General features: G+C 57.8%; 62 protein-coding genes (2 of these 62 cut by a window edge). 39 read left to right on the top strand and 23 right to left on the bottom strand.

The window, feature by feature from the left end; genetic code table 11:
• From GXB78_RS24330 to GXB78_RS24215, 24 genes are all read left to right on the top strand, one after another.
• On the top strand, positions 1-344 hold the final stretch of the coding sequence (locus GXB78_RS24330; protein ID WP_329517332.1) for a phage portal protein. The gene continues 1,138 nt to the left of window position 1, outside the view; only the last 344 of its 1,482 coding nucleotides appear in the window; its start codon lies beyond the left edge, outside the window; its stop codon occupies positions 342-344.
• Positions 341-1,495, top strand: a complete 1,155-nt coding sequence (locus tag GXB78_RS24325) for a head maturation protease, ClpP-related (protein WP_329517331.1) — start codon at positions 341-343, stop codon at positions 1,493-1,495. Before GXB78_RS24330 ends, GXB78_RS24325 begins: the two co-directional genes overlap by 4 nt.
• On the top strand, positions 1,492-1,836 hold the full coding sequence (locus tag GXB78_RS24320; protein ID WP_329517330.1) for a head decoration protein: 345 nt from the start codon (positions 1,492-1,494) through the stop codon (positions 1,834-1,836). The genes GXB78_RS24325 and GXB78_RS24320 overlap by 4 nt, the downstream gene beginning before the upstream one ends.
• Positions 1,837-1,898: 62 nt before the next feature.
• Positions 1,899-2,894 (top strand): major capsid protein, encoded by a 996-nt coding sequence (locus GXB78_RS24315; protein WP_329517329.1) that lies wholly within the window; start codon positions 1,899-1,901, stop codon positions 2,892-2,894.
• Between the two features lie 2 nt (positions 2,895-2,896).
• Positions 2,897-3,217 carry a head-tail joining protein gene (locus GXB78_RS24310; RefSeq protein WP_201059397.1) on the top strand — a complete coding sequence of 107 codons (321 nt, stop codon included), beginning with the start codon at positions 2,897-2,899 and terminating at the stop codon, positions 3,215-3,217.
• Positions 3,214-3,879, top strand: a complete 666-nt coding sequence (locus tag GXB78_RS24305; protein ID WP_329517328.1) for a hypothetical protein — start codon at positions 3,214-3,216, stop codon at positions 3,877-3,879. Before GXB78_RS24310 ends, GXB78_RS24305 begins: the two co-directional genes overlap by 4 nt.
• Positions 3,872-4,381, top strand: coding sequence for a hypothetical protein (locus GXB78_RS24300; RefSeq protein WP_329517327.1), 510 nt, complete (start codon positions 3,872-3,874; stop codon positions 4,379-4,381). Before GXB78_RS24305 ends, GXB78_RS24300 begins: the two co-directional genes overlap by 8 nt.
• Positions 4,378-4,983: a phage baseplate assembly protein V gene (locus GXB78_RS24295; protein ID WP_329517326.1), complete on the top strand. Its 606-nt coding sequence runs from the start codon at positions 4,378-4,380 to the stop codon at positions 4,981-4,983. The genes GXB78_RS24300 and GXB78_RS24295 overlap by 4 nt, the downstream gene beginning before the upstream one ends.
• Before the next feature lie 53 nt (positions 4,984-5,036).
• Complete coding sequence (locus GXB78_RS24290) at positions 5,037-5,252, top strand: hypothetical protein (RefSeq protein WP_329517325.1); 216 nt, start codon at positions 5,037-5,039, stop codon at positions 5,250-5,252.
• Between the two features lie 5 nt (positions 5,253-5,257).
• Complete coding sequence (locus tag GXB78_RS24285; RefSeq protein ID WP_201059388.1) at positions 5,258-5,584, top strand: GPW/gp25 family protein; 327 nt, start codon at positions 5,258-5,260, stop codon at positions 5,582-5,584.
• The gene (locus GXB78_RS24280) at positions 5,581-6,468 is read left to right on the top strand and encodes a baseplate assembly protein (RefSeq protein ID WP_329517324.1); all 888 of its coding nucleotides are present in this window, start codon (positions 5,581-5,583) and stop codon (positions 6,466-6,468) included. The genes GXB78_RS24285 and GXB78_RS24280 overlap by 4 nt, the downstream gene beginning before the upstream one ends.
• On the top strand, positions 6,465-7,073 hold the full coding sequence (locus tag GXB78_RS24275; protein WP_329517323.1) for a phage tail protein I: 609 nt from the start codon (positions 6,465-6,467) through the stop codon (positions 7,071-7,073). Before GXB78_RS24280 ends, GXB78_RS24275 begins: the two co-directional genes overlap by 4 nt.
• On the top strand, positions 7,066-8,685 hold the full coding sequence (locus GXB78_RS24270) for a phage tail protein (protein ID WP_329517322.1): 1,620 nt from the start codon (positions 7,066-7,068) through the stop codon (positions 8,683-8,685). The genes GXB78_RS24275 and GXB78_RS24270 overlap by 8 nt, the downstream gene beginning before the upstream one ends.
• A 12-nt stretch (positions 8,686-8,697) precedes the next feature.
• Positions 8,698-9,123, top strand: a complete 426-nt coding sequence (locus tag GXB78_RS24265; RefSeq protein WP_329517321.1) for a phage tail protein — start codon at positions 8,698-8,700, stop codon at positions 9,121-9,123.
• 103 nt (positions 9,124-9,226) lie between these two features.
• Positions 9,227-10,393: a phage tail sheath family protein gene (locus GXB78_RS24260; RefSeq protein ID WP_329517320.1), complete on the top strand. Its 1,167-nt coding sequence runs from the start codon at positions 9,227-9,229 to the stop codon at positions 10,391-10,393.
• A 12-nt stretch (positions 10,394-10,405) separates the two neighbouring features.
• Positions 10,406-10,909, top strand: coding sequence for a phage major tail tube protein (locus tag GXB78_RS24255; protein WP_201059377.1), 504 nt, complete (start codon positions 10,406-10,408; stop codon positions 10,907-10,909).
• Between the two features lie 12 nt (positions 10,910-10,921).
• The gene (locus tag GXB78_RS24250) at positions 10,922-11,233 is read left to right on the top strand and encodes a phage tail assembly protein (RefSeq protein WP_123720930.1); all 312 of its coding nucleotides are present in this window, start codon (positions 10,922-10,924) and stop codon (positions 11,231-11,233) included.
• Positions 11,234-11,382: 149 nt separating this feature from the next.
• Positions 11,383-13,908, top strand: a complete 2,526-nt coding sequence (locus GXB78_RS24245) for a phage tail tape measure protein (RefSeq protein WP_329517319.1) — start codon at positions 11,383-11,385, stop codon at positions 13,906-13,908.
• 12 nt (positions 13,909-13,920) lie between these two features.
• Positions 13,921-14,766, top strand: a complete 846-nt coding sequence (locus GXB78_RS24240) for a phage tail protein (protein WP_329517318.1) — start codon at positions 13,921-13,923, stop codon at positions 14,764-14,766.
• The gene (locus GXB78_RS24235) at positions 14,741-14,947 is read left to right on the top strand and encodes a tail protein X (RefSeq protein WP_329517317.1); all 207 of its coding nucleotides are present in this window, start codon (positions 14,741-14,743) and stop codon (positions 14,945-14,947) included. The genes GXB78_RS24240 and GXB78_RS24235 overlap by 26 nt, the downstream gene beginning before the upstream one ends.
• An 82-nt stretch (positions 14,948-15,029) precedes the next feature.
• Positions 15,030-16,079 carry a phage late control D family protein gene (locus tag GXB78_RS24230; protein WP_329517316.1) on the top strand — a complete coding sequence of 350 codons (1,050 nt, stop codon included), beginning with the start codon at positions 15,030-15,032 and terminating at the stop codon, positions 16,077-16,079.
• Positions 16,080-16,133: 54 nt separating this feature from the next.
• A complete protein-coding gene (locus GXB78_RS24225) occupies positions 16,134-16,697 on the top strand; it encodes a glycoside hydrolase family 19 protein (protein WP_329517315.1) in 564 nt (187 codons plus the stop codon).
• Positions 16,679-17,221, top strand: a complete 543-nt coding sequence (locus GXB78_RS24220) for a lysis protein (protein ID WP_329517314.1) — start codon at positions 16,679-16,681, stop codon at positions 17,219-17,221. The genes GXB78_RS24225 and GXB78_RS24220 overlap by 19 nt, the downstream gene beginning before the upstream one ends.
• Before the next feature lie 150 nt (positions 17,222-17,371).
• Positions 17,372-18,166 (top strand): DNA adenine methylase, encoded by a 795-nt coding sequence (locus GXB78_RS24215; RefSeq protein WP_329517313.1) that lies wholly within the window; start codon positions 17,372-17,374, stop codon positions 18,164-18,166.
• A 40-nt stretch (positions 18,167-18,206) separates the two neighbouring features.
• Here GXB78_RS24215 and GXB78_RS24210 read toward each other — a convergent pair whose 3' ends face one another.
• Both GXB78_RS24210 and GXB78_RS24205 read right to left on the bottom strand, forming a co-directional pair.
• Positions 18,207-19,331: a DUF4238 domain-containing protein gene (locus GXB78_RS24210; protein WP_329517312.1), complete on the bottom strand. Its 1,125-nt coding sequence runs from the start codon at positions 19,329-19,331 to the stop codon at positions 18,207-18,209.
• Positions 19,332-19,655: 324 nt separating this feature from the next.
• Positions 19,656-20,645 (bottom strand): HMG-box domain-containing protein, encoded by a 990-nt coding sequence (locus tag GXB78_RS24205; protein ID WP_329517311.1) that lies wholly within the window; start codon positions 20,643-20,645, stop codon positions 19,656-19,658.
• Between the two features lie 158 nt (positions 20,646-20,803).
• Here GXB78_RS24205 and GXB78_RS24200 point away from each other — a divergent pair, with 158 nt between their 5' ends.
• Positions 20,804-24,853, top strand: a complete 4,050-nt coding sequence (locus GXB78_RS24200; protein WP_329517310.1) for a helix-turn-helix domain-containing protein — start codon at positions 20,804-20,806, stop codon at positions 24,851-24,853.
• Between the two features lie 267 nt (positions 24,854-25,120).
• Here GXB78_RS24200 and GXB78_RS24195 read toward each other — a convergent pair whose 3' ends face one another.
• The 3 genes from GXB78_RS24195 to GXB78_RS24185 all read right to left on the bottom strand — a co-directional run bounded on the left by GXB78_RS24195 (position 25,121) and on the right by GXB78_RS24185 (position 27,307).
• The gene (locus GXB78_RS24195; RefSeq protein WP_329517309.1) at positions 25,121-25,882 is read right to left on the bottom strand and encodes a DUF4145 domain-containing protein; all 762 of its coding nucleotides are present in this window, start codon (positions 25,880-25,882) and stop codon (positions 25,121-25,123) included.
• A 591-nt stretch (positions 25,883-26,473) separates the two neighbouring features.
• A complete protein-coding gene (locus tag GXB78_RS24190; RefSeq protein WP_329517308.1) occupies positions 26,474-26,953 on the bottom strand; it encodes a hypothetical protein in 480 nt (159 codons plus the stop codon).
• Positions 26,954-27,091: 138 nt separating this feature from the next.
• Positions 27,092-27,307 carry a hypothetical protein gene (locus GXB78_RS24185; protein WP_329517307.1) on the bottom strand — a complete coding sequence of 72 codons (216 nt, stop codon included), beginning with the start codon at positions 27,305-27,307 and terminating at the stop codon, positions 27,092-27,094.
• A gap of 700 nt (positions 27,308-28,007) precedes the next feature.
• On the opposite strand from GXB78_RS24185, the gene GXB78_RS24180 reads away from it, so the two are divergent.
• A protein-coding gene (locus tag GXB78_RS24180; RefSeq protein ID WP_408005155.1) for an IS3 family transposase occupies positions 28,008-29,149 on the top strand; the annotation gives its coding sequence in 2 pieces (ribosomal slippage) (positions 28,008-28,269 and positions 28,269-29,149; 1,143 coding nt in all).
• 85 nt (positions 29,150-29,234) lie between these two features.
• Here GXB78_RS24180 and GXB78_RS24175 read toward each other — a convergent pair.
• The 3 genes from GXB78_RS24175 to GXB78_RS24165 all read right to left on the bottom strand — a co-directional run bounded on the left by GXB78_RS24175 (position 29,235) and on the right by GXB78_RS24165 (position 31,357).
• Positions 29,235-29,648: a hypothetical protein gene (locus GXB78_RS24175; RefSeq protein ID WP_329517305.1), complete on the bottom strand. Its 414-nt coding sequence runs from the start codon at positions 29,646-29,648 to the stop codon at positions 29,235-29,237.
• Positions 29,649-30,104: 456 nt separating this feature from the next.
• Positions 30,105-30,818 carry a peptidoglycan recognition protein family protein gene (locus tag GXB78_RS24170; RefSeq protein ID WP_137214686.1) on the bottom strand — a complete coding sequence of 238 codons (714 nt, stop codon included), beginning with the start codon at positions 30,816-30,818 and terminating at the stop codon, positions 30,105-30,107.
• Between the two features lie 5 nt (positions 30,819-30,823).
• Positions 30,824-31,357, bottom strand: coding sequence for a PAAR domain-containing protein (locus tag GXB78_RS24165; protein ID WP_329517304.1), 534 nt, complete (start codon positions 31,355-31,357; stop codon positions 30,824-30,826).
• A gap of 440 nt (positions 31,358-31,797) precedes the next feature.
• On the opposite strand from GXB78_RS24165, the gene GXB78_RS24160 reads away from it, so the two are divergent.
• Positions 31,798-32,160 carry a DUF6124 family protein gene (locus GXB78_RS24160; RefSeq protein ID WP_329517303.1) on the top strand — a complete coding sequence of 121 codons (363 nt, stop codon included), beginning with the start codon at positions 31,798-31,800 and terminating at the stop codon, positions 32,158-32,160.
• Between the two features lie 93 nt (positions 32,161-32,253).
• Here the strand turns inward: GXB78_RS24160 and GXB78_RS24155 are convergent, their stop codons facing one another.
• The 3 genes from GXB78_RS24155 to GXB78_RS24145 form a co-directional block, all read right to left on the bottom strand.
• On the bottom strand, positions 32,254-33,042 hold the full coding sequence (locus GXB78_RS24155) for a transporter substrate-binding domain-containing protein (RefSeq protein ID WP_329517302.1): 789 nt from the start codon (positions 33,040-33,042) through the stop codon (positions 32,254-32,256).
• 34 nt (positions 33,043-33,076) lie between these two features.
• Positions 33,077-34,345: a hypothetical protein gene (locus GXB78_RS24150; RefSeq protein WP_329517301.1), complete on the bottom strand. Its 1,269-nt coding sequence runs from the start codon at positions 34,343-34,345 to the stop codon at positions 33,077-33,079.
• Between the two features lie 108 nt (positions 34,346-34,453).
• Entirely contained in the window at positions 34,454-34,924 is a 471-nt protein-coding gene (locus GXB78_RS24145) for a hypothetical protein (protein ID WP_329517300.1), read from the bottom strand.
• 164 nt (positions 34,925-35,088) lie between these two features.
• On the opposite strand from GXB78_RS24145, the gene GXB78_RS24140 reads away from it, so the two are divergent.
• The 4 genes from GXB78_RS24140 (at position 35,089) to GXB78_RS24125 (ending at position 37,649) form a co-directional block, all read left to right on the top strand.
• Positions 35,089-35,757 (top strand): ribonuclease T2, encoded by a 669-nt coding sequence (locus tag GXB78_RS24140; protein ID WP_329517299.1) that lies wholly within the window; start codon positions 35,089-35,091, stop codon positions 35,755-35,757.
• Between the two features lie 137 nt (positions 35,758-35,894).
• Positions 35,895-36,392 (top strand): PAAR domain-containing protein, encoded by a 498-nt coding sequence (locus GXB78_RS24135; RefSeq protein ID WP_329517298.1) that lies wholly within the window; start codon positions 35,895-35,897, stop codon positions 36,390-36,392.
• A gap of 3 nt (positions 36,393-36,395) precedes the next feature.
• Entirely contained in the window at positions 36,396-37,124 is a 729-nt protein-coding gene (locus GXB78_RS24130; RefSeq protein WP_329517297.1) for an alpha/beta hydrolase, read from the top strand.
• Positions 37,125-37,649 carry a hypothetical protein gene (locus tag GXB78_RS24125; protein WP_329517296.1) on the top strand — a complete coding sequence of 175 codons (525 nt, stop codon included), beginning with the start codon at positions 37,125-37,127 and terminating at the stop codon, positions 37,647-37,649.
• Positions 37,650-37,663: 14 nt separating this feature from the next.
• Here GXB78_RS24125 and GXB78_RS24120 read toward each other — a convergent pair whose 3' ends face one another.
• The gene (locus tag GXB78_RS24120; protein WP_329517295.1) at positions 37,664-38,521 is read right to left on the bottom strand and encodes a LysR family transcriptional regulator; all 858 of its coding nucleotides are present in this window, start codon (positions 38,519-38,521) and stop codon (positions 37,664-37,666) included.
• Between the two features lie 109 nt (positions 38,522-38,630).
• Between GXB78_RS24120 and GXB78_RS24115 the strand changes: the two genes are divergently transcribed.
• The 3 genes from GXB78_RS24115 to GXB78_RS24105 all read left to right on the top strand — a co-directional run bounded on the left by GXB78_RS24115 (position 38,631) and on the right by GXB78_RS24105 (position 41,866).
• Complete coding sequence (locus GXB78_RS24115) at positions 38,631-39,338, top strand: haloacid dehalogenase type II (RefSeq protein ID WP_329517294.1); 708 nt, start codon at positions 38,631-38,633, stop codon at positions 39,336-39,338.
• A gap of 11 nt (positions 39,339-39,349) precedes the next feature.
• Positions 39,350-40,123 carry an aldolase gene (locus GXB78_RS24110; protein ID WP_329517293.1) on the top strand — a complete coding sequence of 258 codons (774 nt, stop codon included), beginning with the start codon at positions 39,350-39,352 and terminating at the stop codon, positions 40,121-40,123.
• Positions 40,124-40,297: 174 nt separating this feature from the next.
• Entirely contained in the window at positions 40,298-41,866 is a 1,569-nt protein-coding gene (locus GXB78_RS24105) for a sensor domain-containing diguanylate cyclase (protein ID WP_329517403.1), read from the top strand.
• Positions 41,867-42,025: 159 nt separating this feature from the next.
• On the opposite strand, the gene GXB78_RS24100 is transcribed toward GXB78_RS24105, so the two are convergent.
• The gene (locus GXB78_RS24100; protein WP_329517292.1) at positions 42,026-42,355 is read right to left on the bottom strand and encodes a hypothetical protein; all 330 of its coding nucleotides are present in this window, start codon (positions 42,353-42,355) and stop codon (positions 42,026-42,028) included.
• Positions 42,356-42,544: 189 nt separating this feature from the next.
• On the opposite strand from GXB78_RS24100, the gene GXB78_RS24095 reads away from it, so the two are divergent.
• From GXB78_RS24095 to GXB78_RS24080, 4 genes are all read left to right on the top strand, one after another.
• Positions 42,545-42,985 (top strand): carboxymuconolactone decarboxylase family protein, encoded by a 441-nt coding sequence (locus GXB78_RS24095; RefSeq protein WP_042609087.1) that lies wholly within the window; start codon positions 42,545-42,547, stop codon positions 42,983-42,985.
• 253 nt (positions 42,986-43,238) lie between these two features.
• Positions 43,239-43,730: a sigma-70 family RNA polymerase sigma factor gene (locus GXB78_RS24090; RefSeq protein ID WP_042609092.1), complete on the top strand. Its 492-nt coding sequence runs from the start codon at positions 43,239-43,241 to the stop codon at positions 43,728-43,730.
• Positions 43,731-43,818: 88 nt separating this feature from the next.
• Positions 43,819-44,802, top strand: coding sequence for a FecR family protein (locus GXB78_RS24085; RefSeq protein WP_329517291.1), 984 nt, complete (start codon positions 43,819-43,821; stop codon positions 44,800-44,802).
• Positions 44,803-44,900: 98 nt separating this feature from the next.
• Positions 44,901-47,324 carry a TonB-dependent siderophore receptor gene (locus GXB78_RS24080; protein ID WP_329517290.1) on the top strand — a complete coding sequence of 808 codons (2,424 nt, stop codon included), beginning with the start codon at positions 44,901-44,903 and terminating at the stop codon, positions 47,322-47,324.
• 85 nt (positions 47,325-47,409) lie between these two features.
• Here the strand turns inward: GXB78_RS24080 and GXB78_RS24075 are convergent, their stop codons facing one another.
• Positions 47,410-48,561 (bottom strand): MFS transporter, encoded by a 1,152-nt coding sequence (locus GXB78_RS24075; protein ID WP_329517289.1) that lies wholly within the window; start codon positions 48,559-48,561, stop codon positions 47,410-47,412.
• Positions 48,562-48,805: 244 nt separating this feature from the next.
• Between GXB78_RS24075 and GXB78_RS24070 the strand changes: the two genes are divergently transcribed.
• The gene (locus GXB78_RS24070) at positions 48,806-49,786 is read left to right on the top strand and encodes a diaminopimelate epimerase (protein ID WP_329517288.1); all 981 of its coding nucleotides are present in this window, start codon (positions 48,806-48,808) and stop codon (positions 49,784-49,786) included.
• Positions 49,787-49,976: 190 nt separating this feature from the next.
• Here the strand turns inward: GXB78_RS24070 and codA are convergent, their stop codons facing one another.
• The 9 genes from codA to GXB78_RS24020 all read right to left on the bottom strand — a co-directional run.
• Positions 49,977-51,212, bottom strand: a complete 1,236-nt coding sequence (gene codA / locus GXB78_RS24065) for a cytosine deaminase (RefSeq protein WP_065615956.1) — start codon at positions 51,210-51,212, stop codon at positions 49,977-49,979.
• A gap of 15 nt (positions 51,213-51,227) precedes the next feature.
• Positions 51,228-52,499 carry a cytosine permease gene (gene codB / locus GXB78_RS24060; RefSeq protein WP_329517287.1) on the bottom strand — a complete coding sequence of 424 codons (1,272 nt, stop codon included), beginning with the start codon at positions 52,497-52,499 and terminating at the stop codon, positions 51,228-51,230.
• Between the two features lie 302 nt (positions 52,500-52,801).
• Positions 52,802-53,158, bottom strand: coding sequence for a 6-carboxytetrahydropterin synthase QueD (gene queD, locus GXB78_RS24050; RefSeq protein WP_007915588.1), 357 nt, complete (start codon positions 53,156-53,158; stop codon positions 52,802-52,804).
• A gap of 63 nt (positions 53,159-53,221) precedes the next feature.
• Positions 53,222-53,434 carry a helix-turn-helix transcriptional regulator gene (locus tag GXB78_RS24045; protein WP_024013576.1) on the bottom strand — a complete coding sequence of 71 codons (213 nt, stop codon included), beginning with the start codon at positions 53,432-53,434 and terminating at the stop codon, positions 53,222-53,224.
• Between the two features lie 70 nt (positions 53,435-53,504).
• A complete protein-coding gene (locus GXB78_RS24040) occupies positions 53,505-53,999 on the bottom strand; it encodes a hypothetical protein (RefSeq protein WP_329517286.1) in 495 nt (164 codons plus the stop codon).
• Positions 54,000-54,047: 48 nt separating this feature from the next.
• Positions 54,048-54,365, bottom strand: a complete 318-nt coding sequence (locus GXB78_RS24035) for a hypothetical protein (RefSeq protein ID WP_329517285.1) — start codon at positions 54,363-54,365, stop codon at positions 54,048-54,050.
• Between the two features lie 14 nt (positions 54,366-54,379).
• Positions 54,380-54,547 carry a DNA methyltransferase gene (locus GXB78_RS24030; RefSeq protein WP_329517284.1) on the bottom strand — a complete coding sequence of 56 codons (168 nt, stop codon included), beginning with the start codon at positions 54,545-54,547 and terminating at the stop codon, positions 54,380-54,382.
• Positions 54,548-54,551: 4 nt separating this feature from the next.
• The gene (locus GXB78_RS24025) at positions 54,552-55,154 is read right to left on the bottom strand and encodes a DNA methyltransferase (RefSeq protein ID WP_329517283.1); all 603 of its coding nucleotides are present in this window, start codon (positions 55,152-55,154) and stop codon (positions 54,552-54,554) included.
• 49 nt (positions 55,155-55,203) lie between these two features.
• Positions 55,204-55,557, bottom strand: partial view of an ASCH domain-containing protein gene (locus GXB78_RS24020; RefSeq protein WP_329517282.1) — the 3' end only. 519 nt of this gene lie beyond the right edge of the window; 354 of the gene's 873 nt are visible here — the last part of the coding sequence; its start codon lies off the right edge, out of view; its stop codon occupies positions 55,204-55,206.

Raw genomic sequence — 55,557 nt, 5'->3', positions numbered from 1 at the left:
TCCATCAACTCTGCCGGCCCGTGCGGGCCGCGTGGATGGACATGGCGGTGTTGTCGGGAGCCCTGGTGCTGGAGGATTACGCACAGCGGCGGCGCCATTACCTGCGCACACGTTGGGTGCCGCAAGGCTGGGCCTACATCCAGCCGGTGCAGGACGTGCAGGCGCGGCGGATGGAAGTGCAGGCCGGCTTTGCCTCGCGTAGCGAAATGGTCCTGCGCACCGGCTACGACGCGGAAACGGTCGATGCGGAAAATGCGGCCGACCTGCAAAGGGCCACAACGCTGGGCCTCAATTACACCACTCTCGAAGCTTTCGTCCCCATCGACGACAAGGAGCAACCATGAGCAAAAAAGCGAGTCCGCGCATTTATAACCGGGCGGGCAAACGCGTGCAGGTACAGGACAAAACCTGGTACGCCCTGCAAGCCAGCGGCGAAGCCGCCGAGCGAGTAATCGAAGTCTTCGTCTACGGCGAGATCGGCGCCTGGGGTATTACCGCCAATCAGTTCGTGCAGGATCTGCGCGCCATGGACGATGGCGTCTCGGAGGTGATCGCGGCGTTCAACAGCATCGGCGGTGACCTGTTTGATGGGTTGGCCATGCACAACGTGCTGTCGCGTCTGGGCGAGCGCTGCACGGGGCGAATTGATGCACTGGCCGCCAGTGCGGCCAGCGTCGCAGTCTGCGGGGCACACAAGGTCGTGATCGCAGCGAACGCCATGCTGATGATTCACAACCCATGGACCTACGCGGCCGGGGATGCCGAAGACTTCCGCAAGGTGGCGGACGTCCTCGACCAAACCATGGAAGCGATCATTGCCGCCTACAAAGCGAAGGCGCCGAACATCGATGAGGTCGAATTGCGGCGGCTGGTGGCCGCTGAAACCTGGCTCACCGCCAATGAGGCCGTGGCCTTGGGCCTGGCTGATGAAGTCGGCGATGGCATCAAGGTCAAGGCCTGCCTCGGCCAAGGCGGTGTGCTGCAGCGTTACCAGCACGCACCGGCTGAACTGCTGGCCCAGCTCGACGAACCACCAGAGCCGGACCCGGAACTGGAACCTGACAATCCGCCACCGACGCCGCCTGTGGTCGATTCGGCCAAGCTGGCCTTGATGATCACCCAACGTTGTGCAGAGGCGGGCATCAACAACCTGGTCGCGCCGCTGCTCAGCTCCACCAAGCTTGAAAGCGAAGAGGTCGTCCAGGCCGGCCTGACACGCGCGAAGGCCGTGAATGATTTGTGCGTGGCTGCGCGCTTACCTGAGTTCAGTGCCGAGTACGTCGCGGCCGGTCTGGATGCGGCGGCGGTCCGGGCGCGGCTGTTCGACAAGATCGTCGGCAGTGGCAAGGGCTTTGAAATCGACAACAGCCTGCCGCTGGATGAAGACCCACCGCCGAAGGTGCAGGCCAAGCAAATCGATCAACCCTCGATCTGGTCGGCGCGCCAAGCCGCGCGCACCGCTAAACCCCAATCTGCTACAGGAGCAAGACGATGACGATTCAACGAGAGCCGATGCACGCAGGCGAGTTCCTCCTGTCTGAGGCCGCCGGCACCATTTCCCGCGAAGCCATCAACGTCGCGGCAGGGCCGGCGCTGGAGCCGGGGCAGATCCTCGGCCTGGTGAGCATTAGCGGCGAGTTCGCCCCGTACAACCCGACCGCTGAAGACGGCAGCGAAAACGCTATCGCCATTCTCTACGGCCCACTGGGCGAATCTGATGTGGTCCGTCGCGGCCGTGCCGTGGTGCGCTTGGCGGAAGTCAGCGAAGTCCATCTCACCGGTCTGGATCCGGCCGCTGAAAAGGCGCTGGCCACTCATTTTCTGATCGTCCGCTAAGACGATTCCCCTGATTACCGAACCCGCCGAGTGCGGGTTTTTTGCTTTCTGGAGATAGCTTCATGGCTGACATTGAAATCTTTAACGATGACGCGTTTTCGGTCTCTTCGCTGACCGCCGCCATCAACGAGCAGGAATACTTGCCAGGCCGCATCAGCAGCCTCGGCCTGTTTCAGGAAGAGGGCATCACCACTCTGACGGTGCAGATCGAAAAGGACGGCGACACTCTGGCACTGGTGCCGGCGGGTGAGCGTGGTACCTCCGGTCTGGTGGTCGCGGGCACCAAACGCAACCTGATCCCGTTCAACACCGTGCATCTGCCTCAGCGCTTTGCGATCAAGGCTGATGAGATTCAAGGCATCCGCGCCTTCGGTACACGTTCCGAGTTGCAGGCTGTGCAGGACGTGGTCAACAAACGCCTGGCCAAAGCCCGTCGACAGCTCGACGCCACGCACGAGTTCCAACGCATGGGTGCGCTCAACGGGCAGATCCTGGATGCCGATGGCTCGACGGTCCTTTTGGACATCTACAAAACCTTCGGTGTAACCCGCAAGAAAATGTCCATGGGCCTCAACAGTGCCGATACCGAGCTGCGCGTCAAATGCGGCGAAGCGTTGGACCTGCAAGAGGATGCACTGGGCAGTATCACCAGCACCGGTTCCCGCGCCTTCTGCGGCAAAAACTTCTGGAACAAGTTGATCGTCCACAAGTCGGTCAAGGAAACGTTCCTCAACAGCCAGCAAGCGGCGGCACTGCGTGGCGATGCCCGCGAAAGCTTCGAATTTGGCGGCATCGTTTGGGAGCGCTATCGCGGCAAGATCGCGGGCGTGACCTTTATCCATGACGACAAGGCGCTGTTGATTCCAGAAGGCGTCCCAGACCTGTACATCTCGGTGTTCGCGCCGGCGGACTACATGGAAACGGTCAACACCGAAGGCGTGCCGTACTACAGCAAGATCGAACCGATGCCGTTCAATAAAGGCATGTCCGGTGAAGCCCAGTCCAACCCGTTGCACCTGTGCACCCGACCGCTGGCGCAGATCCTGCTGGAGCTCTGACCATGGGCTTTCGCGATCTGATCGCCGAAGTCGATGCGGTGGTGTTCGAGACCCTGGGCGACACCGCGCGGATCGAAGGCCGGGAAGAACCGGTGCTGGGCATGTTCTCCGCGCCCTGGCTGCAGCCGAAGATCGGCAAGCTCAACACCGGCCTGCGCGAACCTCGGTTCGAGATTCGCGTCAGTGATTCGCACGGACTGGAGCAGGGTTTGTTGGTCACCATCGAACTGCCTGAGTTGGACGGTGGTGGCGAATACGACCTGCTGCAGCTGGAGCCCAGCGGTGACGGTCTGGTCGCCCTGATTCTGAGGATGCGCGCATGAGTGTCGGCAGCTATTTCAAGCCGTCAGCCGGTGGCGGGATGCTCTCCATCCAGTCCTCGGCTGCGGACCTGAAAGCGTTTCAGGACTTCGCCAAGCTGGTACCGAAAGCCGCCGCCGCAGCGCATCGTCGAGCCATCAACAAGACGCTGGGTTGGCTGCGCACGCACATTGCCCGAGCCGTCAGCCGGCAAGAGCGCATCGCCGTCGCGGCGGTGCGTCAGCGTTTGCGCAGTTACCCGGTGTCCGGGGGAGCCACAAGTGGCAAGTTGTGGTTTGGTCTCAACGCGATCGAGTCCAGCCGGATCGGGCGAGCACGGCAGTCCGGCAGCGGCGTGTCAGTGGCCGGGCGGCGGTATCAGGGGGCCTTTCTCAAGAAGGTCTATGGCAACAAACCCGACATCTGGATCCGCACCGCGAGCAAGCACTTCAACGCGGACGATTATCCTGACAGCACGGTGTCGCGAGGCGGTGGTGCCAGTTCGGGTTGGGTCGCGGAAAACGGCGATCGCTTTCCGCTGGCCAAAGCCAAGGTGTCGCTGGAGCAAGCCCGTCCGCACTTCGACACCTGGGTCAAACGGGCCGACGCGCGTCTGCTGGAGATCCTGCAACAAGAGCTCAACTTTGAGCTGCAGAAGTACCTGAAGGGGACGGCCCATGTCTGACGAGCCTTTTAGCCTGGACCAACTGTATCAGGCGATCGAGCAGCACCTGGCGAGCAATCTGTCTGGCATCAAAGCGGTAACGGCGTGGCCCAACATCAAGGACCGCATCGCATTGCCGGTGGTGTTCATTGAAATGGCAGAAATGGAACCGGGGGTTGATATCGGTACCGGCGAGACCAGCCTGATTTGCCGGTTCGAAGCGCGGATCATCGTTGATCCGATCCGCCCGAAGCACTGCCAACAGGCCGCGCATTTGGCAGCACAACTGGCCGTGTTGTTGCGCCTGCAAACCTGGGGCTTGGCGGTAGAGCCCGCTGAGTTCGTTCAGGCCACACAGGATTGGACCAAACCAGAGCTCGACGGTTACGTGGTCTGGCTCGTCGAGTGGACCCACCAGATTTATCTGGGCGTTGAGGAGTGGCCGTGGCCGGATGAGCCGCCGGGCTCGCTGGTGATCAATGTCGAGCCAGGTGACGGCCCGGTTCATCCGGAGGATCTGTGAGTTACGCCAGTGCCGAGCATGACCGCATGATTGCCGCCATGCTGATGCCATGCGTGGTGGTCGGGGTGGATCTGGCGGCCCCGGCGGTGCGAGTGTCCAATGGCGAATGGACCAGCGCCTGGGTGCGCTGGCACAGCCTCGCGGCCGGCAAGGCGCGACACTGGCGCGCGCCGAGCTTGGGTGAGCAAGGGGTGTTGTTCAACCCCAGCGGACAGGCGGGCATGGGCACCTTTATCCCGGGCCTGTATGGCAATGCCGGCGCCCAGCCGGACAACCGCGATCATGTGGAAGTCTGGCGCTTTGATGATGGGGGGTCGCTGATCTATGACTGGCAGGCCAAGACCTACACCATCACGTTGCCCACCGGGACGGTGACGATCAAGGTCGGCAGCACCGAAGTCGCCGTGACGGATAACGCCGTGACAGTGAAAGTGGGCGGCACCGAGGCGGCGCTGACGCCCGATTCTATGACGGTCAAATCGGCCGCGATCAAGCTGGTCGCGGCAGTAGAAATCGCCGGCACGTTACACGTAACGCAAGACATCACCGGTGGCGCCTCGATCCTCGCTGCAGGATCCAGCGACAACCATCACACGCACTAATCAACAACCTCACCCAGCCCGCCCAGTGCGGGTTTTTTATGCCTGGAGAAAACATGGCCAAGACCACCGAACAGCCTGCCGCCGATCAGTCGCCGGCGGATCTGCTGCTGACCTTTCGCGACAAGGTGTACACCTCGCGCACCCTGATCATTCCTGGCAGCGATCGCACGCTGTCGGTGGCCAAGGGGCGTGTCGAGGTGTCCGTTTCCGATGAGCAGGCAGTCGCGTACCTGAAGGCCCACCCCGAGCTTGAACCGCTGAAGGAGTGATGTCGATGATCGGAATGGATCGCCATACCGGCCAGCCCATTTCCGGCATCGAGCATCTGCGCCAGTCCATGGGTGACGTCCTGGGCACGTCACTGGGCAGCCGCCGGCACCGGCCGGAGTATGGCAGCAAGGTCCGCTCCTACGTGGATTTGCCCGTCAATGAGGGTTGGAAAAGCTCCGTGCAAGCGGAAGCCATCCGCGCCTTGGAACGCTGGGAGCCGCGACTGAAACTGGAGCGCGTGCGGGTGCTGTCGGTACTGGGCGGGCAAATAAATCTGAGCATTGCCGGCGACTACCTCGGTGACAGCTTTCTTGTGGAGGTCAGCGTATGAGTCTGCTGGATCTGTCGGCCCTGCCGGCGCCGGATGTGCTGGAGCCTCTGGACTTTGAGGCGACCTATGAGGAAGGGCTGGGCGTCTTTCGCGGCTACATGGGTAACAACTGGACCGCGACGCTGGAAAGCGACCCGGTCACCAAAGTGATCGAGGTCGGGGCTTACATCAAGGTCGGAAACCGCGCCCGGGTCAACGACGGCGCCAAGGCGTTGTTACTGGCCCATGCCATTGGTAGCGACCTCGATCAGTTGGGGGCTAATTACAATCTGAAGCGCCTGGTGATTCAGGCCGAGGATCTGACAGCGGTGCCGCCGGTACCGGAAATCAAGGAAAAGGACGATCCGTTTCGCGAGCGCATCCAGCTGGCCTTTGAGGGGTTGACCACGGCCGGGCCGCGTAACAGCTACATCCTGCATTCACGTAACGCGTCGGGGCTGGTGGCGGATGCCACGGCGGAAAGCCCGGCGCCGTGCTGCGTTACGGTAACGGTGCTGAGTTCGGAAGGGGAAGGCGAGGCCGGCCCTGAGCTGTTGGCCGTAGTGGAAACGGCGCTGAATGATGAGGATGTGCGGCCGCTGACGGACTGGATGACGGTGCAGAGTGCGGAGATTATCCGCTACCGCATCGACGCCATTTTGCACATGAGCAGTGCCGGGCCTGAGGGGGATGCCAGTTTGGCCGAGGCCATTAAGCGACTGGCGACCTGGATCAACCCGCGCAAGCGGTTGGGGGTTGAGGTGGCGCGGTCGGCGATTGACGCTCAGTTGCACGTTGCCGGCGTTTCCCGGGTTGAGCTGCCCGGATGGGTCGACCTGGCCCCGACCAAGGCGCAGGCGGCCTGGTGCTTCGACTATGACGTGAAGATGGCGGGGGCGACATGAGGAGTCTGCTGCCCAGCAATAGCACGCAACTGGAGCGCGCCCTGGAGGCGACGTTTTACGAGCGCACGATTGTCCCGCTGCGCACGCTCTACAACGCCGATACCTGCCCGGTGCATCTGCTGCCCCATCTGGCGTGGGCGTGGTCGGTCGATCGCTGGGATTACCGTTGGCCCGAAGCGACCAAGCGCGCCGCCATCAAGGCGTCGTATTACATCCATGCCCACAAGGGAACCATCGGCGCCTTGCGCCGGGTGGTCGAGCCCCTGGGCTACCTGATCGAAATCGTCGAGTGGTTCAACACGGTGCCCAAAGGCAAGCCGGGCACCTTCGCGCTGAAGGTTGGCGTTCTGGATACCGGGATCACCGAGGAAATGTATCAGGAGCTGGAGCGCCTGATCGACGACGCCAAGCCGGTCACCCGGCACCTCACCGGGCTGGCGATCAGCCTCGAAACCCAAGGCAATCTGAACATCAGTGTCGCCCTGTACGAAGGCGACGAAATCGACGTTTACCCGCCGGTGATGCGTGACATCGAGGTCACGGGCCGCTTCGGCGTGGTGGGGCGCGAACACTCCATAGACACTCTGGACGTTTACCATGATTGATGTGAACTCGCAGTTTTTCGCCATCCTCACGAACGTGGGCATGGCCAAGCAGGCGAACGCCGACGCGCTTGGCATTCCCTGGAAGATCACCGAAATGGGCGTGGGCGATGCCAACAACACCGACCCGATCCCCAATGCCTCGCAAACCACGCTAATCAACGAATGGCGGCGCCGGCCGCTGAATCAGCTCAAGATCGATCCGATCAATCCGGCGGTACTGATCGCCGAGCAGATTATCCCGGCGGATGAGGGCGGCAAGTGGATTCGCGAAATCGGTCTGTACGACGCGGACGGCGATCTGGTGGCGGTGGCCAACTGCGCGCCGAGCTTCAAGCCGATCCTGTCGCAAGGCTCAGGCCGCACACAAATCGTGCGGATGAACTTCATCGTCACCAGCACCGGCAACATCACGCTCAAGATCGATCCGTCGATTGTGCTGGCCTCGCGCGCCTACGTCGATGCGGTCATTCTGGAAGTACTGCCGAAGAACAAGACGCCCGGCGAATGGACCCGGGTCAAGACCAACGATCGGGGGATTGTGGTGTCGGGTGATAACCCCAGCACATTGGCCGGGATGGGCATCACCGACACCTACACCAAGGCTCAGATCGAAGCAATGATTGCCCAGGCATCGGCGTTGCCGGTCGGGACACAGGTTTCATTTCCGGTGAATAAGATTCCGCCGGGATTTCTGGAACGTGATGGCAGCGTTAAGAGCATTGCGGCTTATCCAGATTTGGCGGATTTTTTGGGCGGAGTGTTTAACAGGGGCGACGAGGGCGCTGGCAATTTCCGTCTGCCGGAATCGCGCGGTGAATTCGAGCGTGGCTGGGACCATGGGCGCGGTGTCGACGCTGGTCGCACGCTAGGTAGTTGGCAGAAAGCGACATTGATCGCGGTCGATGCGGTTAGTGCGGCCGGGGGCGCGGTTCAAGGATCTAGCACTGCTTTTAAGTTGAATGCTGATGGTTCTGGTACTAGTCAGCAGCTCGTGGGCGGTGACGTAGTTAGCTCTTCGACCTATCCCAATGCTGGGCTCTCAATCATCGGTGATGTTGCGGGCTCAAGCTTTATAAACTCAGAAGGCATTTATACCGCAGGGAACCTCGTCGGGGCTCGCCCTCGCAACATGGCCGTAGTGATGTGCATCAAGGCCTGGAACGCGCCGATCAATCAGGGAAACATTGATATCGCCGCGCTGGCCGCTTTGACTGCGCAAGCAACTGAGCTAAATCAGGGCACGGCCAAAGTCGCAACACAGGCACTTACTGATGCTGGTACTGATGATGCCACGATCGTGACGCCGAAAAAGTTGCGATTTGGCTTTGCCGTGAGTCGCGGTCCCAATGGATATATCGCGCTTCCGAGCTGGCTCGGCGGGCTGATTATTCAGTGGGGTGTGAAGGCAACCTCGGCGTCGGTTGGAAACAATCCCATAGTGTTTCCAACCGCATTTCCAAATGCTTGCTTTAGCGTGACTCTAGGTTTCTGGCTGACATCCCCGGCTAGTTACTACATGACAGGGGTAAACACTCAAACGTTGACCGGGTTCAATGTCTACAACCCGCAGGCCGCGCCATTGGTGCACAACTGGATCGCCATCGGCTACTAAAGGGAGTGGGCTATGTATTCTTCGCAGCAAACACGCGGGTTCTATGATGCTGCACTTCATACCGTCATGCCGGCGGATGTAGTGGAAATTTCTGCCGAGTATCACGCCGAGTTGATGGCGGGGCAGTCGAATGGCAAGGTGATTGAGTGGGGTGATGATGGCCTGCCTGTGCTGGCCGATCCGCAGTTGCCAGGCCCTGATGAGTTGGCAGCCGCCGAGCGTGTCTGGCGTGATGCGCAGATCTCCGTGACTGATGGTGTAGTAGCTCGTCACCGGGACGAGCAGGAGGCGGGGGGCGAAACCACGATTACCGTCGAGCAATATGCCGAGCTGCAAGCCCTCCGCCGGGAGTTGCGCGACTGGCCGCAAGGGGCGCAATTCCCGCTCGCGGAACATCGCCCAATCGCCCCGCCGTGGCTGACCGGCTCGCCTCAATAAACGCCCCGCACTGACGGGGCGCTTTCTTTTCCGTTACGCGTAACACGAACATCCCTCACAGCCTCGCTTATGCGGGGCTTTCTCGTTTCTGGAGATTGCCTTTATGAGTTTCTTTCACGGCGTTACGACCACGCTGCTCGACACCGGGGCGCGGACTATTTCGCTGCCATCGTCGTCGATCATCGGTCTGTGCGACACCTTCACCCCGGGCATCCTCGGCGGCGGCACGGCCAAGGCCGGCGAACTGAAGTTGATCACCTCCGAGCGCGAAGCTATCGCGGCGTTCGGCGCAGGCTCGGCCATCGCCAAAGCGGCAGCCGCGATCTACGTGCGGGCCAAGGCGGTGATCGTCGCTGTCGGCGTGCCCAAGCTCGAAGACGCCGCGTTGCAAACGTCCGCCATCATTGGCGGCGTTCTTGCCGATGGCCAGCGTACCGGTCTTCAGGCGCTGCTGGACGGCAAGAGCAAGCACAACGCCCAGCCCAAACTGTTGATTGCCCCGGGGCATTCGTCGACGCAGGCCGTGGCCACCGCCATGGATGCCCTGGCTGGCAAGTTGCGCGCGATCGCCATCATCGACGGGCCGAACACCACCGATGAGGCCGCCATGGCCTATGCCTTGAACTTCGGCAGCAAGCGGCTGTTTCTGGTCGATCCGGGTGTGCAGTTCTGGGACACGATCGAGAGCGCGACAGTCGATGCCCCTGGCTCGGCGTGGACGGCGGGCCTGTTCGCCTGGACCGATGCCGAGTACGGCTACTGGGCGTCGCCATCGAACAAAGAGTTTGTCGGCATCACCGGCACGAGCCGACCGGTCGAGTACCTGGATGGCGACGCCACCTGCCGGGCCAACCTACTGAACAACGCGAACATCACAACGATCATTCGTGACGGCGGTTTCCGTTTGTGGGGTAACCGCACACTGTCCAGCGATCCGAAATGGGCGTTCATCACCCGCGTGCGGACCTGCGACATCCTCATGGATGCGGTCCAGGCCGGGCACAAGTGGGCGGTCGACCGCTCGATCACCAAGACCTATGTCAAGGACGTCACCGAAGGCCTTCAGGCGTTCATGCGCGATGAGAAGAACCGGGGAGCGGTGATCAATTTCGAAGTCTACGCGGACGACGAAATGAGCACGGCCAGCCAAATCATGCAGGGCAAAGTCTACTGGCGCATCCGTTTCACCGACGTGCCGCCGGCGGAAAACCCGAATTTCCTCTTCGAAGTCACCGATCAATGGGCGACCGAAGTTCTTGAAGCAGCCTAAGGGGGCCGTTCGATGATTCCTCAAGTTCTCTCCAACTGTAACGCATTCGTCGACGGCGTCAGCTTTGCCGGCGACGTGCCGACCCTGTCGCTGCCCAAGCTGACCCAAAAGACCGACGACTACCAGGGCGGCGGCATGTTGTCGCCGGTCGAAATCGCCATGGGGCTGGAAAAGCTGGAAGCGGCGTTTACCACCAACGGCGTGCGCCGCGAGGCGCTGAAGTACTTTGGGCTGGCCGATCAGACCGCCTGCAATCTCGTGTTCCGCGGTGCCTTCAAGGGCCTGCGGGGCGTGGTCACGCCGGTCATCGTGACCATGCGCGGCGGCATCAAAGAGGTCGACATGGGCGACTGGAAACCGGCCGACAAGGCTGAAATCAAGCACGCGGTCAAACTGGTCTACTACAAGCTGGAGATCGACGGCCGGGTCATGTACGAGATCGACCCGCTCAACATGGTGATGGTGGTCGACGGCGTCGATCAAGCTGCCGCCGAACGCTCGGCTCTCGGCCTCTAAGGACAAAAGCACATGACCCAAGTAACCCAAGACCAAGAACTGCCGAGCTGGCTGAAGCTGAGCGATGAGGGCGTTACCGTAACGCTCAAATACAAAACCCTGATCAGCGGTGTCCTGACCGACAAGCTGATGATGCGTGCGCCCAGCGTCATGGATTGGCGCGCCTCCAAGGTGGCGGGCAATGGCGATTATGAAAAACAGGAGTTGTCGCTGTTTAGCAGCTTGCTGGGACTCACCGAGGCGGAATTGTTGAGTCTGAAATACAAGGACTATCAGCGCCTATCGGCGGGCTATTTTCGCCTGGTCGAAGAAGACGACGTTTAACGCGACCACCCTCAAAATGGCGGCCCAACGCTTGGCGAAAGAGACCGGTTTCTCTGCCGCCGAGATTACGGCCATGCCCTTTTCAGAGATGGTTTGGTGGCTCACGGATTGAGCCGCTGTTTGATCGACCCGACGTATAGGGCAAGTACATGGCGAACAAACTCGCGCTCGGCCTGGTCATTGGCGGGGCGGTCAGCTCTACCGTGGGTTCCGCGTTCAAGGATGTCACCAGTCGCATCAAGCGCCTGGAGGCCGAAGGCAAAAAAGCCCGGGTGCTGGAAAAGACCATTGGCGACACCATGCGGTTGCGCGATGAATGGCGCAAGGCACACATGGCGGGCGAGAAGGGCGCCGGCGCGTTGCTGAAACAGCTGGAAAGCAATCTCAGCAGCCTGAAGAAGCAAGGCGTTGAAGTTCGCAATCTGGCCAAGGCTTACAACACCATGGGGCAGGCGGCCGCCAAGGCCGAGCTGAAAGCCAAAGGTCACCAGCAAATCGATGAGGGCAAGCAGCGCCTGAGAAGCAGTGTCGGCCAGGCGGTCGCCGGCACGGCCGCGCTGGCGCTCCCGGCGAAAATCAGCGCGGACTATGGCGCGATCATTCGTGACATTGCGATCAAGTCGAACATTGCCAACAAGCCCGAAGAAGCGAAGTTATCCCAGACGGTGATCGACACATCTCGCGATACCGGCATGGCGCGCAATCAGGTGGCCGAGGTGGTCAACGCGCTGGTGGGGGCCGGCATGGAGCTGGACAAGGCCCTGCAATATGCCCCCACGGCGGCCAAGTTCGCCGTGGGCCAGGGCTCGGATGGCGGCGAAACCGCGCGCATGATCAACGCCCTGGGGCAGAACGCCAAAATCACCGATCCGGCCATGATGCAGAAGGCGCTGGAGGCGATCGCCTACCAAGGGCAGGCGGGCAGCTTCGAGGCGGCCGACATGGCGCGCTGGTTCCCTGAGCTGCTGGCCGGCATGGGCAAGCTGGGCATCACCGGGATGGATTCGGTCACGCAACTGGGCGCCATGCTTCAGGTGCAAATGAAGACCGCCGGCGGTTCAGATGAGGCGGCGAACAACCTCAAGAACTGGATGGAAAAGATCGGTTCGGGTGACACGGTCGAGGCCTACAAAAAGGCCGGGATCGATTATCAGGGCTCGATGAACACCGGCCTGCAGAATGGCAAGTCGACGCTGGAATCCAGCTTTGAGCTGGCCCAGAAGTACATAGCGGCAACCGATCCGAAGAAGGCCGCCGCCATGGCGCAAGCCACGGCCAAGATCAGCAAGGAGACCGATCCGGAAAAAGCCAAGGCCATGATTGCCTCCCTGGAGCAGGCCTTGCGCACTGGCGATCTGTTCGCCGATATGCAGGTCAAGGGCGCCTTGACCGCGTACATGCAGAACAAGGATCTGTATGCGAAGCTGAAAAGCGAGTCGGCCAGCGCCACGGGGATTCTGGACAAGAACCTTGAGGAACGCCGGCAGTCGTCCGCGCAGAAACAGGCGGAAATGGTCCAGGGCATCGACGACGCCATGCGTGGCATCGGTGATGCCTTTCGGCCGGTGACTGACGCAGTGGTCGATGGGGTGACCTCCGTCACGCAAGGCCTCGCCAAACTGTCCGATGAGTCGCCCCGGCTGGTGACGGGTATCGGTGCGGCCGTCGCAGCCGTGATCGGCTTTCAGGCCGCCATGAGCAGCTTCAAGATTGCCAAGGGCCTGATGAACATCGGGCGCGGCTCGCTGATGGGCAATCCCAACATCCCGCAAAAGGTGATCGTCACCAATATGCCGGCCGGCGGTGCCGGCGGGCTGGATGGCGGCGACCTCGATGCCGGTGGCGAAGGCAAGAAAGGAAAAAAAGGCAGGGCGAGCGGCAAGGGCGGCGGCGTGCGTGGTGGGGGTGGTGTCGGTGCTGTTGTCAAAGGGGCGGCGGTATTCGCGGTCGCTGAGGCCGGTTACAAGGCCTATGACACCTATCAGAACGCCGAGACGCGGGACGAGAAGGCCGAAGGCTATGGCGCAGCGGCGGGCGGGTTGGCGGGCACGCTGACCGGTGCCGCCGCTGGGGCGGCGATCGGTACGGCGGTGTTGCCGGTGATTGGCACCTTTGTCGGCGGATTGATTGGGGGGTATCTCGGCAGCCAGGGCGGTGACGCTCTGGGTGGTGCGATCGGCAAGTCGATGTTTGGCACGCCCGACGAGCTGAAGCGGATGCCGGCCGCCGGGCCGCTGATGATGAGCAATGCCGGCAAGGACATCCCGCCGGTGATGGGCAGCATTGCCAAGTCGTTCGCCGCGCCAGTGGCCGGGTCGCTGGTGATGGCCCGTGGCGGTGCTCCGGTGATGCCGGCCGCCGCTGTGCCCGCACGCGCTGTCACCGCTGCCGAAACGCAGCCCGGTGATGCCGCGCGCTCGATGATGTTGCCCCCGGCCAGCGCCGATATCGGGGCAGGGCCGTTGGCCAAGGTCCTGGCGCCAGTCGTGAAGCCGGAGCCCGCCAAGATCGAATCCAAGGTGGACATTCAGGCGCCGTTTTCGCTGACGGTCAACGGTGACGTCAAGGACGCGGCGCAGCTGTACGGTCAGCTCAAGCCGTTGCTCGATCAGCACTATCGCGACATGGCCAAGCAAATGGGGAGCGCTCAACTCTTTGACGCGCCGCACGTTTAATCAGGAGGGCTCATGGAAGCATTGGGTCAATTACAGTCGGGGCTGAAGTACCTGGCCTCAGCCGGGGAAACCGGTCGGCGCAGCCTGGACGGCATGCTGGGGCCGGTGAATGGCGCGATCGGGGAAATCACCGGCGCAACGTCCGAGCTGGAGGGGCTGCCCTTTGTTGGTCCCGCGATCGGGGCCAAGCTGCAGCGCGTCATGCGTGGGGTGAATGCGGCTCAGGCCAAGGTCGGGCAGGTGGTGGCCACGTACAACACGGCCACCCGGGCGCTGTCGCAGATCGACGAGCGCATGGCGGTGCTGAAGGAGCAGGCGGGCAAGGCCGCGACGGCGATCAATAAGATCGCCGGCAAGGCCAGTCCGGCGCTGGCCAACATCGTGCCCACCGGGGCCTTTGCCACGGATTCGACGCCGGCGCCGGAGGCGGTGAAGCCGTTCCCGCACCTGCTGATCATCCAGCCCAAAGACCCCAAGGCGCCGCCGTATTTTTTCAACCTCGACACGGCGGCCTTTGACGAGCTGCGACGCTCGACCGAATTCCGCTGGGCCTCGCAGGAGCGCCTGTCGCGCCGGCCGGCGCAGCAAGCCGTGGGCATGGGCGACGAGAAGATCACGCTCAAGGGTGCGATCTTTCCGGGGTTCAAGGGCGGGCTGAAGCAGCTCGACACATTGCGCGCGATCGGCGCCAGGCTTGAACCGTTGAGTCTGGTGACGGGCTATGGCGAGGTGCTGGGGAACTGGTGCCTCAAGAGCATTGAAGAAGAACAGAGCGCGCTGATGCAGGGTGGCATCCCGCGCAAACAAGTGTTCACGCTGGAGTTTGTGCGCTATGGCGACGACATGCAGAACGTCTGACGGGGATCTGTTGGACACCATCTGTCACAACTACTACGGCCATCTGGTCGGCAGTGTCGAGGCGGTGCTGGATGCTAATCAGGGTTTGGCTGACGAGCCTCAACCCTATCGCGTCGGAGTAGTCATCACGCTGCCGGATCTGCTGGCCCCCGCTACGGAGCAGGTAACGCTATGGGATTGATGGTCTACACTCGTGCCGTTCATCGCTTCAAATTCCTTACTTTCTTGCCCGCCTTGTGCGGGTTTTTTTTGGAAAAAAATTCATGACGCCCATCTTTCGGATCGTGGCGGATGGTGCCGATATCACGAGCCTGATCAACGATCGGCTGTTACAGCTCAGTACCACGGACAAGCCCGGCATGGAGTCCGACGAGTTCGAACTGCGCATTGATGATCGCGACGGGCTGGTGACGCTGCCCCGTAAGGGCATTGGGATCGAGATCTACCTGGGCTATACCGAGACGACTCTGGCGCGCCTGGGGCGCTACGTGGTGGACGAGGTCACGGTATCCGGGCCGCCGGATGTGATCGTGATCAAGGGCAAGGCCAGCGACATGCGCGGGAGCGGCAAGACCATCCGCAGCGGTAGCTGGGAGAACGTGCCGCTGTCGAAGATCGTGAGCGATGTCGCCACGCGTAATGGCTGGCAGCCGGTGTGCCCGGTCACGACGAAGGTCGCCCGGGCGGACCAGCTCAGCGAGTCGGATTTCAACTTCATCACGCGCCTGGCCAAGCAATACGACTGTACCGCCAAGGTGGGCGACGGGAAGCTGTTGGTGATGCCCCGCCAAGGTGGGCAGACGGCCAGCGGTAAGGCGTTCGGGATGGTCACCCTGACCCGCAGTGACGTCAGTCGCTGGCAGTTTCGCTTTGGCGATCGCAGTGCGCACAAGGCGGTGGCCACCAAGCACCAGGACAAGAAGACCGGAAAGCTCGCGGTCGTCTCCCTGGACAATGACGACGTGCCGGACGGCCTGCCGGCGGTGCATACCGATCGGCATATTCACCCGAACAAGACCGCCGCGGAATCGGCGGCCAAGGCGCGCTTGGCGGCGTTCAACCGCTCGAGCGCGGATGTTCGCTTTGAAATGCCCGGGCGCACGGACCTGTTTGCCGAGCGGTCCATTAACGCCCAGGGCTTCAAGGTCGGGCTCGATGGCGAATACCTGATTGATTCGGTCGAGCAGGTCTACACCCAAGCCGGTTGGTCGACCACCGTCGAATGCAACGGCGGCAAGAACGGCAAGGCCAAGGCCAAGGGCAGGAAAAAGAAGAAGGAGGCGAAGCCGATCAAAGTCGTGTCCCTGAAGTAACGCGAAAACGAATCCATAGCCGCCGAGTGCGGTTTTTTTATGCCTGGAGTTTGTATGTCCTTAACCGAGAAACAGCTGCAACTCATCATGCCCAACGCCCGCCGCCAAGCGGGCGTTTTTGTATCCGCCCTAAGCACCGCCATGGCCCACCGGCAAATCAACACGCCGAAGCGGCAGGCCGCATTCCTGGCCCAAGTCGGTCACGAGTCCGGCCAACTGCAGTACGTCCGCGAACTGGGCGGCGATCAGTACCTGAGCAAGTACGACACCGGCAGTCTGGCGGCGAAGCTGGGCAATACGCCGGAGCCGGATGGTGACGGCCAGCGTTATCGCGGTCGTGGCTTGATTCAGATCACTGGCCGCAACAACTACCTGCGCTGCAGCCTGGCACTGTTCGGCGATGAACGATTGCTGCGCACCCCGGAGCTGCTCGAGCTGCCGCGATGGGCTGCCGAATCGGCCGCGTGGTTCTGGTGGGTGCGTGAGCTGAACGCTTTGGCGGATCGGGATGAGTTCGAGGCGATTACCCGCAAGATCAACGGTGGACTCAATGGCCTGCCAGATCGGCTGCAATTGTGGGAGCGGGCGAGGGCGGTGCTATGCGTCTCTTCGACCTGATTCCGGCGCCGTATCGGCTACTGGTCATCGTCTTGCTGCTGGCCGCATTGGCCGGTGGTTCTGCCGTGGCGGCTTGGCAGGTTCAGGACTGGCGCTACGGTAGGCAGCTGGAGCAACAAGCCCGCCTGCAGGCGGAAAGCCTCAACCAACAGACACTGGCGGCTGCAGCGCAGCAACAAGCCGAGCAGGCCAAACGTCTGGCCTTGGAGCAACGGCTTTCAGCCAGCGAACAAACCCATTACCGAGCCCTGAGCAATGCCCAACGTGATCAAGGTCGCCTGCGCGACCGCCTTGCCACTGCTGATCTGCGCCTGTCAGTCCTACTCGATGCCACCTATTCAGCCAGCGGCGGCACAGTGTCAGCCGCCACCACAACCGGCGGCGTGGTTCATGGTCCCTCAAGAGCCCAACTTGACCCAGCGCATGCTCAACGAATTATCGGCATCACCGATGCCGGCGACCAAGGACTGATCGCGTTGGCGGCCTGTCAGGCCTATGCCAAAGAAGTCTCAACACCGAAGTGAAAAAGAGCGACCGGGGTGGATGCGTCAACATCCAACCCGGCCGCCGTCCCTGCAGATTGTCCCTGCAAGTCCAGCCAAGGCTCTTACTCCGTGCACGAAGCGCGGTGAGCCTAGCACCTGTTTATCCATACAGTAAAGGTCTTGCTCTCTATGTCTACACCCATCATCCCTTGGATGGGCGGCAAACGCCGCCTGGCCGACCGCCTCATTCCACTTTTTCCGCCACACGAATGCTACGTCGAAGTCTTTGCCGGCGGTGCCGCGCTCTACTTCATGCGGCCCCAGGCTGCACCCGTGGAAGTCCTCAACGACATCAACGGCGACCTGGTCACGCTGTACCGCGTCGTGCAGAACCACCTCGAAGAATTCGTGCGCCAATTCAAATGGGCGCTCAGCTCCCGGCAGGTGTTCGAGTGGCAGAAGATGACCCGCCCTGAAACCCTCACCGACATCCAGCGCGCCGCCCGATTCTTCTACCTGCAACATCATGCCTTCGCCGGCAAGGTCACCGGGCAGACGTTCGGAACCGCCACTACCGGTCCGGCCATTAATCTGCTACGGATCGAGGAGAATCTGTCGGCCGCCTGGCAGCGCCTGTCCGGCACCTACGTCGAAAACCTGCCCTGGCTGGAATGCGCCGAACGCTACGACCGTGCTCATACCTTCCATTACATGGATCCGCCTTACTGGCAGACCGCCGGCTATGGGGTCGACTTTCCGTTTGAGAACTACGAGCGAATGGCCGACTTCATGCGCCACTGCAAAGGCAAGGTGATGGTGAGCATTAACGATCATCCGGACATCAGGCGGGTGTTTGATGGCTTTCACTTCGAGACGCTGGACATCCGCTACAGCAACACCAACCAACGGCAGGGGAAGGCCGAGGTGAGCGGTGAGCTGGTGATCATGAACTGGAAACCTGAAATATTGGGTAGTCTGTTCTAGTTTCGACAAACTACTCTAGTTAACCTTGAAGGTTGGTTTTTTAAGTTTCTTTGCTTTCTAAGAATTCAAAAAAATTTTTGGTTTTTGTTCCTTCCTTCAGGGATTGACGGAACTCTTTGTCAAGTTTCATTAGTTGGGGGTTTCTTACAAATAATGCAGGGTGAGATTCTTGTTTGGATAGATTTTTGATAAAATCAAGTGCCTTGTCTAAGATTTTTATACATGATAGGGACATGTTGGTCTTGCTTGAATGTTTGGATGTTACCCATAGTTCAGATCGATGTGTGTCGGTTTCCCAGTTAGGGTGAGTAGAAATATTTGTTTTGCTGATGGGTCGCAATGAAGTCGCGGACTTTAGCGTTGAAATTCTAGATTTTTGCGCGTCCGAAAAATATATATTTTCGCTAGCATTTACAAATTGTAATAGGTTAAGGTTGTCCATGTCACGTTGCTCAGTTATATAGACGACGCTTGATTTTCGGTCTCCAGCTTTGTAGCACGCAGGGTCGTAGTAATATAGTAATTTAGTTGGAGATATAGGTAAAAAAATTTGTAGTCCTTTACACGCGAGCCCGATTGCACTCATGTAGGATAATTTTTCAAATAGCTGATTATAAAGAATTGCTGGGTTGTCAGATGTTATAAATTCAGTGCCTTTCTTTGCTATTAAGGTTTTGCAGTGCAAGTCTAAAATAATATGTAATCCGGAAGTTGCAGTTGCTATCGAAAATGCGCCAGGCTCGTTTACGGAGATTTTGATTTTGTCAATGTCTTCTTGTTTGAAGGATTCGTTTGTAGATAGTAATTTTTTTGCGAATTTGTCAGTCATTTCATTCATAGCGTCTACTGCGGAAGTAGTTCTACTGTGCTGGATTAATACGAATAATATTAATCTCACATATTCTAATGTGAAAGGGCGTGGTGGTTCCTTTTCTTTTATTATTGACTTTAATATTTCGGCGGCGGCGCCTTCAATTCCACCTAATACTTTTTCGATTTTGTCGTCTTTCCCATAGAGATAATCTTTATAGCACTGACTTTTTAGATTGGCTTGGGAGATGGTTTTGTTATGAGTAATATTGTAGATGTTGATCGATAGATTGTTGTGTGAGAAATTTTTTAAGTAGAATTTAGGGACGTAATGATGTTTTTTGTTGGCGGGCATAAATCGTGCCTTGATTATGTTTAGCGGTGTGATGACATTAGCTGAGATTGGAGTAATGCAGCAAAAAACTTTAATTCATGCTGGTATTAGGAGTCAAAAAAGTAAATAAAAACAAGTCCATCGTCCCGAATTTTTTGATGCTAAAGGTTCGCGATGATCCTGGTCGAAATTCATGAAGCGATCCGCTGTTCAGGTGCTGGATGTATGTACAGTAATTGAGCTGCGCGCAATTGGCTAGATTGAGACGACGAGCTGCAGGGTAGGATCTGTCAGGATCCAAGAGCAAATTATGCAAGTCATCCGCACCTGCTTTTCCCTCATTCGTTATTTGGTCTTTGCAGGAGTAAACTTAACTATCCCGCTGCCAATATCTCCGTTGGGAAGTTTACTGATTTGAATGGTTGTTTTTGATAGGAATCTACTTTCATTAGCGAGCCATTTAATTAATATTTCTTTTTTTGGAAACCCGGGGATGTTGTCTTCACCAGTATGATGTGATTTCAACACGTCGTGAATTATCCCCGCAGCGAAATCCGGTACGCTTAACAAATCATCTAAATGTGATTTTTTTTCAAATGATTTGCCAAAGCCAATAAGATCGAATTTGTGTTTGCAGTACATGCCGAGTGTATGAGAAAAGAGTTTTTGTGTGTCTCCAAATGATCTTTCTTGGCCGTTCTCGTTGATTGAATCATTATCGCAGTACCAGAGAAGACGTTGATTTTCGTGGGTCATTAATGCGACAAACATAGCTATTGAGTGGCAAATACGAAGTGCTTTTTCACCAGTCTCGCCTTTCCAGTTCCCCAATCCTAAGCTCGAAAGTTGCTCTTCAATGAAAGGGTGTGCAACTTTTTTTGAAGGGCCAAATACGGTTTCTATTTTTCTTTCAATAGCTACGGTGATAAGTGAGCCATGGATAAAGTTGTCGATGGCGTGAAGAAAGTCCGGTAGTGCGCGGCTTCTTGGGCCAAATTTCAAGTCTTTAAATTTAAACTCGCTATAAGGTTCAAGTATTTTGTGCTTGCGTCTCAGTTTTTCAACTTGTTCAATAAAAGGTCCTGCCTTGTTGTAAGCGAAGATCAGAAAAGCATAGGTAGTAAAGTGTGCGTCGTGATGCTCTCCCCCGAAATCCGACATTACCGCGACTTTATCATCGCCGGAAAAGTCTGGGAGTTCCTCCAGTTGGCTAATCGCATTTACAAGCAAGTGGGAGAAATATGGATATTTTTCTGATACGACCGATAAATCGAAAGGTCCCCTTTTACGGATTTTTTGAGGTCGCTTAGACTCAGCGCTTTTTCGTCTATTCATATGGTTATCTCCAATCTTGTCATTGAACGCTAAATGATAGTCATTGAGATGGCAATCTGCCGCAATCGAAGCGACTGGATATGGGGATGATGAGGCAGCTTTGTGTGTGTTCTTTTTGTGGTACACTCATTTATGTGTACGTCAAATGGTACAAGAAAATGAAAATGCCTCCTAAGCCGGTACCTTACGCAGAATTCGGCGAGCTGTTGGTTCGGCTCCGTGTAGCCGCAGGTTTTCCTAAGCAGCAGGACCTGGCGACAGCCCTCGGAAAAACACAGCAGTCGATTAGTCGCTGGGAGAAGGGGATTGCCCGCCCTCGTTCGAATGACATTCCCTCGTTGGAGAAGCTGGTTGGAGCCAAGGAAAATGAACTCCTAGTGGCTGCCGGCTATAGAGCGGCGTCAGTAGATCTCCGCATTGAAACGGCCACTACACACGATCGTGTATTGCCTCTCTCCGCTTTGCCTCCGGATACATTCGAAAGCTTCTGCGCTGCCCTTTTGGATCGCCTGTACCGGCCTAATGGGGGCAAAGTCCATCGTTATGGGGGCACGGGCCATAAGCAGCACGGCATCGACATCGTCGCCAGCGGTTCATTCGGGACCTACTCGTTTCAGTGCAAGCGAGTTAATGAGTTTGGCGCCCAAAAGGTTCATACCGCGGTGGCTGAGCAGACTTTCGTCGCAGACCTCAAGGTACTCTTGCTATCCAGCGTAGCGAGCCCAAGGGCACGCGATGCAATGGCTGTGCATACAGACTGGGAGTTGTGGGACCGAGAGGACATCACCCGGAAGCTTCATGATCTCGCGATGTCTGACCGCCTGGACTTGGTCGATCGCTACTTCAGTGGTCAGCGCCTAGACCTACTGGGAATTGATGAACCGGGACCGATTCAGACTCTAGATACCTTCTTCAAACCATTTCTAGTTCCTGACCGCTTCTTCAACCACTCCTGGGCTCTTGTTGGTCGTGACGCAGAGGTTTCACAAGTCCTGGACTTCGTCCGGGACGACTCGGTACTTCTAACCTGTCTCGTCGGGGCGCCAGGGTTTGGAAAAAGTCGTGTTCTTCGCGAAGTCACGCAGCGACTAACTGAAATCACAACTCTGCGAGTTCGATTTGTGTCGCCGACTGAAGATGTCAAGGCTCACCATTTGGATAAACTGCGCGACAGCCTCGGCGGAGTGACGCTACTTGTTTGTGATGATGCTCATGAGCGTGAAGATCTCGGCATCCTCCTTAGATACGCGGCTGTGCCGGAAAATAAAACGCGGTTGCTTCTATCGCTTCGGCCCTACGGAAAGGAAGCGCTACGTCTTCAAGCCGCTGACGTAAGCCTCTTGGAGCCTTTGGTCCAATTTGTCGATATGCATCAGCAGACACGAGAAGAAGCGCAAGCACTGGCTGAATCGGTTCTCGCCGAATGCAATGGCCCTCTCGCAGCCGCTGCCGAGATCGCCCGTGCAACTTTCTTGACACCGTTGGTTACAGTTTTGGCGGCGCAGTTGGTCGCACGTGATGATGTGCCACTGACGTTGCTGGGTAATTCAAGGGAGTTTCAAACCTATGTGCTGGCTCGCCTCCAGGACGTTATCGCGGTCACCTTGGTCTCGGGGCAGGATGTTTCGAAGCTTAGGGGTGTACTGCGAGTCATCGCGTTACTTCAGCCCATCATTCCGGATGACCCGGGCCTGTTGAATATCTTATCGACAGTCGAAGGGATTGAAGCACCAGACGCCATTCGGCTGATGCGCTTGTTAGGAGACGCAGGCGTTCTATTCAAGCGCGGGGTCCGCTCGAGGCTTGCCCCAGACTTGTTGGCGGATGAAATCATTCGTTCGAACTATCTTAATGCGGATGGCAAGGCTAACGAGCTCGTTACAGCAGTCTTCGACCTCGCTGGCGCGGACCAGCTGAAGCACTTGTTCGTTAATCTTGGACGACTGGACTGGCGCTTACGCGAAGGAAAGACAGATGACAGTGCGTTATTGACCAGTCTCAGCCCCAAGCTATTTTGGGGTTCGAGGTACAACAACCCGCACGTAGAAGCGGTCGAGGCGGTCGCTTACTACCAGCCCAGGTTTGCGCTGGACTTCGCGAAACGGCTCATCGCCGATAAGCATGGAGAAAGTTCGGCCGTATGCAATATGGTGCGCAATGCAGCATATACATACGACCACGTCCATGAAGCATGTTCCCTCCTTTGGGTCGCGGGCCGCAGTGATGCCCGTGCGCTAAATCAGCAGTCGAGTCACGGCATCCGCATCCTGAAGGAAATGGCTACGTTTCAGTTGAACAAGTCGGTCGAGTACGTGCGTGAGGTCATTCGCTTCGCATTCGCGCTTCTGGAAAGGCCCACCTCTCTCAGCTCGGTTCATACGCCTTTCACCATCCTAGAGGGAGCGTTGGGTACTGAGATTGAGTCGACGAGTTATTCTCGCTTGACCTTAACTATCACCCGTCACCAGCTTTCTCTGAAGGCGGCAAAAATCGTTAGAGATGAGATAACTGAAGTGCTGCTCAAATATCTACGGGAAGGCCCGCCACGGCGAGCGTTTCTTGCAGCACAGACGATCGCTCAAGCCTTGCGCGGTCCAATGCATGGCGACGCCTCCGACAATGAATGGGCGCGTGAGCATCAGAGCCTCCTGCGGAAGCTTCAGGTGGTACTGCGGGAAGTATATATGCCGCCTGTAGTGCTGGTGCGACTCGCGCAGTCCATCTCTTGGCATGCCTTTTACGGTGGGGCTGAAACGTCTGGCGATGCGCGCGAAATCATGGCTTTGTTAAACCGAGATTTGAAGACTCGACTCATCCGGGCGCTTATCGACGGCTGGGGGGCGGAGACTTGGAAACTTAGTCAGTCGCTTAACCGCGAGGAGCATGAAAGCGACCGCATAATCCTGACGACTGAATTGATGGTTGCGATCCCTGATGTTGGAGGCCTGTTTGATGAGCTGAATGACTGTTTGCAGGAAATTGAGAGCATAACCCCCAATGGTTATGGCTCTCCCTTCCTGCTCATGAATCATCTACTCAGTTCCGTACCAGGTCTTGCGGTCGAATTGCTTCGCAGAAACAACGAGTGCCAAGTTGGTCATCTCGCCCCATATGTAGGCAAGGCTCTAAGTGTGGCTGTTGAAGCGGATCACTCGGAATTAGTAATAGACTATGTAGGCCGCTCGGAGGGCTCCACAGAGGTGTTGGCTCAGCTCGCTGAGGCATACGCAAGACTTGATCCGTCACGGTCCTACACCCCACAAGAAGTTGCCCTGTTTAAGCGCATCTTTGAGTCTAAAGATGCGAACGTACTGTACGTCGCATCTAGTCTGGCGCGCCAGGTGGCCGCCGGGAGCCCGGCTCTGGCAGTTGAGCTCATTTGCTCGGCAGATTTTGAAGTGAATACCGTGGCGACCCACGAAATGTTCATGTTGATCGCCGGCGGAACACCCATTCCGAAGGTTGATATCGACAGCAGACGAGGCGAGCTTTTGAATAAGCTTATAGTGATGAAGGCGCTTGATGACTACTGGGTTCAGTCCTTCCTCGCATCGTCAATCAAAGAAGATCCTTCAGCTGTCGTTGCGCTTGTTAAGACACGTCTTATCGAGGCGACGCGTCGAAATGATTGGTCTTATGAACCTCTAAGTAAAGAGCGCAACGAAAACTGCCTTAGTCTCATGAGTTTCGAGGCTGGGCCGCGTCTGATTAGAGAGCTTCTTGACTGGGCGCTCAATGAATTGGCAGATACTCGCGGGGCGCAGCGTTTTGGCGACGTAATCGCCGGCCTTTGCGGTGACTATGACGAGCTACTGCTTGATCTACTCCTTACGTGGATGTCATCGGGTTCGCAAGCACATGCCACGCTTGTAGCCAGAATACTGCGGGAAAGTCAGTCGACCTTTATCTATGATCATCCTAGGTTTATCCGCGACCTCCTCAACGCAGCAGAACTCATCGGTGAAGAAGCGCTAAATTCTATTCGCTCATCAATCGAGGCGTCAGTATATTCCGGTATTCGAGGGGGAGTGCCCGGTGAACCGTTCCCAGAGGATGTCCGGCAAGAGCAACACTGTGTGAAGATGCTCCAGTCGCTCAGCCGCGTAGAGCCCGCATTTGAGCTGTACGACGCACTACTCCAAAGCGCACGTGATGGCATAGCGCGTCAACGAAAGTCAAAGGAGGCTCTTGAGGTCGAAGATGACTAGCCTGAGCGATCAGGTGAGAGAAGGTTTAGGGCAGAATTAGGGCATACTCAGGGCCGCCGCAGGCCGCAATGCGCCCCGGGTACGATCCAAAAATGCCGCTTTTAATGGCTCGGAGCGGTCCTGAGGGACGCGCGAAGGGGTTCGAATCCCTATCCCAATATTCGATCGGTAACTCGGTAGTAAAGTTAAAATGGGGCAGATTTATTTTTTATGCGCACCTACATAGATAAATAAATCTGCCACCTTTTTCATAAGTTTAAGCGGTTTTTATTTCTTTTTTGCACGACGAACTCTACTATTTCTAAGTTCGTCGCCTTTTGCGGGTATTTCAAAAATAGCATCAAAGGTATGTTCGATAATCTCAATCGCTAAAGCCAGTTCGTTGTCCGAAGGCCGAGCGAGTTCATGTACGGCGTCATTTCCCATAAACCGATGTTCATGTAATACTGTGGCGCTTCTTTCAGTTAAGAAGCCTTTCTCATGTAGGCCGGAGATTTTTCCTTCGAGATTTGTTGAGCGTTTGACTTCTTGTGTTCCGTCTTTTTTTGTTATGATTTTAGGGCCGTCAATAACGCCAAGCGCAGCGCAAAGACCTTCAATTAGTGCTCTTAGTCCTGCTGCTGTTAATGTGTAAGAGTCATTGTTGTAGCAGTCAATAGATTCACGGTAGATTCGCCGGAGGTTGCTTGGAACTTCCCAGAATTCCTTTGCTGGTCGCGTGTTACCAGAACGTTTGGGGTAAAGGGTTACTCTTTCGCCGTCATCATATTCATCTTCCCCTATCTGATGCACGTCTTCAGAGAACCAACTAACCTGCCTGAATGATGATGTCATGCAGCCTTGGCATTGAACTACTTGATGAGAGCTTGCCCAATCAATAGAAAATCCATCTTCATAAGCTTCACTGGCAGAGTAATCGTATGAGGTTATGATCATGTGTCGAGTAGGACGGCCGCATTGGGAGCAATGCTCTTGGATGATGTTTCCTTTAACTTTATTTTCGTTGTGACTTTCTGTTATTTTTCCCAAGGTTATCTCCTAGATAGTTAACTATTAATAAAGCCAAGGAGCCCCCAAATTCCTGAGGGCGGCGACGGTCAGCTTTCTAACCTGGGATCAGTCTGCAATCAGCCTCGATTAGAAGCGACTGCACTACATCGTCAGGTGTCGTTTCGCATAGGAAAGCCAGCGTATCAGCCCATCTAACATAAGCTCCTCTGGGGTCCACCAGACGCGATTTTCTTCCGATCTCAAATTTATTAGCTTCATCCTTCTCCTCGAAGGGGACCGATAAATCTATACGTTTTGATATCCGTTACATCTCGGTTAAATACGCCCTTTGGAGGTATAAGCGGCGCAGGAATCTGACATTATAGCGCTATGCCATCATGCGTTTGGTGTTTTACTCAATTGGGCAAGGCGCGGGCGTTGACATTGGTCAATGCAGGGGTGACACGAAGAGGAGTCGACCGTTGTGACTGATCGCTTTTGGGGAATACGAAGGAAGGACGAGACAGCCGCCTCGCGAATTGAAGAGATCATCAAGTAAGGTGGCCTAAATTAAGCGACGATCGCTGAGATCCGTCACGAACCCCTGGGGATGGCGGCATGACAGCGCCTTCATTTTGATCTCAATGCAGCAGGAAGATATTCACCGGTGATGTAGAACGTATTTGCGCAGTCGGGGCACGAAAACTTCATCGAAGTCGACCCGCTCTGCCGCATTGCTTTCAGTACCGCGCGATGTCCTTTGTCGTAGCAATTTGTACAGCACAGATGAGCAGGTTCCGTCTTCTGGAACTCCTCTTTCAGAGCGTAAACTACCTTAGCTGGACCAACACCCAGCAACTCGTAGCGATCAAGTACATTTTGCCTGGCACTCATTTTTTTAAGTGCTTCTTCAAGCTCCGCAACTTGTTTGATCAATGCCATTTGTTCCAGCTGGCCCTGCATCATCTGTTGTTGCAGTTCCATCAACGTGCCGGTCAGATCCATTACCCGACCTCTCACCATATCTTCATCACGCAGAGTGATGAGACTTTTGGCAATATCGCCCGCCGTTTTTGCACTGGTGAACGCAGCAGCAACCCAGTCAATCATCTGTCATATCCCTTGAACTTAGTTGTCGTATGGTGCAAAGAGCTAGAAGGTGCGTAGCATGCGCCTTCCTATCGTCCTTGAAAATACAGCAACGCGCAGCCCGACAGTAATGTCCGCAGGCCTTTGGCGTGTAATCGATTAACCGATGTCCAATTTCTTCAATCGTGCCAGGCCTTGTTTGATATGGCCGGCGTTTTCACCCATGGTCCACAGTGCTCCACGGACATTTCCGCCCACTTCCTGCGCCCCTTGCTCCTCAACCAGGAGGGTCAACTCCATAATGGCCGCCTGCAAAGCCTCCTGATTTTCGTACAACCTTTCCAGTACATCCGACAGTGAATAATCACTAGGCATGACCTCGACTCCTTTCAAGAAAAACACAAGCATAGTACCGGCAGTGCCGGTGTCAGGCAGTAATTTCAGCTTGCTTAGAAATTGCTACAAAGCGAAGAAGTCGCAGCGGATTAGCCCGTCTGGCTGGGCGTTGGAGGACTGGTAGACCCAATCCATCATGGGTGCCACACTGAAGCGCCGAGACGGCTCAGGCGTTGGTTTTACTGGGGCAAAGCTCTGATTCTGGACCATTTTACTCAACGTGTTTTCGGCGTGCTTTTGGGCGTTTTCAGGGATTTTCAGGACCTGGTGGGTACGATGTACCAATTCGAAACCGATGCGTACCAATTTCGGTCATGGCAGTTGTCAGGACACAATAACTGGCAGATGGGAGCTATGCGCCACACCGCGCAGCACCGCCCCGCATCAGACGGAATGAGTGCCAGTCTACCAAGAGAGCGAGATTTCCGCCCCGGAAACGGACCATGCGAGCGTGAATCAGAACTGGATGAGTGGGCGATCATGCGGGCGAGGTCGCTGCAGTCGAGTACATCGATGGCTGCACTCACGCTCAGTCTTGGTTGCGCTGGGAAGAGTGAATGGCATTCTCGGCGTAGAGTGGGGCGCTGCCCCCCATCTATGACGAACGATGTGTGATCTGGCTTAATGATTCTGGACACTTCTAAAGGGCGGTAATCTACGCCCAGCGACGAGGTGTGATATGACCAGACGATATTTTTCGACAGATTTCAAACGGGATGCGGCTTGCCTGGTTTTGGATAAAGACTATTCGGTGAGTGAAGCCTGCGAAGCAATGGGTGTGGGCCCTACGGCTCTGCGCCGCTGGGTTGAGCAGTTGCGTGCGGAGCGCAGCGGCAAGACGCCTGAGAAGTCCAAGGCCATGACTGTTGACCAACAACGCATCCAGGAACTGGAAGCAACAATTCGACGGATTGAGCGCGAGAAGGAAATTTTAAAAAAGGCTACAGCTCTCTTGATGTCGGATTCCCTCGATCGGTAAGGCTGGTCGAGGAGTTAAGCGAGCAATATTCAAGATCCGAGTTGTGCGTTGTATTTGGAATCAACCGCAGCAGTTATTACGAGCGTCTGAAACAGCGGACAAAAGTGGATGTCGAGCGCGATCGCCTTAAGATCAAGGCTGCTGAATTACATGAGCAAAGTCGTGGATCAATGGGCGCGCGCAGCCTGGCAAAGGCGCTGTGTAACGAAAAGGAGTCGGTAGGTCGTTACATGGCTCGTAGCCTGATGCGCGAGATCGGATTGAAGAGCCAGCAACGGCGCAGGCATCGTTACAAACCTAGCGGCGCGGAGGCTCAATACGCTCCTAATCATTTGGAGCGTAAGTTCAACGTCGAGGCCCCCAATCAAGTGTGGTGTGGTGACGTGACTTACATTTGGGCCGGTACTTACTGGGTTTATCTGGCTGCTGTACTTGATCTGCATGCCCGGCGCATCGTCGGCTGGGCGATGTCCAGAAGTCCGGATTCAGCTCTGACCTGTCGAGCGTTAAAGATGGCTTTCGAGTCGCTAGGACGCCCTGAAAACTTGATGTTCCATTCGGATCAGGGCTGTCATTACAGCAGCAAAATGTTCCGTGAAGCGCTATCGCAGATGCGCATAAAACAAAGCATGAATCGACGAGGAAACTGCTGGGATAACGCCCCAATGGAGCGTTTCTTTGGCAGTTTGAAATCTGAATGGATACCCAAGGCTGGCTACCGAAACGAAGACGAGGCCAGTACCGATGTATTGCGCTACCTGACCCATTATTACAATCGAATCAGGCTGTACAGCCACAACGGATATCGGACTCCGGTAGCAATGGAAGCCTTGGCAGCATGAGAAATGACCTAAACCCTATAACCGTGTCCAGTATCGTTTGACCAGATCATTGGCCGACCTAATTTCATGAGGGCTCACGACTAACTCATGGTCGGAAAGGGTCAGGTTCGCCAGTGCATTGTTTCAATCGAGCAATAACGTCCGGGCCGGTTTTAGCAATATCGACCCTGCCTGTTGCATCCAAATAGATGTCAATAGTTCGGCCCCATTTGGGGCTGATGTTGATGCACCTCTGAAAACCTTTATCAGTCCACCAATCAAACATCATGAAAAAGTCGTCATCAGGGAATAGGTAGCCGAACTCAACGGCTGAGCCACCATGCTTGATATCGCCTCTATGAATCCTGTCCTGAGTATTCCAAACGTAGTGAAATTCTTCCTCACTGTTCAGGGAAAATTTCACCGCTACAACTGGGGAGCAGAAGTACCAGAAAAAAAGGACGATGAGCGGCAGAAGGATCCACCGTACATACCGGCGTCCGACTTTATTTGCATCCATGTGGCTTGATACCTTTTTCCATCCCTAGGTTGTATTGTCAGTACCAATTCCAAGATCATTTTAATGTTAACCCCGGCGGGGGGTGGGTCAGTAAAAAGCTGGGCAGGGGCATGGAGTATTCGTTCAGAAGATTGTTCTGCCTATGATGTATATGCTGAGATGAAGGTGGAAACTATCTCTTCTTGCATAGTTCAAGCTCCTCTTGGTTATGCAGCTCAGTAGTCACCCCGAGCCGATATTTGCAGTACTGAATAACCAGCTGCCGCTCTTTCTCGCTTAACTCACCTATGGTTTTGTCATCTGATTCATAAGCGAAAATATTCTCGAATTTCAATTGAAATGTCGGACTTTTCTTGATGAAGAACACTTTTTCTGGATAAGCGTCCTCCATCTTTTCATAGAAGCCGACGTAAAGGACAACGGCACAGATAATTGTGGAGATGATAAGAAGCGATTTCATGACGAAGGCGGTCGCAAGAGTTTGGTTTTGATTCGAAGGTTTTTTACCAGTTCCATGCCAATATTGCCTGGACAAATCTTCCCTTCGCCGGCTTGCATTGGGAATTCACGATGTCCTCCTAACGTTGTCACCCTGAAAACACTGGTCAGGGCCTGAATCAACTTCAGAAGAGTGTCAATCTGAATGGCAGGAATTTTCTGATCCATATTGCCATTGAAGGTTTCAAGAGCCTGACGGGCAAAAGCCACCATGTCTCCACCTTCTTCGGCAGTCGTCAGGTTCTCCAGCAAAACGATCCCAATTACACCAGTGTTGTAGTTATGTACGCTTGAGCCTTTGAATCGTATGTCACGTCCTTCAAAGACTTTCCCCGTGCAGTCGATACCATAGTGATAACCGATGTCATCAAACTTGGCTTGATGCTCACTTTGGATTGCCCGCATTTGTCCTGCCCCAGCACCGCAACCCATACTCCGGCCGGCATGGTGAAGGGCGATCATTGAGTAGTCCCAATCATCGACCATTTCGCCTTTTGCTTTATGTGCTCCCCAAGAGGATCTTTCCACAAATTCGCATTTGTTTTTGTGGAGAAGCCTGATTATCGCTTCCCTTGTTGCAGCTCTATCATTGACCGTGATAGTCGTGGGGACAATCGGCGCGCCTGGTTTGATTTCCGCTGCTTTTGCTTCAGTAGTAAATTGTTCGGCCATAGTGTTCAATCCGTGAGTTCGCTGAGCGACCGAGCTGGTGAGATGAAGTCGATGGTAATTGAAATAGCAGCATCTTTTGTTGGGGTCTTAACGGTCGCTGCTCCTGCACTATCGGTAACACCGGTAATCTTTTGACCATTAACGATTGCGCTGAAATTCCTTCCTGCCAAGGGCTGGCCTGTTTCGCTGTCAACGATGCTGAAGGTGTGCCCATAAGTTTTCTGCAGCAATAGGGGAAGCGGGGCAGTAAATGGTGCCGGACTATGCGAGTCACCAATAATCACGGTGCCCGAGCCGCCGATGACGATGTCTCCATGGGTGCCTACCGTACCTACCAAGGCAGCATTCTTACCGTTGATAAATACAGTCGAGGACACTGCTGACGCCAAAGCGCTGCCGCAGGTGCAAGTATCGCCTTTGGTCGCGGCTGCAAGACCGTCGAAGAAAACATCGGGAGACCCGGACGCGATAGCTTTCGGACCGTGTCCCGGGATAGGGCAATTGGTGGGATCGGTAATACGAGCTGCTGGCTTTGCCATGTTTGACTTCCTGTCTACGATTTTGCCAAGTGGAACTGTATCAGACTCGATTTGAACTTTGGCTCGGGGTTTTTAAACGGTTACGCGGGCGCTTGTTTAAATCTGACTAGTGAAAGTCATCCGAAGCCTACGTTGTCTTGCGCCTCCCCCTACACCTAAGACAGAATCCGCCGGCTTGTGCGTCTAGCCTGCGGGTTCTATCGTCCCTGGGTCACTGAAATCAGTGATCGGGTTTGGTAGCCCGCTTCGTGTCTAGATGCATTGCGTCACCTGATTCAGGCCGCTTCTCAGCGCTCGATATCATGGTGGTCATGCGTGGGGTCCATTCGTGGGCGCCGGGTTCTAGTGCGACCGGTCTACCAACCCGCGTATGGCCGCCACCCTTCGTTTGGTAGCGAGGGTGATGGCTTCTTTTGGTAATCGCGCTAGAGGTTTCATCCATGTTTAAAGTCACGCCCAACCCGCCGGACACCAATCCCGCATCCCCCTACAAATCCCCAGACTCAAAAAAACTCCACGACGCCGCCGAGCGTGCGCTGGATTATTACCTGCCCCCCGCCAGTCGCATCAAAGCCTCCACCAACCAGCCCGAACGCATGTTCCTCGCCAACCCTGCGTACGACAGCGAATCCCTGTTGGCCAATGCCAGCGAATCGCTGGGTTCGGCCAGCACCATGCTCAACGACTTCGCAGCGTTATTGGAAAACTCGCAGCGCAAGACGTTGTTGGGCATTGCCCAAGTGGTGATGCTGGGAGAGATCGCAGTGAATCAGGCGTTGGACAAAGTCGAAGTGAAGGCTTGAAGCGAACCTCGCGGTGACGGAGCGGTTATCCGTCACCGCGAGGCTAAATGGCTAGTTGAACATTTGCTGTCACCGCTGCACGACAAGTAACGGCTACTGTGCAGGCACAGCAATCCACTCACTCAACATCTGCTGATATTTCCCGGTGACCTTGCTTAAATGCAGCCACTGATCGACATACAGTTTCCAACTGATGTCATCACGGGGCAGCAGGTACGCCTTTTCACCATATTGCATGTACTGATGCGGATTCACCGCGCACAAGCCGGGTTTGAGTTTCTGCTGATACAGCGCTTCCGAGGCGTCGGTGATCATCACGTCGGCTTTGTTGTCGAGCAGTTGCTGGAAGATCGTCACATTGTCGTGCAGGGCCAGTTGCGCTTTGGGCAGGAAGGCGTGGACGAAGGCTTCGTTGGTGCCGCCGGCTGGTTCGACCAGACGCACGTTGGGCTGGTTGATCTGGTCGATGGTCTGGTATTTGGACTGGTCGGCGCAGCGCACCAGCGGGATTTTGCCGTCGGTGTCGAGGGTGTTGCTGAAGTAAGCCTTTTTTTGCCGTTCAAGCGTGACCGAGATGCCGCCCATGCCGATGTCGCATTTGCCGGCCTGCATGTCGGGCATCAGGGTTTTCCAGGTGGTCTGCACCCATTGCACTTTGACGCCGAGGCTGTCGGCCAGGGAGCGGGCCATGCTGATGTCGATGCCTTCGAAGTCGCCATCGCTGCGTTTGAAGGTATAGGGCTTGTAGTCGCCGGTGGTGCAGACGCGCAGTTGGCCTTGTTGCTGGATGCTGTCGAGGTGGGAAGTGCTTGGTCCGGCGTGAGCGCTGGCAGCCAGGGTCAGCAGGCCGCAGAGGATCATCGTGCTTTTTGGAGTTGTCATGAAATCCGTCTTGTTCAAGGGGCGGTGGGCCAGTCTAGTGAATGGTTCCTCCGCGTGTCATCCCAATGGTTTTCAATCGAGGAGTTTCTACACGTGCAGAGTCTTGTGGTGGTGAAGTGATCGGTGTCAAAACTGCTGAATGAACTGTCTCCCAATTGAGCAAATGTTCCGCCCTTTGTTGCCATGTAAGTCCGCGAGTCATCGCGGGCCGCAACGGTTTTCGCGTTACCTTGCTGTGACGGGTTGCTATACAGAAAGGGGTATAGCGAGGCAATTCGTACAAATTCAGATAGCGCAGGTCGCTACTGCATAAAAGCAGAATGTCTCCGAATGAAAACAGTGGAAACGCGGTAACTTCGACCTTTTTCTTTTCGTTGAGCCGAGTCCGCCATTGCCGGTTGTCCACGTCTCCAAGACTGATCTCTTCGTCGAGAATAAAGCGTGCCGGACCTTGCTGACGTATCGCCAGATTCCCAGCCGCAGCGTATGTAATGGTTGGCATGGCGCCGGGCGACAGGAGCAGAAACGCAGCGAAGAGCACCAATGCCGCCACGGCTCCATACGCGATGCGCGCAAGGAAGTGACCTTTACTGATGTAAAAGATGAAAACGGGAACCAGACTCAGGATGAGTGTGCCGAGAGAAAACAGGCCAATAATTGTCACGGCTTTAGCGTTATCTTCCCCAACGTAAGTAGAGAGGATCAGCAAAGTTGGCAGTGAAGCAAACAAAACTGCGAGCCCGATGACACCCCCCACAAACAAGCGAAAGCCATTTTTCTTCCACCTGTTCAAGTGCCTTGTGTTTTCATCGACAATGGCTCGAAATTGTCTGAAAAAGAACAATGCAAAGTAGGCGGTCAGTGTGAGGAAAAAGATCATTCCTACTGAAATTCCGGCACTGAAAGTGTGCGGGTAGATAAACAACAAAATAATGAACACACAGAAACCGATGCACAGGGGAAGCAGCAACCAAGCGGCGACCCGACTGTGCTTTTCCGGCACTTTGTCAAACATTGATACGGTGACGCCATAGAACCAGGCGCTGGCGAAAAGTACACCCAGGTAGCCGACCATTATCAGTACGATCAATAGCAACCAGAGCGCTAGCGCAGCTTTTGCATCAATGGCCGCTAGAAACAAGTCTGTGCGGCCAATTGCACGCGTGTAAATGTACAAGCCAAGGATAGCCATGCCTGCACCCAGGAAACCCAGGGTAACGGTTATCTGACTCCAGTAATCAAGAACGTGTTTGAAATTACGTTTGAAAAAAAGCGAGAAAGTCGGGGCAGTTGAAGCATCCATGTAATCAGAGATTCCATTCATTGGTTGTGAGTCTAAAAAGCGGCCGGCCTTCGTCAGAAGGCTGGCCATATCAGCGGGGCGGGTATCGCACTCACGAAAAGCGAGGAGCTAGAGTCCCAACCCCTCCTGGACCACTTGCAGCAGATTATTTTCGGTCAAGGCAATGGCATCCAGCTCCTGACCTGTTTCAACTGTCTGCAACCACCAGTGGCTTTCGTGGTGGTCGTCTACGGTGCGCAGCAGGTAGGTGTTCCGGTCTTCCAGCGTAATCTGCACGCGCCCGGCGCCATCCTCGGTAAACCGCGCAATCGGATCGAACGTCAGGCTGTGATGGTTGGCCTCGATCACCAATTGGTCGATGGCGTAGTCGTGGCTTTCGCCGTCCGGCGAACTTTCGCAAACGTGCGTAGGATTTCGCCGAATCTTCAGTCCTACTTCGGTGACTGGCTGTAGCCAGGTGCCGATGCGGTGGTACAAGTCGTACACCTGAGCAGGCCAGCAATCGATTTCCAGCACCGCATCAGCCTGGGTATGCCGTGTCTGCTTGAGTCTGGCGGCGAGTTCGTCTGCTTTACTCATGTCGGTTCCCTTGTTGGATGTCTGCCTGTTCAGCGTAGACCTTTGAACGATGCAGGGCCTTGCCTTGCGTCACGCGCTTGCAATACAAGCGTGTCGAAATCAGCACTGGCCAAGTCTGGCCAACAACGAAAACCACGGACGCAGGCGTCCCAAGGAACGGGTTAATGAAAAAGCTTTTTACAATTCTGGCGCTGATCGCGCTGACGGCCGGTAGCATCGGCACGAGTTCGGCGCGTCAGCCGGCATCGCACAGGGCGCAGGCGGAATCGGTGGCGGGGGTGTTCGACTATTACCTGCTGGCGTTGTCCTGGTCACCGACCTTTTGTCTGACGCACAAGGACGACGCGCAGTGCACCGGCAAGGGTTATGGTTTTGTCTTGCACGGTTTATGGCCGCAATATGCCAAGGGCGGCTGGCCGCAATCGTGCCCGCCGCTGACCGCACTGTCGGCGGCGGAAACCAATAAGGGCCTGACGCTGTTTCCTACGAAAAAACTCCTCGATCACGAATGGTCCAAGCACGGCACCTGCAGTGGTCTTGGTGCGATGGGCTATCTGGACAAGTCCGATCAGGCCTTGGGCGCGGTGAAGATTCCGCAGGCGTTGCAGCCGTTCGGTTCGACGTCGTACTACTTCGAAGCGCAGGAGATTGTCGATCTGTTTCGCAAGGCCAATCCGGGTATTCCCGAGGACGGAATTGCAGTGGTTTGCAGCGGCCCGCAGCTGTCGGAAGTGCGGGTGTGCATGGACAAGGATTTGCAGTTCGGCGCGTGTGGCAAAGGGGTGAAGACTCAGTGCCGGGCGGGGGATATCCGGGTGCCGCCGGCGCGGTGAGACATCCGTAATGAGCCAGGAAAAACAGGCGCTCCCGTGAGCGCCTGTTTTTTTAACTGAGGATTTGAAGGGGAGGGCAAATTCGCGCATGCTGCGCGCCTCAAAGGATCTGTACGACACGTCGCAAGGAGCTGTTCATGAGCGGAAAACCCGCTGCCCGCGTCACCGACCCCACCGCCTGCCCGTTGCCGGGACACGGCACCAATCCGATCGTCAGCGGCTCGCCGAATGTCAATTTTGACGGTCTGGCGGCTGCGCGCATGACCGACAAGTCCGCTTGCGGCAGCGCAATCAGCGGCGCTGTATCTGGCACCGTATTCATCAATGGCTTGAACGCGGCGACGCTGGACAGCACCGGTGGCCACGGCAATGTCGTCATCGGCGGTTCTGGCACGGTGATCATTGGCGACACCGTAGTCGTGGCGCCTTTCAGTGGTCTGCTGCCGATGCCGGTGCACTTCACCGACAAGTTGAAACTGGTCAACGATGTTACCGGTGAACCGATGCCCAACCATCCCTACATGATCCAGCGCGCCGATGGGCGCATGGAACATGGCGTGTCTGATGCCAACGGGTTTACCCATGAGGTCAGTTCGCACCTGCCTGAAACCATCAAGCTGTTTCTGGAGGAGTGAGGCATGACGGCTGAGACGGTAACGTGCGCGAAGGGCAACACTTACAGGCTGCACAAGGAGCATACGCTGACCGACAAGAAGGATGTCAGTGCCAAGCCTGTGCCGGTGGAAAGTACCAAGGCGATCGTGCTTTTTATTGGTGGGGCTGGGGATAAGGAGAGTTATTACTTTTCAGGGCCTTTCGAAAACGTCAGCGATGCTAAAACCGTTTTCGATAAGCGAAATGACGCGTTGGAGAAGGCGGGGAAGTATAAGTCCAAGTGGCTTGGTTATAACGAAGTGCGAGGGAAGAAGGACATTCAGAAAAATGTGCTTAGTTTGATTCCCTATAAATCCTGCCCCATCTTCATCGTCGGTCACAGTCTGGGCGGCTGGAATGGTGCGCATCTGTCCAGTGTCATGTCCGGGTGGGGCTACGAAATCAAGATGCTGGTAACGCTCGACCCAGTGGGGGAAGGCACGCTGGTCTGGCTAGGGTCCGACATTTATGGAGACAAGCCAACGCCGGTAGCTAATTACTGGATCAACATAAAGGCTGTGCCATCGAGGCCTGATCAATCCGACTCAGTAGCTGATTTCGGAGAAAAATGGCAGATCAATAGCGGGCCAGATATCAATGTGAATATGAATACGAACCACGCTAATGCTTCAGCGATGTTCTTGTCGCCCATCGCCCAAGGACGGTCAGTGAGTGACCTTATGTACGATGCAATCAACAAGGAAACCTGTTGAATGAAGAAGTTGTCGGTTGGGCTCATGCTCATTTTCTGTACCTCTTGCGCCAAGGATCACAGTGTTCCTCCCGCAAACCTGAACTTTCATACTTTAGAAAGGGAGGGCAATAGCTCCCTTTACGCTTTTTATTATGGCTCTGACGTAGATCTATTGGATTTATTCAACAGGGGCAAAAGGGTAGGTGCCGCTTCGACAATGCTGAAGTGCGCACTGGGTGAAGACGAGGATTTTTCGATTACTAACCGGTTCAGGTATTCCGCATACGGTTTAATCGACGAAGATGCGTCGAACAAAGCACGGGGCAGATTCAACTATGTAACAAGTGCCTTTTTAAGCCAAACCCAAGATAACGGCAGCACGCAGGACAATCTTTCAGTACCGGAACTCAACGACCTGCTATCCCGCAAAAAAAACATACCCTGCAAAGTCGTCATCACCGCCTTCGGCTACAAACCCTACTACTCAAACATCATGAACATCCCCACCGCCGACCTGCTCCGGGAAATCAACAAACCCCAATAACCCCCCGGGGGGACTTAGGCAAATCCCCCCGCATCCACCCCCAACTCCCCACGCAAAAACTCCACCAACCCTCGCTGCAGCCCGCTCAAAACCCCCTCACGACTAACCAGCGCCAGTTCCGTCGGCGCCAACTCAGGCATATCCGTACACACCTCATGCTCTGGCAAGACCGCCGAAACCGGCAGCACCGAAATCCCCAACCCGGACGCCACCGCCGCTTGAATCCCGGTCAGGCTGTGACTGCCGAATGCCACCCGCCACGGTCGCTGCGCCACGTCGAGCAAGCGAATAGCCCGTTGCCGGTACAGGCAGCCCTGCGGAAACAGCGCCAGCGGCAGCACCCCGTCGCAGGTGTTGACCTCAGCGCCTTTGACCCACACCAGCCGCTCCGGCCAAGTGGCCCATGCCGGGCCGCTGTCGGGTTCGCGCTTGACCAAGGCGATATCAATGTCGCCGGCGTCGAGGCGTTGGCGCAGGTCGAGGCTCATGCCACTGATGGTTTCCAGGCGCGCTTGCGGGTGGTTGCGGGTGAAACCGGCGAGGATCAGCGCCATGCGCCGGGCGTCGAAGTCTTCCGGCATGCCGATGCGCAGCACTTCAAGGTCGACGTCACTGGCCAGCGCTTGCGTGGCTTCGGCGGACAGCGCCAGCAACCGCCGCGCATAGTGCATCAGCAATTCGCCGTGCTCGGTGACGGCAACGTTTAATCCGGTTCGGTCACGCAACAGCAGCGGGTGGCCGACCAGATCTTCGAGTTTGCGCACCTGCTGGCTGACCGTCGATTGCGTGCGGTGCACACGCTCGGCTGCGCGGGTGAAGCTGCCTTCGTCGACCACGCAGACGAAGGTTTTCAGCAGTTCCAGATCCAGCATGGCGGCGCTCCACGTAGTGGTTTTTCGAATGACAATCGCATGTTTATTTAATTTCACACTATCACCGCGCGCTCATAAGCTGAAGTCCTCACTCTGGAGGAATCGACCGATGACCTTGAACAACACGCCGCGCCCGCAATGGCTGACCTTCGATTGCTACGGCACGCTGATTCAGTGGGACGAAGGCCTGAAAACCGTTGTCGAAAAAATTCTCAGCGACAAGGGCGATCACGCCATCGACGCCGATAAGCTGATCGAAGTCTACGACCGTCACGAGCACCGTCTCGAACAAACGCCGCCGCACCGTTGCTTTCGTGAGCTGAGCACGCTGGGCCTGCAACTGGCCCTGGAAGAATTGGGCTTGCCGAGCCTGCCTGAAGACAGTCAGCGCCTGGCGGCCGCCATCCCGGACATGCCGCCATTTGCCGAAGTGCTCGACACCCTCGCGCAACTCAAAGCCATGGATTTCAAGCTGTGCATCGTCTCCAACACCGACGACGACATCATTGCCGGCAACGTCGCGCAACTCGGCGGCCGTATCGACCGGGTGATCACCGCGCAACAGGCCGGTGCCTACAAACCGGCGCCACGGCTGTTCGACTACGCTCATGAGCAATTGGGCGTGACCCGGGATGAAGTGGTGCACATCTGCGCCAGCCCCATGCTTGATCACACAGCGGCGCGGGACATGGGCTTTCGTTGCGTGTGGATCGATCGCGGCACCGGGCGTCAGTTGTTGCCGGACTATCGTCCCGACGCGATTCTGCCGAGCCTCGACCGAGTGCTGCCGCTGTTCAAGTCCCTCGGCTGGACCTAAGGAGAATCGCCATGGCGCACACCTTGAGCGGCACCGCCAAAACCAGACCCACCTCGATGCTGAACCTTGCAACCGAGGCGATCATCACTGCCCGCAACGAACTCGCCGCGTGCTTTCAACTGGCCGCGCTGCATGGCCTGGAGGAGGGCATCTGCAATCACTTTTCGGCGATGCTACCGGGGCATGACGATCTGTTTCTGGTCAATCCGTACGGCTACGCTTTCTCGGAAGTGACGGCGCAGAATCTGCTCGTCTGCGACTTCGAGGGCCACGTGGTCGAGGGCGATGGCGAGCCCGAAGCGACTGCGTTCTATATTCACGCGCGGTTGCACAAACAACTGCCACGGGTAAAAGTCGCCTTTCACACGCACATGCCGCACGCCACGGCGTTGTGCCTGCTGCAAGGCCCGCCGCTGCTGTGGCTGGGGCAGACCGCGCTGAAATTCTATGGGCGCACGGCGGTGGACGAGGATTACAACGGCCTCGCGCTGGACGCATCCGAAGGCGATCGCATCGCCAGCGTCATGGGCGACGCCGACATTCTTTTTCTGAAAAACCACGGTGTGATCGTTACCGCGCCGACTATCGCCGAAGCCTGGGATGATCTGTATTACCTGGAGCGCGCCGCGCAGGTGCAGCTGCTGGCCATGGCTACCCAGCGCGAATTGAAACCGGTGCCCCACGCCATTGCACAGCGCGCCTATGAACAAATGCGTGAAGGCGATGCGCAAAGTGCCCGCGCGCACTTGGTCAGCGCGATGCGGCGGCTGGACCTGCACAACTGATTAACCGTAAAGCAGCAATCGAAAATAAATCGACGATCAGCGATCATCCAAACTCGCGAGGCGCCGATAACTGGGCGGGGGGCGGGCGTTTGCCCGGTACATCCCGGTGGGCTACGCTCACACATACAAGGGTTTCGGGCTCGCGCCCCTGTCGTACCTGCCCAGGACATGCTTTTGCTAATCCCCAATCCCGATCCGCATCACGCTCCCGGCACGCTCAAGCGGTTGCCGCTTCGCAAAGCCGCAGTGCTGTTTATTGTCGCGGTGAGCCTGTGCCTGTGCGGCCTGCTTTATCTGCAACTGGAGCAATCGCGGCGTCAGGATCTGGCGGCGGCGAAGATGGCTTCGAGCAACCTGACCCGGGCCATGGCCCAGCAGGCCGAAGACACCGTGCGGGCAGCGGATCTGGTGATGACCAGCCTGGTCGACTGGATTCAGGACGATGGTTACGGAGCGGCGCAGAGACCTCGGTTGCAGAGGATCTTCGCCCGCCGCGCGCAGCAGCTGGATCAGTTGCACGGCATCTTTCTGTTCGATCGCGAGGGGCAGTGGGTCATCACTTCGTTCGCCAATCTGCCCCGTGGCAAGGGCGTGGCGGATCGCGAATATTTCAAGTTTCATCAGCAGAATGCCTCGACCGTGGCGCACATCGGCCCGGCGATTCGCAGCCGTGAAAATGGCGAGTGGATCATCCCGATCTCCAGACGCGTCAGCGACCACGCCGGCAATTTCCAGGGCGTGCTGATGGCCGGCATCCGCATGTCGTACTTCGATCAGTTCTTCAAGAGTTTCAGCCTTGATGACAGCGGCATCATGTTCATGGCGTTGACCGACGGCACCTTGCTGGCGCGACGGCCCTTCGATGAGTCGCTGATCAATACCTCGGTGGCCCACGGCGAGATCTATCAAACCCTGTTGCCCAACGCTAACGCGGGCACGGCGATGCTCAATTCCGTGGTCGACGGTGTGACCCGCTTGTATGGCTATCGACAGCTCGCCTCGTATCCGCTGGTGGTTTCTGCCGCGACTTCACAAGACACGATTCTGCAGGGCTGGTATGACCGCGCCTTCCAGTCCAGCGTGATTGTCGCGCTGGTGATTCTCGGGATTGGCCTGTTCGGCTGGGTGTTCATTCATCAGGTGCGCGACGGCGAGCGCATCGAGAAAAACCTGCGCAAGGCACAACTGGCGCTGGAGCAGATCGCCACCCACGACAGCCTCACCGGGTTGGCCAATCGCCGCTTGTTCGAGCGGTCGTTGGAGATTGAATTTGCTCGTGGCGCGCGCCAGGTCAGCCCGGTCAGTCTGATCATGCTCGATATCGATTTTTTCAAGCGCTACAACGACGCTTACGGCCATGTCGCCGGCGATCAATGCCTGGCGCAGGTGGCACAAGTGGTGAAGACCTGCTGCCAGCGCAAGTCGGACCTGGCGGTGCGATACGGCGGCGAGGAGTTCGCCGTGCTGTTGCCGGACACCGATATCAACGGCGCGCTGGCAATCGCCGGGCAAATTCGTCGCAGTGTTATCGACAAGCACATCATTCATAGTGGTTCGCCGACCGGTTATCTCACTGTGAGCCTGGGCTGTTATTCATTTATTCCGCACGGCAACGACAGTCCGCAGGTGTTTATCCAGCGTGCGGACGCGGCGCTGTATCAGGCGAAAAATGCCGGGCGAAATCGGGCGGCAGTGTTCGCGCCGGAAGAGGGATTTGCCGAACTGATGCGTTCGGATCGCTGATTCTTTCAGTTCACATAAATAGAAAGTGGGAGCGAGCCTGCTCGCGAAGAGGGCATGTCAGTCACAATATTTGTTGACTGATACACCGCTTTCGCGAGCAGGCTCGCTCCCACAGTGGTCCTGACGTGTTCAGGACTATCTGGGATGGCTCTTGTTCGTTCAGCCGCCCGTGCCACCGCCCGCGCCACCTGTGCCGCCGCCGGCCGAACCGGTGCCGCCACCCGCGCCGGAACCCGAACCGCTGGCGCCGCCATTGGTGCCCGTGCCGGTGCCCATGCCCGAACCAGTGCCAGTGCCGTTATTGGTGCCGCTGGAGCCGCTGCCGCCCGATGGCGAGCCCGGGGTATTGTCTGGCGGCATGGTCGAGGTGCTGGCGCCGCCGGACTTGGTGCCCGTCGCGTCGGTGCTGTCATTGGCGGCGAAGCTGGCGGCGGATGCCGTGGCCAGCAGGCCGGCCAATACCAACGAAGTGATTTTGCGCGTCATCATGGTACGTCTCCTGATAAAGGGGATTACCTGATATTGGTCTTGCGCACCGAAGCCTTGGTGCCGGTCGAGTGACGAGCGGTCAGTCGCTGCGCCCAGTGGCCTACCGTTCTTCTGCAATATTGGCTATTTGCCGAACCATCCCCGGGGACTAACGTAGCCGCACATTCAATCGCTACCCCGGAGCCCAACATGCAACCTCGTGCCGATTTCTACACCGCTTCCCCCGATGCCTTGAAAGCGATGATGGCGCTGGAAAATGCCGTCTCGAAACTACCGCTGGAAAAGAGCCTGATCGAACTGGTCAAGCTGCGCGCCTCGCAGATCAACGGCTGCGCCTTCTGTATCGATATGCACACCGCCGACGCCATCAAGGACGGCGAAACCCCGCGTCGCCTGTTCGCCGTGACGGCTTGGCGGGAAGCGCCGTTCTTCAGCGAGCGTGAACGTGCCGCGCTGCTGTGGACCGAGTCGCTGACGCAACTGAGCCTGACCCACGCGCCCGACGAAGACTATGACGTGGTCGCTGCGCAATTCTCGCCGAAGGAACTGGTTGACCTGACCGTGGCAATCAACACCATCAACGGCTGGAATCGCCTGGCAGTGGGCTTCCGCAAACTGCCGCAGGCTTGAGGCCTTCAAGCCAATCCCTTGTGGGAGCGAGCCTGCTCGCGAAGGCGCCGTGTCAGTCACCATCATCGTTGCTGACATACCGCATTCGCGAGCAGGCTCGCTCCCACAGGGACCTATTCAATGCCCATCTGAACTCGACGCCGCCGTTCGTTGCACCTTGCGCATCAAGGACACCATTACACCGCGCATTGCTTTGTCTTAATAGGAAGCATTACTATTCACGCCCCTTTCCTCACCACGCCGCCCATCCCCCATGCGCTCCCGCAGATCCGGCTTTTTCGAGCACTACGAAGAGTTGATCGGCACCTGGACTCGTCGCTTGCGCAATCGCGCGCAGGCCGAGGATCTGGCGCACGACACCTTTGTGCGGGTGCTTGAGGCGGATTCGGCGGCGGTGCAGCAGCCGCGCGCGTATTTGCACCAGACCGCGCGCAATATCGCGGTCGATGGGTATCGGCGTGAGGACCGGCGCGGCGCCATGGAGTCGGAGGCGGTCGATGACAGTGCGTCGTCAGCGGGCGATCCGGAGCATTACATGCACGCGATTCAGTTGGCCGACTCCATCGAACGCGCGCTCACCGAATTGCCGCTCAACTGCCGCAAGATCTTCGTCTGGCAGAAGATCGAAGGCCTGACGCAGGCAGAAATTGCCGAGCGCCTCGGGCTGTCCAAGAACATGGTCGAAAAGTATATGATCCGCACCCTGCGGCATCTGCGTGAGCGGCTGGATGGGTTGCAATCATGATGCCGTGTGACATCGAAAGGATCGCAGCCTTCGGCAGCTCCTACAGAGGGTCGTGCCGAATCTCAACCTCAGCCGGACAGGACATTCCATGATGGAGACGGGTGATTGCGCCTGTGGGCAAGCGGCGGTGCGTGATGAGGCGGCTGCCTGGTTCGTGCGCTTGCAGGAGCCGGATGTCAGCGTCGCAGAACAGCAGCGCTTCGACGCCTGGCTGGCTGAGCATCCGCAACACCGCGAAGAATTCCAGTTGCTGCAAGGACTGTGGACGGCGGCTGATTTGCTGCCGGCCTCACGTCTTCAAGCGCTGGTCGAAACTCCGCCGGCTCGCCGTGAACGCCGTCCTTTACTGCGTTACGCCGTCGCCGCGAGTGTCTTGGCTGTAGCGCTGGGGCTTGGCCTGTTCAGTGGTTTGAATCATCCGGGCGGTTACAGCGCCGAGTACGTTACGGCGCTGGGCGAGCGCAGACATGTGGCGTTACCCGATGGCTCAGTGATCGACATGAACAGTCGCAGCCACTTGCAGGTGCGTTACGAGCAGCATCGACGCGTCATCGAATTGAGCGCCGGCGAGGCGCTGTTCAGCGTTGAACACGACGCCTCGCGTCCGTTCATTGTCGAAGCCGGCAGCGGCAAGGTCACCGTCACCGGTACGCGTTTCGATGTCCGCCGCGATGCCACGCAAACCCGCGTGGCGGTGGAGCAGGGCACGGTGAAGGTGCAGGGCAGTGATGCCCCGGACGACCAGTTCATCAACCTGAGCGCAGGCCTCGGCACCTCGGTCGATGCCCAGGGCAGAGTCCTGCCGGCCTACGCGGTCAACCCGGCGCAGCTGACCGCGTGGCGCAACGGCAAACTGGTGTTCAACAACGCCAGCCTCAGCGAAGTGGCGGCGGAAGTATCACGCTATCGCGACAAGCCGCTGACCGTATCCCAGCCGAACGTGGCCAGCCTGCGCCTGACCAGCGTGTTCAAATCCGACGACACCGACGCCTTGCTCAAAGCCTTGCCGAGCATCCTGCCGGTGGCGGTGCGCACCCTCGCCGATGGCAGTCAGGAAATAATTTCCAGATAACATTCAGGTTTTTTTCCAGTTCATCGTCTTCCTGTTCAACTGCAACTGGTTTGCATTAACAGCCGCACACTCTTGCGATCCACAGGACTCCGTACGACGTGAACACCACCACAATTCACAATAAAAAATCCCCTTGGTTGCCACTGGCCTTAGCGCTCGCAGTCACCACAGCGATGCCGGCGTTTGCCGCCGAAGCCATTCATATCCGCGCGCAGCCGCTGGATCAGGCCTTGAGCGAGCTGGGCCAGCAGACCTCGCTGCAGGTGTTCTTCAGCCCTGAGCTGGTTGCCGGCAAACAGGCTCCAGCGGTCGACGGCGACCTGTCGCCGGAGCAGGCGCTGCGCCAGTTGTTGCAGGGCAGCGGCCTCGATTATCAGATCAACGAAGGCTCGGTGACGCTCGCCCCAGCAGCCACCTCCGCTGCCAGCAACGGCCCACTGGAGCTCGGCGTGACCGATATCAAAGTGGTCGGCGACTGGCTCGGTGACGCCGACGCCGCGGTGGTGCAGAACCACCCCGGCGCACGGACGGTGATTCGCCGCGAAGCGATGGTCGAGCAGGGTGCGATGAACGTCAGCGACGTGCTCAAGCGCGTGCCCGGCGTGCAGGTACAGGACTCCAACGGTACCGGCGGCAGTGATATTTCCCTCAACGTTGGCGTGCGCGGTCTGACTTCTCGGCTGTCGCCACGCTCGACCGTGCTGATTGATGGCGTGCCTGCGGCGTTTGCCCCCTACGGCCAGCCGCAGTTGTCGATGGCGCCTATTTCCTCGGGCAACCTCGACAGCATCGACGTCGTGCGTGGCGCCGGTTCCGTGCGTTACGGGCCGCAGAACGTCGGCGGCGTGATCAACTTCGTGACCCGCGCGATTCCGGAGAAAACCACCGGCGAAATCGGCACCACCCTGGAAACGACGCAGTACGGCGGCTGGAAACACATTGACACCGCATTTCTCGGCGGCACCGCCGACAACGGCATGGGCGTCGCGCTGCTGTACTCCGGCGTCAACGGTCACGGCTATCGCGAGCGCAACAACGGCAATGACATCGACGACGTGCTGCTCAAGACGCACTGGGCGCCGACCGATCAGGACGATTTCAGTCTCAATTTTCACTACTACGACGCCAGCGCCGACATGCCCGGCGGCCTGACCCAGCGTCAGTACGACGACAAGCCCTATGACTCTGTCCGTGACTACGACCAGTTCAGTGGCCGGCGCAAAGACGTGTCGTTCAAGTGGATCCGCCAGATCGACGAGCGCACCCAGGCAGAAATTCTCACCTATTACACCGACAGCTTTCGCGGCAGTACCATCGCCGCGCGCGATCAGCGCACCCTCAGCTCGTACCCGCGTTCCTATTACACCCTCGGCATTGAGCCGCGTGTGTCGCGGGTGTTCGATGTCGGCCCGACCACGCAGGAAGTCAGCGTTGGTTATCGCTATCTGAAAGAGGCGATGCACGAAGAGTCGAGTCGTCTGGCGCTGGTCAACAACCAGCCAGTGGTCACCCCGACCTCGGATGGCCATGTATTCCAGGATCGCACCGGCGGCACCGAGGCCAACTCAGTGTATGTCGACAACAAGATCGACGTCGGCAACTGGACCATCACCCCGGGCATTCGCTTCGAACACATCAGCACCGACTGGCATGACCGCGCCGTGCTCGACACCGCTGGCCGCCCGGTACCGGAGAAGAACCGCAGCATCGAAAGCAACGAACCGCTGCCGGCGCTGAGCGTGATGTATCACCTGTCCGATGCCTGGAAGCTGTTTGCCAATTACGAAACCTCGTTCGGCAGCCTGCAATATTTCCAGCTCGGCCAGGGCGGTTCCGGTGACAGCACCGCCAACGGACTGGAGCCGGAAAAGGCCAAGACCTACGAGATAGGCACACGCTACAACGATGATGTGTGGGGCGGTGAGGTGACGCTGTTCTACATCGACTTCGATGACGAACTGCAATACATCAGCAACGATGTCGGCTGGACCAACCTCGGCGCCACCAAGCATCAAGGCATCGAAGCCTCGGTGCACTACGACATGGCCGCACTCGACCCGCGCCTCGATGGCCTGACCGCCAATGCCGGCTTCACCTACACCCGCGCCACCTATGAAGGCGAGATTCCCGGCTTCAAGGGCCGCGATCTGCCGTTCTATTCGCGGCAGGTGGCCACGGTCGGGTTGCGTTACGACATCAATCGCTGGACCTGGAACGTCGACGGCTTCGCCCAGTCGAAGCAGCGCTCGCCGGGCACCGGTGTGAACGCGGATGGCAGCTTCAACGGCAACTACATCACCGAAGGCACAGCGGATGGGCAGTACGGCGACATCCCGGGTTACGTGACCTGGAACGTGCGCGGCGGCTATGACTTTGGCCCGCAGGTGTCGAACCTCAAGCTCGGCGCCGGGGTGAAAAACCTCTTCGACAAGCAGTACTTCACCCGCTCCAGCGACAACAACTCGGGGATGTATGTCGGCGCGCCGCGGACATTCTTCGTGCAGGCCAGCGTCGGCTTCTGATAAAGCGCGGCGCCTTCTTCGCGAGCAGGCTCGCTCCCACATGGACCACTGAAACCCTGTGGGAGCGAGCCTGCTCGCGAAGCTTTCAGACCTTCAGGACTTTTCCGCCGATCGCCACAGCCACCAGCAACACCGCCATCAGCCCGAAGGCAAAACTCAGGCTGCTGGCATGGGCGACAAAACCGATCACCGCCGGCCCGGCCAGAATCCCTGCGTAACCCAGTGTGGTAATCGCCGGTACCGCGATGCTCTCCGGCATCACCGTTTGCTTGCCCACCGCCGTGTACAGCACCGGCACGATGTTCGAGCAACCGGCGCCGACCAGCGCATACCCGAGCAGCGCCGCTTGCCAGCTCGGCGCGAAGGTGGCGAGAAACAACCCCGCCGCCGCCAACAGACCGCCAAACAGAATGATCCGCGTCGCGCCCAGCTTGCGCACGATGCGATCACCGAGCAGACGCCCGACGGTCATGGTCAGGGCGAATGCTGCGTAGCCCAATCCCGCATAAGCCGTATCGATCCCGCGTTCCTGAGCGAGGAAAACCGCGCTCCAGTCCAGCGCCGCGCCTTCGGTGAGGAACACGATGAAGCACATCCCGCCGATAAACAGCACGATGCCATGAGGAATCGCAAAGGCCGGGCCGGAGCTTTCGCTGCCGTAGGGCAACATGTGCGGCACGCACTTGAGCAAGGCGCCGACCAGCAACACAACGACCACCAGCATCGCCGCCAGCGGCGTCAGGCCGAGGCCGAGCAGGGCGCTGACGCCTGCCGCGCCGACAATGCCGCCGAGGCTGAACAAGCCGTGGAAACCCGACATCATGTGCTTGCCGCTGGCGCGCTCGACGATCACCGCTTGCAGGTTCACCGTCGAATCCACCGTGCCGAGGCCGGCACCGAACATGAACAACGTGGCGATCAGCGCCGGGATCGACGACACCGTCGCCAGCAATGGCAACGCCGCGCAGATCAGCAGGGTGCCGCCGGTGGCTACGCGTCGGCAACCAAAACGCGTGGCGAGAATCCCCGCCAGCGGCATGGCCAGAATCGAGCCGACGCCCAGGCATAACAGCAATAACCCCAGCGTGCCCTCATCCAGCCCGGCCCGTGCCTTGGCATACGGCACCAGCGGCGCCCACGCGGCAATGCCGAGGCCGGCGATAAAAAAAGCGACGCGCGTGGACATCTGTTCCAGGCGGCCGGGGACGAACGTGTCTTGGGGGTTGAGGCTGGTCATATCGATCCTTGGCAAAAAAACAACTGCATCCCGAGTGACATTCTGATGGCGTTGAGGTTCGATCTCAGGCCTTTCGGGGCATAACGGTGAACATCCTACCCTGTGGGAGCGAGCCTGCTCGCGAAAGCGGTGGGTCAAATTTGGAAATGTCGACTGAGGCACCGACTTCGCGAGCAGGCTCGCTCCCACACTGGATTGCGGTTTACAGTCGGATTTTCACCAGCATGGAAAACGGGAACAAGGCATGACAAGGTTCTACGACGCACGCGGCAATATCTACGCTGTGGTTTCGCCCCAAGCCTTGCGCGAAGCCGGAATTGCTTTGCCGGTCAGCGCCGCCGAGTGCGCGGAGTCTCGGCAGCAATGGAGCGAAGCCGCCATCGCCCTGTGCTGCCGCTGGCCCGAAGGCCAGCGCCCGGCCAACAGCAAACCGCACCGCAGCGATGGCCTGCTGATCGGCCCGTTCCAGGCATCGGCGCCGTTCGATGTGCTGATCGTCAACACCGACGGCAGCCTCGCCGAGCGCAGTGGCAACGGCCTGACGATTTTTTCTCAGGCGCTGACCGAGCAAGGCTTGATGGCGGCGCAGGGTGCAGTGTTGCGCGTTCATCATGACAAGGGCGAGGCGCTGGAAACCGCGGTGCAACCGGCCGAGGTGGAAGGTGTGCGCGGTTTCTGGCTTGATCTCGGTCAGCCCGGATTCGGCCCTGAGGCGGCGGGTGCGCAGGCGATTGAAAGCATTCAGTTCAATGATCGCGACGTCAGCCATGTCCCGCCTCTGGCACAACTCGATCCCGACTGGAGCCACAGCCAGTTCGTGCGCATCGGCAATCCGCACTGCGTAACGCTGCTCAGCGATGCGGCCGCGTTACCGGGCAACCAGCAAATGCGTGAAGCGCCCCTGAACGAACGGCTGACCGCGATTGCCTATGCCATGCCCACCGGTGCCGGCAATCCCTGTCCGGCGGGCGTCAATCTGCAATGGGCTGCGCTGGCGTCACCGCAGAAAATCCTTGCCCGGGTGTTCGAGCGCGGCGAGGGGCCGACCGCATCTTCGGGCACCAGCGCCAGTGCGGTGGCATGTGCGGCGTGGCGGGTGGGTTGGATTGAGGCGGGGGAAGTGCGGGTGGTGATGCCCGGCGGCATTGCGCCGGTTTTGCTTGAGGTTTCGGAGGGCGTATTGCGGCGGGTGAGATTGTTTGGCACGGCGCGGTTGATGGATTGATTGGGCGGACGTCATCGCTGGCAAGCCAGACTCCCACAGGGATTTGCGCTGAACACATTCCTTGCAGCCAACTGGATCTACTGTGGGAGCGAGCCTGCTCGCGAAGGTCGGCACATCCAACATCGAGGCGCCTGGCATGGCGCTTTCGCGAGCAGGCTCGCTCCCACAGGTTTTGCTTTCAGCGCAAATCTCAGCTGAACTCCACCACCGGCATCTGCCGTTTCATCAACACCTTGCCGTCACGAATCGAATACAGCGGCAAACCCTGGCTGCGGATCACTTCGTAATCGCTGTCCGCCGAAAGAATCAGCAGGTTCGCCGGGCGGCCTTGTTCGAGGCCGTAACGCTCGCCCAGGTGCATGGCTTTGGCGCTGTTGTCGGTGACCAGGTCCAGCGCACTTTGCAGGTTGCGATAACCGAGCATGTGGCAGATGTGCAAACCTGCTTCAAGCACGCGCAGAATGTTGCCGTTGCCCAGCGGGTACCACGGGTCGACGATGGAATCCTGGCCGAAACACACGTTCATCCCGGCTTCGAGCAGTTCGTTGACGCGGGTCACGCCGCGGCGTTTCGGGAAGTTGTCGAAACGTCCTTGCAGGTGAATGCTCTCGGTCGGGCAGGAGACGAAACTGATCCCCGAATGCCCGAGCAGGCGGAACAGTTTCGCGCAGTAGGCGTTGTCGTAAGAGCCCATCGCCGTGGTGTGGCTGGCGGTGACGCGGGCGCCCATGTCGCGGCTGCGCGCTTCTTCGGCGAGCACTTCAAGGAAGCGCGAATGCGGGTCGTCGGTCTCGTCGCAATGCACGTCGACCAGGCAGCCGGTGCGCTCGGCCAGGTCCATCAGAAATTTCACCGAACTGACGCCCTGATCACGGGTGTACTCGAAATGCGGAATGCCACCGACCACATCAGCGCCCATGCGGATCGCTTCTTCCATCAGTTCGCGACCGTTGCGGAACGACTCGATGCCTTCCTGCGGGAACGCGACGATTTGCAGGTCGATCAGGTGGCGGCTTTCCTCGCGCACTTCGAGCATGGCTTTGAGCGCAGTGAGTTGCGGGTCAGTGACGTCAACGTGGGTGCGCACATGCTGGATGCCGTGGGCGGCCAAGGCCTGGATGGTCTTCTTGGCGCGGGTCTTGGTGTCTTCTTCGGTAATGGTGACTTTGCGCTCGCCCCAGCACTCGATCCCTTCGAACAGGGTGCCGCTCATGTTCCAGCGCGGCTCGCCGGCGGTGAGGGTGGCGTCGAGGTGGATGTGCGGCTCAACGAAGGGCGGCACCACCAGATTGCCGCCGGCATCGAGGTCATCCGGGCCGAGGGTCGGCGCTTCGGTCTGGCGGGCGATGCTGTGGATCAGGCCGTCTTCGAGGTGCAATTCGTGCAGGCCTTCCTGGTTGCGCAGGCGGGCGTTGATGATGTGCATCAGGCGAATCCTTTTTTATAGGTCTTGTAGTGGTGCGCTGAGGCGACGGGCGCCGAGCACACCGGTGACGATGGCATACGTTAGCGCGGCAGCTGCGATCCCTACCAGCGGCGCGACCCAAGGCGAACTGAACGCAGCGACGGTGCCCACCCCGTAGGCCCCGAGCCCCGGCCAGTTGAACGCCGGCAACCGTGCGTCGGCCAGACGCGGATAGTGCCCGCGCCAGCGGTAGAAAAAGTCAGCCATGATCACCCCGCCAATCGGCGGAATCACCGTGCCGAGCAGGATCAGATAGGGCACCAGCATGTCGTACATGCCCAGTAGCGCGAGCAGCGTGCCGATTACCGCACCGCCGAGGGTCACGGTTTTGCGCCGCCCGGTGCGCAGCAGGTTGCAGCCGGCCACGGCGAAGTTGTAGATGGTGTTGTCCTGCGTGCTCCAGATGTTCAGCAAGAGCATGGCCATCGCGGCCATGGCGAAACCCTGCAACAGCAGCACTTCGACTACATCGGGTTGCTGATAAACGATCGCACCGTATGCGCCGATCAGTACCATCAAGCCGTTGCCGATGAAAAAACCGATCAGGCTGGCCAGCACCGCGACTTTTGCCGAGCGCGAAAATCGCGTCCAGTTGGTGGCTTGCGTAGCGCCGCTGACGAAGGTGCCGAACACCAGGGTGATCGCCGTCGACCAGTCCAGCGAACCCGTCGGCACCACGCTGAGCAAACCTTCGAAGCCGCCGACCTTCACCGTCGCTACCCACATCGACAGCATCAGCAGCAACATCATCGCCGGTACCGCGATGTACGAGAGAATTTCCAGTCCGCGATAACCGATATACGCCGTAGCGCAGAAGCCCAGACCGAACAGCACCATCAGGCCCAGCACCGTGGTTTCATCGAGATTGCAATACTTGCCGATCACCACCGCCGCCGTCGCCGTGCCCCAGGCGTACCAGCCGATCTGGGTGAAGCCGAGGATCAGGTCGCTGAGCTTGCTGCCGACTTCGCCAAAACAGAAACGCCCCATCAGCACGGAGTTGAGGCCGCTCTTGAAGGCGATGTAACCCAGCCCCGCCGCGTACAGGCCCAGCAGCAGGTTGCCGACGATGATCACCGCCATCATCTCGGCGAAACCGAACGCGACCCCGAGCTTGCCGCCGGCAAACATGGTCGCGGTGAAAAACGTGAAGCCCAGTAACACCATCGCCGTCGAGGCCAGGCCTTTGCGCGCGTGCATCGGCACTTCACTGAGCGGGTAATCGTTGCCGGAGGCGTTCTGCGTCATGGGGCAGTCCTTGCTGGAAGGGGAAGACGCAGGAGGGTTGCAGCGGTCGTGCCAAGCGGCGCAAGTGACCGAATGTGGAGACGCGACTGAGGTTTTCAGCGCGAAAGCAGTGCACTGAATGCACCAGGAGCCCAATGTGGGAGCGAGCCTGTGATGTGCATGGCAGATGATTGAAACCTGGCGCCGGACTCTTGTGGGAGCGAGCCTGCTCGCGAATACGGAGTGTCAGTCACCGAATAAATTGACTGGAACGACGCTTTCGCGAGCAGGCTCGCTCCCACAGGGGCGGGGAGATCTGTTGCTTATTCCCCGCGATAAATGCAGCCGCTGGTGCACGTCTCATGAATGCGGATCGCGCTGAGTTCCGGCAGCAATGGCTTCATCTCGTTCCAGATGAATTTGGCCAGCACTTCGCTGGTCGGGTTTTCCAGGCCGGGAATGTCGTTCAGGTAGTTGTGGTCGAGGCGTTCGTACAGCGGCTTGAAAATCGCTTTGATCTCGGAGAAATCGCGAATCCAGCCAGTGTGCGGATCGAGGTCGCCGCTCAGGTGCAGCGCGACCTTGAACGAGTGACCGTGCAGGCGTCCGCACTTGTGGCCGTCCGGGACGTGCGGCAGGCGGTGGGCGGATTCGAAAGTAAACTCTTTGAAGATTTCCACGGTATGACCTGTAGGGCATGAATTTAGAGGGATCTGTTGAATTGTCAGTTTCTGGTGTACTGATCAATGTACTGATTGGTCGTTGCTGGGGTTCAAATCGAGCATCCACTGCGAGATTGCAGATTGACGCCAAGCGACCGAGTTGGGGCCTATTCTAACCTGTTTCGGGAAGGTGCCCTCCCTGATCCGGCGATAAACCGTGTTACGGCCAAGACCGGTTGTGTGAAGCACCTCGTCGAGGCGCAGGAAACGATCGATGTTTTCTGTCGCTGCCATTTGAAACTCCTCGCCGATTTCGGCTTGGCTTGAATTTATGCCGCGCGTGGCGGCAGAAGGTGGTGATGGGTTATGCGCCGGCCTTGGCCAGGCCTGCGTCGATCCGCTGGACAGTGACGTGATGCGCCACCTTTTCATCGGTGTCGAACCAGTCGGATGCGCCCGTCTTGAGTGCCACTGCGAGTACTTGGCGAGACTCACGGAGCGTCGCGACCAGCTCTTCGTGCAGTTCGCGTTCTTCCCGGCCGATTTCCCAGAATCGCGTTGCCCGGTGAGGGGATGGCGGCGGGTTGCTGTTCTGCGCGCCGAGGGCCAGCGCTCCGACCACAGCGTCCAGCAGGTCGCGCTTGTAGGCGTTGTCGCCGTCGATGCTCAACCCGTTTCGGCGCAGCGTGTCCAAGGCATTGTTCAAGTTCGACTCGGGCGACGGCAGCACTAGGTCAAAGTCTTTCTTGCCGGGGCGGCAGGCCACCACCAGCAGCTCGCAATCAAGCGGCAGGTGCTGAGCCATATCCGTGATGGCTTCGATAGCAGCGTCGCGGAATGCATTCTTTTCTTCGGACATTGGTATACCTCGCCCGCCGTACACCGGCAGGCTGTTGAGTTATTGGGGTTACTGCTGGATCAGTTCGGCGGGGACTTTCACCGCGGTGCCGCACTTGGCAAACACCACGGCGCGGAACACTGCGATGGTTCGGGTTTTGCCGGGCTGGCGGTTGAACGGATCGTTTGTCGCGTCAGCCAGCCATGGGTGCCGGTGGCCAACATCGACCCAGACGCCGTACTTCGCGATCAAGCGATCGGCGTCGGGGAGGGCGAAGAGATACAGTTGGCCGGAGACTGGCTGCTGATCACCCTCGATCTCCTTGATTGCCCAGTCCAGCGCCGGGCCGGTCAGTTCCTCGGTGCGGATGCTTATCAGTCGGATCAAACTTCACCTCACGGTCAGGCGGTGGCCTCGAACAGATCAATTTGCGGTACCGGGGTTTCGCGGACGGTGATCGCATCGGCGATCCGTTGTTGGGCGGTCCGGAAGTAACCGGGGTCCTGCTCAATGCCGATGAACTGCCGCCGCAGGTTCATGCAAGCAACACCAGTGGTACCGCTACCCATGGTGTTATCCAGCACAACCCCCCCCCTGATCGGAATACGTGCTGATCAAGAACTCCATCCATGCCACGGGCTTTTGGGTGGGGTGATAGCTTGCTGTCTGCTTATCGCTGGAAAAGAACTGCACCGACCGCGGGTACCGCTCTGTCGAGTCGTATTCGGTCAGGTTCAACGCCTTGCCGTAGCACTCCGACTCCACCGACTTTCGCTTAGACGTCTTGCGTTCATGCCCGGTGGTCATTCTCGGGTTGTACACCGGCTGCTTTCGGTAAAACACCTGCGCGCTTTCGTGAGCGCGCAGCGGCTGCTTCTTGGCGTTGAGGAAGCCCGTGGCCGCCCCTTTCTCCCATATCCACTCGTATTTGTAGTGCCTGGGATTACTCGCCACCAGCATCGACGCAAACGGCTGAGCCGCGCAAAGCACAATTGCCGCCTCCGGCTTGGCGATCCGCAGGTATTCCAGCCAGAGCGGCTCGAGCGGGATGATTGTGTCCCACGCGCATTGCGTGGTTCCGTAGGGTAGGTCGGCCAGCACCATGTCGACGCTGGCATCAGGCAATTGCTTCATGATCTTCAAGCAGTCGCCGAGGTAGAGCTGATATTCACTCATCACCGCGGCCCCTTGTAGCAGTACACGTAGGCGAACCAGGCGAGGGCGATCATGGCGTCACCTGCTTGAACTCGACGACCCAGACCCAGGGGTTGGCGTCCCAGTCGCCGCCGGTGGAGTTCCACAACTCCTTCCAAGCCGCCGGGTACCAGTCACGGTAATTCGGCGAAACGTCATCGCTTGCCAGTTCCGGCGGACACTCCAGGCCTTCCGCCCGGATATCGGCGCGGCTGATGTCTTGCAACCGCTCGACGCGCACGTCGGTGATCTCCAGCAGGATGCGGCAGGCCCAGCGCGGCATGTGGATGCTTGGCTTCCAGACTGGCTGATCGGCTTCATATGGGGTAAGCCCGTCGGCGGCGTAAACCAGGGTGCCGTCGTCGCGTGCCTCACTGACATTCAA

The sequence above is a fragment of the Pseudomonas moraviensis subsp. stanleyae genome, from assembly GCF_036283065.1.
Lineage (GTDB): Bacteria > Pseudomonadota > Gammaproteobacteria > Pseudomonadales > Pseudomonadaceae > Aquipseudomonas > Aquipseudomonas stanleyae.
Note: the sequence above shows the minus strand (reverse complement) of the source record. Positions and strands in the feature narration are given on the sequence as shown.

Coding starts and splice junctions, on each gene's coding strand:
- GXB78_RS24325 (WP_329517331.1), top strand. CDS start 341: ATGAGCAAAAAAGCGAGTCCGCGCATTTATAACCGGGCGGGCAAACGC.
- GXB78_RS24320 (WP_329517330.1), top strand. CDS start 1,492: ATGACGATTCAACGAGAGCCGATGCACGCAGGCGAGTTCCTCCTGTCT.
- GXB78_RS24315 (WP_329517329.1), top strand. CDS start 1,899: ATGGCTGACATTGAAATCTTTAACGATGACGCGTTTTCGGTCTCTTCG.
- GXB78_RS24310 (WP_201059397.1), top strand. CDS start 2,897: ATGGGCTTTCGCGATCTGATCGCCGAAGTCGATGCGGTGGTGTTCGAG.
- GXB78_RS24305 (WP_329517328.1), top strand. CDS start 3,214: ATGAGTGTCGGCAGCTATTTCAAGCCGTCAGCCGGTGGCGGGATGCTC.
- GXB78_RS24300 (WP_329517327.1), top strand. CDS start 3,872: ATGTCTGACGAGCCTTTTAGCCTGGACCAACTGTATCAGGCGATCGAG.
- GXB78_RS24290 (WP_329517325.1), top strand. CDS start 5,037: ATGGCCAAGACCACCGAACAGCCTGCCGCCGATCAGTCGCCGGCGGAT.
- GXB78_RS24285 (WP_201059388.1), top strand. CDS start 5,258: ATGATCGGAATGGATCGCCATACCGGCCAGCCCATTTCCGGCATCGAG.
- GXB78_RS24280 (WP_329517324.1), top strand. CDS start 5,581: ATGAGTCTGCTGGATCTGTCGGCCCTGCCGGCGCCGGATGTGCTGGAG.
- GXB78_RS24275 (WP_329517323.1), top strand. CDS start 6,465: ATGAGGAGTCTGCTGCCCAGCAATAGCACGCAACTGGAGCGCGCCCTG.
- GXB78_RS24270 (WP_329517322.1), top strand. CDS start 7,066: ATGATTGATGTGAACTCGCAGTTTTTCGCCATCCTCACGAACGTGGGC.
- GXB78_RS24265 (WP_329517321.1), top strand. CDS start 8,698: ATGTATTCTTCGCAGCAAACACGCGGGTTCTATGATGCTGCACTTCAT.
- GXB78_RS24260 (WP_329517320.1), top strand. CDS start 9,227: ATGAGTTTCTTTCACGGCGTTACGACCACGCTGCTCGACACCGGGGCG.
- GXB78_RS24255 (WP_201059377.1), top strand. CDS start 10,406: ATGATTCCTCAAGTTCTCTCCAACTGTAACGCATTCGTCGACGGCGTC.
- GXB78_RS24250 (WP_123720930.1), top strand. CDS start 10,922: ATGACCCAAGTAACCCAAGACCAAGAACTGCCGAGCTGGCTGAAGCTG.
- GXB78_RS24245 (WP_329517319.1), top strand. CDS start 11,383: ATGGCGAACAAACTCGCGCTCGGCCTGGTCATTGGCGGGGCGGTCAGC.
- GXB78_RS24240 (WP_329517318.1), top strand. CDS start 13,921: ATGGAAGCATTGGGTCAATTACAGTCGGGGCTGAAGTACCTGGCCTCA.
- GXB78_RS24235 (WP_329517317.1), top strand. CDS start 14,741: ATGGCGACGACATGCAGAACGTCTGACGGGGATCTGTTGGACACCATC.
- GXB78_RS24230 (WP_329517316.1), top strand. CDS start 15,030: ATGACGCCCATCTTTCGGATCGTGGCGGATGGTGCCGATATCACGAGC.
- GXB78_RS24225 (WP_329517315.1), top strand. CDS start 16,134: ATGTCCTTAACCGAGAAACAGCTGCAACTCATCATGCCCAACGCCCGC.
- GXB78_RS24220 (WP_329517314.1), top strand. CDS start 16,679: ATGCGTCTCTTCGACCTGATTCCGGCGCCGTATCGGCTACTGGTCATC.
- GXB78_RS24215 (WP_329517313.1), top strand. CDS start 17,372: ATGTCTACACCCATCATCCCTTGGATGGGCGGCAAACGCCGCCTGGCC.
- GXB78_RS24210 (WP_329517312.1), bottom strand. CDS start 19,331: ATGCCCGCCAACAAAAAACATCATTACGTCCCTAAATTCTACTTAAAA.
- GXB78_RS24205 (WP_329517311.1), bottom strand. CDS start 20,645: ATGAATAGACGAAAAAGCGCTGAGTCTAAGCGACCTCAAAAAATCCGT.
- GXB78_RS24200 (WP_329517310.1), top strand. CDS start 20,804: ATGAAAATGCCTCCTAAGCCGGTACCTTACGCAGAATTCGGCGAGCTG.
- GXB78_RS24190 (WP_329517308.1), bottom strand. CDS start 26,953: ATGATTGACTGGGTTGCTGCTGCGTTCACCAGTGCAAAAACGGCGGGC.
- GXB78_RS24185 (WP_329517307.1), bottom strand. CDS start 27,307: ATGCCTAGTGATTATTCACTGTCGGATGTACTGGAAAGGTTGTACGAA.
- GXB78_RS24175 (WP_329517305.1), bottom strand. CDS start 29,648: ATGGATGCAAATAAAGTCGGACGCCGGTATGTACGGTGGATCCTTCTG.
- GXB78_RS24170 (WP_137214686.1), bottom strand. CDS start 30,818: ATGGCCGAACAATTTACTACTGAAGCAAAAGCAGCGGAAATCAAACCA.
- GXB78_RS24165 (WP_329517304.1), bottom strand. CDS start 31,357: ATGGCAAAGCCAGCAGCTCGTATTACCGATCCCACCAATTGCCCTATC.
- GXB78_RS24160 (WP_329517303.1), top strand. CDS start 31,798: ATGTTTAAAGTCACGCCCAACCCGCCGGACACCAATCCCGCATCCCCC.
- GXB78_RS24155 (WP_329517302.1), bottom strand. CDS start 33,042: ATGACAACTCCAAAAAGCACGATGATCCTCTGCGGCCTGCTGACCCTG.
- GXB78_RS24150 (WP_329517301.1), bottom strand. CDS start 34,345: ATGGATGCTTCAACTGCCCCGACTTTCTCGCTTTTTTTCAAACGTAAT.
- GXB78_RS24145 (WP_329517300.1), bottom strand. CDS start 34,924: ATGAGTAAAGCAGACGAACTCGCCGCCAGACTCAAGCAGACACGGCAT.
- GXB78_RS24140 (WP_329517299.1), top strand. CDS start 35,089: ATGAAAAAGCTTTTTACAATTCTGGCGCTGATCGCGCTGACGGCCGGT.
- GXB78_RS24135 (WP_329517298.1), top strand. CDS start 35,895: ATGAGCGGAAAACCCGCTGCCCGCGTCACCGACCCCACCGCCTGCCCG.
- GXB78_RS24130 (WP_329517297.1), top strand. CDS start 36,396: ATGACGGCTGAGACGGTAACGTGCGCGAAGGGCAACACTTACAGGCTG.
- GXB78_RS24125 (WP_329517296.1), top strand. CDS start 37,125: ATGAAGAAGTTGTCGGTTGGGCTCATGCTCATTTTCTGTACCTCTTGC.
- GXB78_RS24120 (WP_329517295.1), bottom strand. CDS start 38,521: ATGCTGGATCTGGAACTGCTGAAAACCTTCGTCTGCGTGGTCGACGAA.
- GXB78_RS24115 (WP_329517294.1), top strand. CDS start 38,631: ATGACCTTGAACAACACGCCGCGCCCGCAATGGCTGACCTTCGATTGC.
- GXB78_RS24110 (WP_329517293.1), top strand. CDS start 39,350: ATGGCGCACACCTTGAGCGGCACCGCCAAAACCAGACCCACCTCGATG.
- GXB78_RS24100 (WP_329517292.1), bottom strand. CDS start 42,355: ATGATGACGCGCAAAATCACTTCGTTGGTATTGGCCGGCCTGCTGGCC.
- GXB78_RS24095 (WP_042609087.1), top strand. CDS start 42,545: ATGCAACCTCGTGCCGATTTCTACACCGCTTCCCCCGATGCCTTGAAA.
- GXB78_RS24090 (WP_042609092.1), top strand. CDS start 43,239: ATGCGCTCCCGCAGATCCGGCTTTTTCGAGCACTACGAAGAGTTGATC.
- GXB78_RS24085 (WP_329517291.1), top strand. CDS start 43,819: ATGATGGAGACGGGTGATTGCGCCTGTGGGCAAGCGGCGGTGCGTGAT.
- GXB78_RS24075 (WP_329517289.1), bottom strand. CDS start 48,561: ATGACCAGCCTCAACCCCCAAGACACGTTCGTCCCCGGCCGCCTGGAA.
- GXB78_RS24070 (WP_329517288.1), top strand. CDS start 48,806: ATGACAAGGTTCTACGACGCACGCGGCAATATCTACGCTGTGGTTTCG.
- codA (WP_065615956.1), bottom strand. CDS start 51,212: ATGCACATCATCAACGCCCGCCTGCGCAACCAGGAAGGCCTGCACGAA.
- codB (WP_329517287.1), bottom strand. CDS start 52,499: ATGACGCAGAACGCCTCCGGCAACGATTACCCGCTCAGTGAAGTGCCG.
- GXB78_RS24045 (WP_024013576.1), bottom strand. CDS start 53,434: ATGGCAGCGACAGAAAACATCGATCGTTTCCTGCGCCTCGACGAGGTG.
- GXB78_RS24040 (WP_329517286.1), bottom strand. CDS start 53,999: ATGTCCGAAGAAAAGAATGCATTCCGCGACGCTGCTATCGAAGCCATC.
- GXB78_RS24030 (WP_329517284.1), bottom strand. CDS start 54,547: ATGGGTAGCGGTACCACTGGTGTTGCTTGCATGAACCTGCGGCGGCAG.
- GXB78_RS24025 (WP_329517283.1), bottom strand. CDS start 55,154: ATGAGTGAATATCAGCTCTACCTCGGCGACTGCTTGAAGATCATGAAG.